Origin of the sequence: Novilysobacter erysipheiresistens, assembly GCF_036663935.1 — a bacterium.
GTDB classification, from domain to species: Bacteria; Pseudomonadota; Gammaproteobacteria; order Xanthomonadales; family Xanthomonadaceae; genus Novilysobacter; species Novilysobacter erysipheiresistens.
In genome coordinates this window covers 54,482-109,799 of record NZ_JAXGFP010000002.1, presented here as the reverse complement: position 1 = coordinate 109,799, position 55,318 = coordinate 54,482, and the positions used below count along the sequence as shown (strand labels likewise).

Annotated in this window: 56 protein-coding genes (2 of these 56 cut by a window edge); 37 read left to right on the top strand and 19 right to left on the bottom strand. The window is 67.8% G+C overall.

Features of this window, described 5'->3' with window-relative positions:
* Together SNE34_RS03670 and SNE34_RS03665 are read right to left on the bottom strand one after the other, a co-directional pair.
* A protein-coding gene (locus SNE34_RS03670; protein ID WP_332614838.1) for a M56 family metallopeptidase crosses the window boundary here: on the bottom strand, positions 1-568 show its start. It extends 1,391 nt beyond the left edge of the window; only the first 568 of its 1,959 coding nucleotides appear in the window; the start codon lies at positions 566-568; its stop codon lies off the left edge, out of view.
* Positions 561-959, bottom strand: a complete 399-nt coding sequence (locus SNE34_RS03665; RefSeq protein WP_332614837.1) for a BlaI/MecI/CopY family transcriptional regulator — start codon at positions 957-959, stop codon at positions 561-563. The genes SNE34_RS03670 and SNE34_RS03665 overlap by 8 nt, the downstream gene beginning before the upstream one ends.
* A gap of 269 nt (positions 960-1,228) precedes the next feature.
* Here SNE34_RS03665 and SNE34_RS03660 point away from each other — a divergent pair, with 269 nt between their 5' ends.
* Positions 1,229-2,002, top strand: coding sequence for a DUF72 domain-containing protein (locus tag SNE34_RS03660; RefSeq protein WP_332614835.1), 774 nt, complete (start codon positions 1,229-1,231; stop codon positions 2,000-2,002).
* A gap of 23 nt (positions 2,003-2,025) precedes the next feature.
* On the opposite strand, the gene SNE34_RS03655 is transcribed toward SNE34_RS03660, so the two are convergent.
* Positions 2,026-3,105, bottom strand: a complete 1,080-nt coding sequence (locus SNE34_RS03655; RefSeq protein ID WP_425604446.1) for a DUF5694 domain-containing protein — start codon at positions 3,103-3,105, stop codon at positions 2,026-2,028.
* A gap of 251 nt (positions 3,106-3,356) precedes the next feature.
* Here SNE34_RS03655 and yedA point away from each other — a divergent pair, with 251 nt between their 5' ends.
* From yedA to SNE34_RS03610, 9 genes are all read left to right on the top strand, one after another.
* On the top strand, positions 3,357-4,283 hold the full coding sequence (gene yedA / locus SNE34_RS03650; protein WP_425604445.1) for a drug/metabolite exporter YedA: 927 nt from the start codon (positions 3,357-3,359) through the stop codon (positions 4,281-4,283).
* Positions 4,284-4,368: 85 nt separating this feature from the next.
* A complete protein-coding gene (locus tag SNE34_RS03645) occupies positions 4,369-5,292 on the top strand; it encodes a M14 family metallopeptidase (RefSeq protein ID WP_332614833.1) in 924 nt (307 codons plus the stop codon).
* 76 nt (positions 5,293-5,368) lie between these two features.
* The gene (locus SNE34_RS03640; RefSeq protein ID WP_332615666.1) at positions 5,369-6,367 is read left to right on the top strand and encodes a ligase-associated DNA damage response exonuclease; all 999 of its coding nucleotides are present in this window, start codon (positions 5,369-5,371) and stop codon (positions 6,365-6,367) included.
* Entirely contained in the window at positions 6,367-7,971 is a 1,605-nt protein-coding gene (locus SNE34_RS03635) for an ATP-dependent DNA ligase (protein WP_332614832.1), read from the top strand. The genes SNE34_RS03640 and SNE34_RS03635 overlap by 1 nt, the downstream gene beginning before the upstream one ends.
* Positions 7,968-10,460: a ligase-associated DNA damage response DEXH box helicase gene (locus SNE34_RS03630; protein ID WP_332614830.1), complete on the top strand. Its 2,493-nt coding sequence runs from the start codon at positions 7,968-7,970 to the stop codon at positions 10,458-10,460. Before SNE34_RS03635 ends, SNE34_RS03630 begins: the two co-directional genes overlap by 4 nt.
* Complete coding sequence (gene pdeM / locus SNE34_RS03625; protein ID WP_332614829.1) at positions 10,444-11,088, top strand: ligase-associated DNA damage response endonuclease PdeM; 645 nt, start codon at positions 10,444-10,446, stop codon at positions 11,086-11,088. The genes SNE34_RS03630 and pdeM overlap by 17 nt, the downstream gene beginning before the upstream one ends.
* Positions 11,089-11,144: 56 nt before the next feature.
* Positions 11,145-11,666: a hemerythrin domain-containing protein gene (locus SNE34_RS03620; protein WP_332614827.1), complete on the top strand. Its 522-nt coding sequence runs from the start codon at positions 11,145-11,147 to the stop codon at positions 11,664-11,666.
* Between the two features lie 38 nt (positions 11,667-11,704).
* On the top strand, positions 11,705-12,658 hold the full coding sequence (locus SNE34_RS03615) for a glutaminase (RefSeq protein WP_332614824.1): 954 nt from the start codon (positions 11,705-11,707) through the stop codon (positions 12,656-12,658).
* Positions 12,659-12,675: 17 nt separating this feature from the next.
* Positions 12,676-13,764 (top strand): DUF1615 domain-containing protein, encoded by a 1,089-nt coding sequence (locus tag SNE34_RS03610; protein ID WP_332615664.1) that lies wholly within the window; start codon positions 12,676-12,678, stop codon positions 13,762-13,764.
* 70 nt (positions 13,765-13,834) lie between these two features.
* Here the strand turns inward: SNE34_RS03610 and SNE34_RS03605 are convergent, their stop codons facing one another.
* Positions 13,835-15,223 carry a S8 family peptidase gene (locus SNE34_RS03605; protein ID WP_332614822.1) on the bottom strand — a complete coding sequence of 463 codons (1,389 nt, stop codon included), beginning with the start codon at positions 15,221-15,223 and terminating at the stop codon, positions 13,835-13,837.
* Between the two features lie 207 nt (positions 15,224-15,430).
* On the opposite strand from SNE34_RS03605, the gene SNE34_RS03600 reads away from it, so the two are divergent.
* On the top strand, positions 15,431-16,057 hold the full coding sequence (locus SNE34_RS03600; RefSeq protein WP_332614820.1) for a glutathione S-transferase family protein: 627 nt from the start codon (positions 15,431-15,433) through the stop codon (positions 16,055-16,057).
* A gap of 73 nt (positions 16,058-16,130) precedes the next feature.
* On the opposite strand, the gene SNE34_RS03595 is transcribed toward SNE34_RS03600, so the two are convergent.
* Together SNE34_RS03595 and SNE34_RS03590 are read right to left on the bottom strand one after the other, a co-directional pair.
* Positions 16,131-16,730: a DUF1579 domain-containing protein gene (locus SNE34_RS03595; RefSeq protein WP_332614818.1), complete on the bottom strand. Its 600-nt coding sequence runs from the start codon at positions 16,728-16,730 to the stop codon at positions 16,131-16,133.
* Between the two features lie 224 nt (positions 16,731-16,954).
* Entirely contained in the window at positions 16,955-18,004 is a 1,050-nt protein-coding gene (locus SNE34_RS03590; protein WP_332614816.1) for an ornithine cyclodeaminase, read from the bottom strand.
* A 135-nt stretch (positions 18,005-18,139) separates the two neighbouring features.
* Here SNE34_RS03590 and SNE34_RS03585 point away from each other — a divergent pair, with 135 nt between their 5' ends.
* Positions 18,140-18,559 carry an Lrp/AsnC family transcriptional regulator gene (locus SNE34_RS03585; protein WP_332614814.1) on the top strand — a complete coding sequence of 140 codons (420 nt, stop codon included), beginning with the start codon at positions 18,140-18,142 and terminating at the stop codon, positions 18,557-18,559.
* A gap of 9 nt (positions 18,560-18,568) precedes the next feature.
* Here the strand turns inward: SNE34_RS03585 and SNE34_RS03580 are convergent, their stop codons facing one another.
* Positions 18,569-19,126 (bottom strand): peroxiredoxin, encoded by a 558-nt coding sequence (locus tag SNE34_RS03580; protein ID WP_332614812.1) that lies wholly within the window; start codon positions 19,124-19,126, stop codon positions 18,569-18,571.
* A 121-nt stretch (positions 19,127-19,247) separates the two neighbouring features.
* On the opposite strand from SNE34_RS03580, the gene SNE34_RS03575 reads away from it, so the two are divergent.
* Positions 19,248-19,472 (top strand): hypothetical protein, encoded by a 225-nt coding sequence (locus tag SNE34_RS03575; protein ID WP_332614810.1) that lies wholly within the window; start codon positions 19,248-19,250, stop codon positions 19,470-19,472.
* A gap of 53 nt (positions 19,473-19,525) precedes the next feature.
* Here the strand turns inward: SNE34_RS03575 and SNE34_RS03570 are convergent, their stop codons facing one another.
* Entirely contained in the window at positions 19,526-20,041 is a 516-nt protein-coding gene (locus SNE34_RS03570; protein WP_332614807.1) for a hypothetical protein, read from the bottom strand.
* Positions 20,038-21,258 carry a PAAR domain-containing protein gene (locus SNE34_RS03565; protein ID WP_332614805.1) on the bottom strand — a complete coding sequence of 407 codons (1,221 nt, stop codon included), beginning with the start codon at positions 21,256-21,258 and terminating at the stop codon, positions 20,038-20,040. Before SNE34_RS03565 ends, SNE34_RS03570 begins: the two co-directional genes overlap by 4 nt.
* 124 nt (positions 21,259-21,382) lie before the next feature.
* Here SNE34_RS03565 and SNE34_RS03560 point away from each other — a divergent pair, with 124 nt between their 5' ends.
* From SNE34_RS03560 to SNE34_RS03530, 7 genes are all read left to right on the top strand, one after another.
* Positions 21,383-25,012 carry a class I SAM-dependent DNA methyltransferase gene (locus SNE34_RS03560; protein WP_332614802.1) on the top strand — a complete coding sequence of 1,210 codons (3,630 nt, stop codon included), beginning with the start codon at positions 21,383-21,385 and terminating at the stop codon, positions 25,010-25,012.
* A gap of 22 nt (positions 25,013-25,034) precedes the next feature.
* Positions 25,035-25,619 carry a hypothetical protein gene (locus tag SNE34_RS03555; protein WP_332614800.1) on the top strand — a complete coding sequence of 195 codons (585 nt, stop codon included), beginning with the start codon at positions 25,035-25,037 and terminating at the stop codon, positions 25,617-25,619.
* Positions 25,620-25,653: 34 nt separating this feature from the next.
* Complete coding sequence (locus tag SNE34_RS03550) at positions 25,654-26,043, top strand: hypothetical protein (RefSeq protein WP_332614799.1); 390 nt, start codon at positions 25,654-25,656, stop codon at positions 26,041-26,043.
* 10 nt (positions 26,044-26,053) lie between these two features.
* The gene (locus tag SNE34_RS03545) at positions 26,054-26,536 is read left to right on the top strand and encodes a hypothetical protein (RefSeq protein ID WP_332614796.1); all 483 of its coding nucleotides are present in this window, start codon (positions 26,054-26,056) and stop codon (positions 26,534-26,536) included.
* A gap of 164 nt (positions 26,537-26,700) precedes the next feature.
* Positions 26,701-27,024 (top strand): hypothetical protein, encoded by a 324-nt coding sequence (locus tag SNE34_RS03540; protein WP_332614795.1) that lies wholly within the window; start codon positions 26,701-26,703, stop codon positions 27,022-27,024.
* A gap of 157 nt (positions 27,025-27,181) precedes the next feature.
* On the top strand, positions 27,182-27,655 hold the full coding sequence (locus SNE34_RS03535; protein ID WP_332614794.1) for a hypothetical protein: 474 nt from the start codon (positions 27,182-27,184) through the stop codon (positions 27,653-27,655).
* A 318-nt stretch (positions 27,656-27,973) separates the two neighbouring features.
* Entirely contained in the window at positions 27,974-28,324 is a 351-nt protein-coding gene (locus SNE34_RS03530) for a VOC family protein (RefSeq protein ID WP_332614792.1), read from the top strand.
* A 14-nt stretch (positions 28,325-28,338) separates the two neighbouring features.
* Here the strand turns inward: SNE34_RS03530 and SNE34_RS03525 are convergent, their stop codons facing one another.
* Positions 28,339-30,150: a DUF885 domain-containing protein gene (locus tag SNE34_RS03525; protein WP_332614790.1), complete on the bottom strand. Its 1,812-nt coding sequence runs from the start codon at positions 30,148-30,150 to the stop codon at positions 28,339-28,341.
* A 182-nt stretch (positions 30,151-30,332) separates the two neighbouring features.
* Between SNE34_RS03525 and SNE34_RS03520 the strand changes: the two genes are divergently transcribed.
* Positions 30,333-32,453, top strand: coding sequence for a M13 family metallopeptidase (locus SNE34_RS03520; RefSeq protein ID WP_332614788.1), 2,121 nt, complete (start codon positions 30,333-30,335; stop codon positions 32,451-32,453).
* A 204-nt stretch (positions 32,454-32,657) separates the two neighbouring features.
* On the opposite strand, the gene SNE34_RS03515 is transcribed toward SNE34_RS03520, so the two are convergent.
* Positions 32,658-33,527, bottom strand: coding sequence for an AraC family transcriptional regulator (locus SNE34_RS03515; RefSeq protein ID WP_332614786.1), 870 nt, complete (start codon positions 33,525-33,527; stop codon positions 32,658-32,660).
* Between the two features lie 132 nt (positions 33,528-33,659).
* Here SNE34_RS03515 and SNE34_RS03510 point away from each other — a divergent pair, with 132 nt between their 5' ends.
* From SNE34_RS03510 to SNE34_RS03480, 7 genes are all read left to right on the top strand, one after another.
* On the top strand, positions 33,660-34,064 hold the full coding sequence (locus SNE34_RS03510) for a VOC family protein (RefSeq protein WP_332614784.1): 405 nt from the start codon (positions 33,660-33,662) through the stop codon (positions 34,062-34,064).
* 4 nt (positions 34,065-34,068) lie between these two features.
* On the top strand, positions 34,069-34,650 hold the full coding sequence (locus tag SNE34_RS03505) for a hypothetical protein (RefSeq protein WP_332614783.1): 582 nt from the start codon (positions 34,069-34,071) through the stop codon (positions 34,648-34,650).
* Between the two features lie 116 nt (positions 34,651-34,766).
* A complete protein-coding gene (locus tag SNE34_RS03500) occupies positions 34,767-35,222 on the top strand; it encodes a BON domain-containing protein (protein ID WP_332614781.1) in 456 nt (151 codons plus the stop codon).
* Entirely contained in the window at positions 35,200-35,751 is a 552-nt protein-coding gene (locus SNE34_RS03495; protein ID WP_332614779.1) for a GFA family protein, read from the top strand. Before SNE34_RS03500 ends, SNE34_RS03495 begins: the two co-directional genes overlap by 23 nt.
* Before the next feature lie 73 nt (positions 35,752-35,824).
* Positions 35,825-36,295 carry a YehS family protein gene (locus SNE34_RS03490; RefSeq protein ID WP_332614778.1) on the top strand — a complete coding sequence of 157 codons (471 nt, stop codon included), beginning with the start codon at positions 35,825-35,827 and terminating at the stop codon, positions 36,293-36,295.
* Positions 36,296-36,328: 33 nt separating this feature from the next.
* Positions 36,329-37,579, top strand: a complete 1,251-nt coding sequence (locus tag SNE34_RS03485) for a threonine synthase (protein ID WP_332614776.1) — start codon at positions 36,329-36,331, stop codon at positions 37,577-37,579.
* Positions 37,580-37,812: 233 nt separating this feature from the next.
* Positions 37,813-38,121 (top strand): hypothetical protein, encoded by a 309-nt coding sequence (locus tag SNE34_RS03480; protein WP_332614774.1) that lies wholly within the window; start codon positions 37,813-37,815, stop codon positions 38,119-38,121.
* A gap of 68 nt (positions 38,122-38,189) precedes the next feature.
* On the opposite strand, the gene SNE34_RS03475 is transcribed toward SNE34_RS03480, so the two are convergent.
* The 4 genes from SNE34_RS03475 to SNE34_RS03460 form a co-directional block, all read right to left on the bottom strand.
* Positions 38,190-39,137, bottom strand: coding sequence for a DUF5996 family protein (locus tag SNE34_RS03475; RefSeq protein ID WP_332614772.1), 948 nt, complete (start codon positions 39,135-39,137; stop codon positions 38,190-38,192).
* A 75-nt stretch (positions 39,138-39,212) separates the two neighbouring features.
* On the bottom strand, positions 39,213-40,931 hold the full coding sequence (locus SNE34_RS03470; RefSeq protein WP_332614770.1) for an EAL domain-containing protein: 1,719 nt from the start codon (positions 40,929-40,931) through the stop codon (positions 39,213-39,215).
* Positions 40,932-41,054: 123 nt separating this feature from the next.
* Positions 41,055-42,902, bottom strand: a complete 1,848-nt coding sequence (locus SNE34_RS03465) for an ABC transporter ATP-binding protein (protein WP_332614768.1) — start codon at positions 42,900-42,902, stop codon at positions 41,055-41,057.
* Between the two features lie 103 nt (positions 42,903-43,005).
* A complete protein-coding gene (locus SNE34_RS03460; protein ID WP_332614767.1) occupies positions 43,006-45,066 on the bottom strand; it encodes a TonB-dependent receptor plug domain-containing protein in 2,061 nt (686 codons plus the stop codon).
* Between the two features lie 216 nt (positions 45,067-45,282).
* Between SNE34_RS03460 and SNE34_RS03455 the strand changes: the two genes are divergently transcribed.
* From SNE34_RS03455 to SNE34_RS03440, 4 genes are all read left to right on the top strand, one after another.
* On the top strand, positions 45,283-46,203 hold the full coding sequence (locus SNE34_RS03455) for a dienelactone hydrolase family protein (RefSeq protein ID WP_332614765.1): 921 nt from the start codon (positions 45,283-45,285) through the stop codon (positions 46,201-46,203).
* A gap of 101 nt (positions 46,204-46,304) precedes the next feature.
* Positions 46,305-46,535, top strand: coding sequence for a hypothetical protein (locus SNE34_RS03450; RefSeq protein WP_332614764.1), 231 nt, complete (start codon positions 46,305-46,307; stop codon positions 46,533-46,535).
* Between the two features lie 84 nt (positions 46,536-46,619).
* On the top strand, positions 46,620-46,886 hold the full coding sequence (locus SNE34_RS03445) for a DksA/TraR family C4-type zinc finger protein (RefSeq protein WP_332614762.1): 267 nt from the start codon (positions 46,620-46,622) through the stop codon (positions 46,884-46,886).
* 86 nt (positions 46,887-46,972) lie between these two features.
* Positions 46,973-48,331 carry a Gfo/Idh/MocA family protein gene (locus SNE34_RS03440; RefSeq protein ID WP_332614761.1) on the top strand — a complete coding sequence of 453 codons (1,359 nt, stop codon included), beginning with the start codon at positions 46,973-46,975 and terminating at the stop codon, positions 48,329-48,331.
* A gap of 28 nt (positions 48,332-48,359) precedes the next feature.
* Here SNE34_RS03440 and SNE34_RS03435 read toward each other — a convergent pair whose 3' ends face one another.
* Complete coding sequence (locus tag SNE34_RS03435) at positions 48,360-48,965, bottom strand: DUF4136 domain-containing protein (protein WP_332614759.1); 606 nt, start codon at positions 48,963-48,965, stop codon at positions 48,360-48,362.
* 231 nt (positions 48,966-49,196) lie between these two features.
* Between SNE34_RS03435 and SNE34_RS03430 the strand changes: the two genes are divergently transcribed.
* Positions 49,197-50,102, top strand: coding sequence for a hypothetical protein (locus SNE34_RS03430; protein ID WP_332614757.1), 906 nt, complete (start codon positions 49,197-49,199; stop codon positions 50,100-50,102).
* Positions 50,103-50,204: 102 nt separating this feature from the next.
* Here the strand turns inward: SNE34_RS03430 and SNE34_RS03425 are convergent, their stop codons facing one another.
* Entirely contained in the window at positions 50,205-50,516 is a 312-nt protein-coding gene (locus tag SNE34_RS03425; RefSeq protein ID WP_332614754.1) for a hypothetical protein, read from the bottom strand.
* Between the two features lie 169 nt (positions 50,517-50,685).
* Between SNE34_RS03425 and trhA the strand changes: the two genes are divergently transcribed.
* On the top strand, positions 50,686-51,345 hold the full coding sequence (gene trhA / locus SNE34_RS03420; protein WP_332614752.1) for a PAQR family membrane homeostasis protein TrhA: 660 nt from the start codon (positions 50,686-50,688) through the stop codon (positions 51,343-51,345).
* A gap of 81 nt (positions 51,346-51,426) precedes the next feature.
* Here the strand turns inward: trhA and SNE34_RS03415 are convergent, their stop codons facing one another.
* Positions 51,427-51,897 (bottom strand): FKBP-type peptidyl-prolyl cis-trans isomerase, encoded by a 471-nt coding sequence (locus SNE34_RS03415; protein ID WP_332614749.1) that lies wholly within the window; start codon positions 51,895-51,897, stop codon positions 51,427-51,429.
* 266 nt (positions 51,898-52,163) lie between these two features.
* Here SNE34_RS03415 and SNE34_RS03410 point away from each other — a divergent pair, with 266 nt between their 5' ends.
* Positions 52,164-52,772: a tetratricopeptide repeat protein gene (locus tag SNE34_RS03410; protein ID WP_332614747.1), complete on the top strand. Its 609-nt coding sequence runs from the start codon at positions 52,164-52,166 to the stop codon at positions 52,770-52,772.
* A gap of 25 nt (positions 52,773-52,797) precedes the next feature.
* On the opposite strand, the gene SNE34_RS03405 is transcribed toward SNE34_RS03410, so the two are convergent.
* Positions 52,798-53,133 (bottom strand): YkgJ family cysteine cluster protein, encoded by a 336-nt coding sequence (locus SNE34_RS03405; protein ID WP_332614745.1) that lies wholly within the window; start codon positions 53,131-53,133, stop codon positions 52,798-52,800.
* A 238-nt stretch (positions 53,134-53,371) separates the two neighbouring features.
* Here SNE34_RS03405 and SNE34_RS03400 point away from each other — a divergent pair, with 238 nt between their 5' ends.
* Complete coding sequence (locus tag SNE34_RS03400) at positions 53,372-54,163, top strand: N-formylglutamate amidohydrolase (protein WP_332614744.1); 792 nt, start codon at positions 53,372-53,374, stop codon at positions 54,161-54,163.
* Positions 54,154-55,318, top strand: the 5' portion of a protein-coding gene (locus tag SNE34_RS03395; protein ID WP_332614742.1) for a peptidase MATCAP family protein. 47 nt of this gene lie beyond the right edge of the window; the window shows 1,165 of its 1,212 coding nt (coding positions 1-1,165); the start codon lies at positions 54,154-54,156; its stop codon lies off the right edge, out of view. Before SNE34_RS03400 ends, SNE34_RS03395 begins: the two co-directional genes overlap by 10 nt.

The following is a 55,318-nucleotide window of genomic DNA, read 5'->3' as shown; positions in this document are numbered from 1 at the left end:
CCGACACCGGCGAGTCGAGGCGGTCGACCACGCGCAGGGCGACGTGTCGCAACAGGCCGAAGCGCCGGGCGAGCGCATCCAGCCGCGCCTGCCACTCGGCCTGCAGCGGACCTTGCGGGGCGGCGCGCAGATGGCGGATCCACAACAGGCCCAGCGCCATCCGCAGCGACAGCACGCTGGCGCCGGCGGCCCACAATGCGACGACCAGCCGCAGCCAACCGTCCGGCAACGTGCCTTGCAGCGGCACCGTCCAGATCCGGTCGAACGTAGTCGACGCGATCGCCGCGGCATCCCTCGACAGGGACGTGGACACCGGCGCAGTCGTGTCCGGCGTCGAGGCGAGCAGGTCGGCGAACACGCTGGCCGCCGGCACCAACACGCAGGCCAGCATCGCCAGGCAGGCGACCGCATAACGCAACTGCGGCCGGGCATCGCGCAGCCACTGCAGCAGGGCGGCGGCCGCCAGCCCGATCAGCAGCCCCTGCCAGACGAAGTCGAAAAGGGCGTGGCCGATCGCGGGGACCAACCGGGCGGACAGATCGGGCAGGAACGCAGGCAGGTCAGTCATCGCGGGCCTCGTTTGATTCGGTGTCCTGCAGGAGCCGGCGGATCTCGTCGCGCTCGCGGTCGGTAACGTGCTGATCGAGGGCGGCCAGCACGAGGTCCTTGCCAGACCCGGCGAAAGCCTTGTGGATGAGATCCTTCAGCAGGTTGGTCTGCAGCGCATCCTGCGCGTGCGCGGCGGCGTAGATGTGGGAACGCTGACTCTCGTCGCGGGTCAGCAGGCCCTTGCCGTGCATGACCTGCATAAGCCGCAGCACGGTGGCGTAGGCCAGGTCCGGCCGCTCCGCCTGGCGGGCCTGGTGGGCCTCCTTGACGGTCGACGGACCGAGCCGCCAGATCACCCGCAGCAGGTCGAGTTCTGCGGGGGTGGGTTTGGGCGTACCGGGATTGGCCATTGAGACATGCGCGAGGGAGTCGACACCACGCTAATTGTTCTAGACCAAATTGTCTAGAACTTTTTGTCTATTTCTTTTTGCACTTCGTCTGGTGCTGACGACCCGCGCACACCGGGCGGGTCAATCTACTCGACTGTGGCGCACCGGCTGCGCGCCGTCTCCAGGACAACTCACGCGATGAAAGTCCGTTCTACCGGTTGCCTTGTCAGCATCGTCGCCTCCGTGGTGTTGACGGTTGTGCTGAACCTTCTGCTGCGTGCGTGCATGGCATGACGACGGCTTCTGTCGACAGGGCCGGGGCAGCCGCCGTGCGCATCGGGTGCGCCGGCTGGTCGATCCCCTCGCGCCACGCGCATCTGTTCGGCGACGGCGAGAGTCACCTGGCCCGGTACGCCACGCGGTTCGACGTGACCGAGATCAACTCGACCTTCCATCGCCGGCACCAGCCGCGGACGTTCGAACGCTGGGCCGCCAGCGTCCCCGCGGGGTTCCGCTTCTCGGTGAAATTGCCGAAGCGGATCACCCACGAGGCCCGGCTGTCCCGCACCGGCGATGCGCTGACGGAGTTCTTCGAGGGCGTGGCCGGGCTCGGATCCACGCTGGGCGGGGTGCTGGTCCAGTTGCCGCCGAGTCTCGCGTTCGATGCGCGTCTGGCCAACACGTTCTTCGCCATGCTCAGGCGCCGCTGCGCCCGGCCGGTGGCGTGCGAGCCCCGCCACGCGAGCTGGTTCGAGCCGGCGGCGGACACCGTGTGGCCGCGTTACGCGATTGCCCGCGTCGCCGCCGACCCCGCGCGGTTGCCTGCCGCGGCGCGACCGGGGGGCGCGGGCGCTCCGGCCCGCTGGAACTACTGGCGCTGGCACGGTTCGCCGCGCATCTACTACAGCCGCTACGAAGACCCGGCGCTGGAGGTGCTGGCACAGGCATTGCGCCAGCACGGCACGGTGCGTACCCCGGCGTGGTGCATCCTCGACAACACCGCGCACGGGCACGCGATGGACGATGCCGCCAGGATGCAGCGCCTGGTTGGCGGAGCGGTCTGAAGGCGGTGTGGAAAGCCGGCCGTCTATTCGGCTTTCAGCACCTGTTCGACATCAACGATATCCACGCCCTGCATCTGCCCCAGCAGGCTGTCGAACCAAGGCTTGTGCGAGGCGCCGACGATCGACAGCACGCGGGCGCCGGGCCGGTCGCGGAACGCGGCGCGGATGTTGGCCACCATCCGAAGGTTGCGGGTCTCCCATCCGGCGACGTAGCGCTGGCCGTAGTGCTGGGACGAGGTCTCACGCAGGGCTGCGCCGAAGTCGCCGTCGGACTGGATGCTGCGCACGTCGGGACGGTTGATATAGCGGTACAGGCCGAGCATGTCGCCACGCTCGGTGAGTTTCTTTTCGCGATCGCGCAGCGGCTGCTTCTGCGCGGCAGCGGAATCCCATGCCGCGCGGATCGCTTTGCCGAACGCCGGTATCTCCGCGTCCGGCACCTGGAGGTTGTCCCCGGTGTGGTCGTCGACCGCGAACACGCGCGGCAATCCCAGCCGGGCGGCCAGGCGTGCGGCGATCTGGTAACTCTCGTTGTCGCGCGTCGCCAGATCGCCGAGTCGTGCGACCAGCGTCGCGTCCAGTCCATCGCCGGCGCGGCGTTCGGTGTCCGCCAGTTGCAGCCATTGGGTCAGGGCGGAGGCGTCGTCGTCGGCGGCGAGGAACATCGCGGCGAGGTGCCGGCGCTGAGCCGGGGTCGGGTCGGCCGGCCAGTCCGCCAGCGTCTTGTTCACCTCGGCGATGGCCGCGGGGACGTCCAGGCCGGTCGCGGCGTGGGCCTCGACGGGGTGGCTGCAGAAGCGCGCGGTGCTTTCCGGATCGTAGACCGTGGGGTGGCGCGCCATGAGGTCGCAGTCTTCGCCGGAAATCGATTCGATGGTGATGATGTCGGGCTTGAAGGCGGCCAGGCGCTCCAGTACTGGTTCCAGCGATGCGGGATCGAAGGATTCGGGCAGTTGCGACAGATGCATGCTGCCCAGGACCAGCACCTGTGCCCGCGGGCCGGCCATGTCCTTGTCCAGTTTCGACAGGTCGGGTTGCGCCTGTGCGGCGCTGGTCAGCGCCAAGCCAAGCGACAGTGCCAGGGTTGTCAGTGTCTTTCGCAAAGTCGGACTCCTCCAGATGTTCATGTCGTAGGGGCGCCCGGCGGCGCAATCTGTTGCTGTGGTGATTTGCTGATATACGTGACTATTACGGTATTACACGACTGCCCGGCCCTTCAACCCCGATTATCGGCACGGCCCCGCCTGCAGAAGCGGGTTTGCCGTGTCTGGCGCCACGCAGCGGACCGTGTCGATGAAGCAGGTGGGTGAGGCCGGCATCGCGGATACTGGACAGCCCCACACGACGCGCGCCGATGTCCGATCCGTCCATGCCCGGCACAGCAACGATGCCCACCACGCAGGCGCGTTGGCTCGAACCGCGCGTACTGATCCCGCTGTCGTTGCTCACGCTCTACCTGGTCTGGGGTTCGACCTACCTCGGCATCCGGTTCGCGCTGGAGAGCTATCCGCCCTTCCTGCTGGCGGGGGTACGGTTCGTCGGGGCCGGGGTGGCGATGTATGCGTTCCTGCGCTGGCGGGGGCATGCCGCGCCGACCCGGTTGCAGTGGCGCAACGCGGCGATCACCGGCGTACTGCTGCTCGGCTTCGGCAATGGCCTGGTGTGCTTTGCCGAGGAGCGGGTGAGCTCGGGCATCGCCGCGGTCGCGGTGTCGAGCATGCCTTTGTTCGCGGCCGCGTTCGGTGGCCTGTACCGGCAGTGGCCGACGCGCCGGGAGACCCTCGGCCTACTGGTGGGCTTCGTCGGCGTGGTCGTGCTCAACCTTGGCAGCGGACTTTCCGGCGAAACGCTGGGTGCGATCGCATTGCTGACCGCGGCGGCCTGTTGGGCGTTCGGCTCGGTCTGGAGCCGCCGTCAGGACATGCCGGCCGGGCCGATGAACACCGCGGCGCAGATGCTGTGCGCGAGCGTGGCGCTGCTCGGCGTCGGCTTTGCCAGCGGCGAGACGCTGCCGGCGGAACCGACCACGCGGGCGACGCTGGCGCTGGTCTACCTGGCGGTGTTCGGCTCGATCGTCGCCTTCAGCGCGTATCTGTATGTGCTCAAGCACGCGCGGCCGGCCGTCGCCACCAGCTATGCCTACGTCAACCCACCGGTGGCGGTGTTGCTGGGCGTGCTGCTGGTCGGCGAGACCGTCGGCCCGTATGACCTCGCCGGGATGGCGATCATCCTGGTCGGCGTGGCGGTAATCACCCTGGCGCGAACGCGACGCGCCGGGTGAAACGCTTGGGCGTTACGCGGCGGTGGTTGGCTTGGCCTACGCTGGGCTTCATCATCTGGCGCTTGTATCACTGCAGGGCGAACGCATGACCACCCAATTCCATTATCCGATCGGAACTCCCGGGGTCGCCTGGGGCGAAGCTGAACGCACCGAGTGGCTGTCGCGGCAAACTCGCCGACGCAGCTATGAGACGGACGTGCTCGGCACGATCGGTCGCCTGCGCCCGCGCTTCGACGTCGTGCAGTACGGACAACTGGACTACGGCCCGTCGGACACCTACCCCCTGTTCGCGATCAAGAGCCGTGACTGGCGCGATGACTTGCCCGTCGTGCTGGTGACGGGCGGGGTGCACGGCTACGAAACCAGCGGCGTGCACGGCGCGCTGCAGTTCGTGGAACAACGCGCGGCGGACTACGAAGGCCGCGTCAACCTGGTGGTGGTGCCTTGCGTCAGCCCGTGGGGCTATGAGCGGATCCATCGCTGGAACCCCGATGCGAACGACCCGAACCGCTCGTTCCACGCCGACAGCCCGGCACAGGAGTCGGCGGCGCTGATGGGCCTGGTCGCGCCATTCGGCGATCGCGTCCTCGTCCACATCGACCTGCACGAAACCACCGACAGCGACGAATCCGAATTCCGCCCGGCGCTGTCCGCACGCGACGGCAAGCCATACGAGCCGGGCGAGATCCCCGATGGGTTCTATCTGGTTGGCGACAGCGAGAACCCGCAGCCCGGATTCCAGCAAGCCATCATCGAGGCGGTCGCGAAGGTCACCCACATCGCCCCGGCCGATGCCAACGGCGAGATCATCGGATCGAAGGTGGTGGCGCCCGGCGTCATCAACTATCCGCTCAGGCAACTGCACCTGTGCGCCGGCATCACCGACGCGCGCTTCACCAGCACCACCGAGGTCTACCCGGACAGTCCCCGCGCGAGTGCGGAGCAATGCAACGCCGCCCAGGTTGCAGCCGTATGCGCGGGGATCGATTTCGCGCTCGATCATCGCTAGGCGCTAGACGTCCCGCTAACGCCCGCGTTGGTCTACTGCCCGCAAGCCGGGCACGGCATCGCGGACGGGGTGGTTTCTGGGCACGACGACCGACCTGGTGGTGACCACCCCCGACGGCCTGTACTGTCCGATCGGCGACTTTCATATCGACCCCTGGCGGCCGGTACCGCGCGCGGTGATCACGCACGGCCACGGCGACCACGCGCGTCCCGGCATGGGGTGCTATCACGTGGTCGATGCAGGGCTGCCCATCCTGCAGTGGCGACTGCGCGAGCAGGATTACTGCGTGCATGCGCACGGCGAGCAGTTCCGGATCGGCGGTGCCGTGCTGTCGTTCCATCCGGCCGGGCACGTGCTCGGTTCCACCCAGGTGCGCATCGAGGTCGATGGCGAGACCTGGGTGCTGTCGGGCGACTACAAGCGCGACCACGACCCGACCTGCCTGCCGTTCGAGGTGGTGCCGTGCGACGTATTCGTCACCGAGGCCACCTTCGGGCTGCCGGTCTACCGCTGGCCGGCGACCGCCGAGGTGGCGCGTGACATCGTGGCTTGGCGCGAGGAATGCGAGGCCAACGGCGAGGCGGCGATCCTGTACTGCTACGCACTCGGCAAGACGCAGCGCGTGCTCGCCGAGCTGTCGGCGCACACCGACCGCCCGGCGTGGGTGCACGGGGCGATCGACGTCGGCGTGCAGGTGTATCGCAATGCCGGAGTGTCCCTGCTGGAGACGTTCCGGGTGGCCGACGAGCCGCGTGGCGCCGACTTCGCCGGCGAACTGGTCATTGCCCCGCCGTCGGCTGCCGGCAGTCCGTGGATCCGTCGATTCCGCCGCGCGCAACAGGGCTTCGCCTCGGGCTGGATGCGCATCCGCGGCAACCGCCGGCGCCGCAACCTCGACCGCGGTTTCGTGGTGTCCGACCACGCCGACTGGCCCTCGCTGCTGCGCACCGTGCACGAAACCGGCGCGCGCCGGGTAATCGCCACCCACGGCGACACCGAGGCGCTGGTCCGCGTGCTGCGCGATGCCGGCGTGGATGCCGGCGTGTTCAACACGCAGTACGGCGAGGACGATTGATGCGCCGCTTCGCCGCCTTGTACGAACGGCTCGATCGCAGCACTGGCACCGGCGACAAGCGCGCGGCTCTGGTCGACTACTTCCGCGAGGCGCCACCGCGCGATGCCGCGTGGGCGCTGTGGCTGCTGGCCGGCGGCAAGATCGGTGGCGCGCGCGCCCGTATCGCCACGACTGGCGAATTGCGCGCATGGATCGGCGAGGAAACCGGCAACCCCGACTGGCTGGTCGAAGCCAGCCATCACGCCGTTGGCGACCTCGCAGAGACGCTGGCGCTGCTGTTGGACGATCCCGCAGAGGCCGGCGAAGACATCGGCCTGGCGGACTGGATCGAGCAGCGGCTGGTGCCGGTGGCCAACGCCGATCCCGAGGCCCGGCGAGCGGTGATCGTGTCGGCCTGGCACGGCCTGTGTTTCGGCGAGCGACTGGTGTTCAACAAGTTGCTGACCGGAGCGCTGCGCGTGGGCGTGTCGGCCGGCCTGGTGCAGAAAGCGCTGGCCGAATACTCGGGGCTGGACATCGCCTTGATTGCGCAGCGGATGCTGGGCCGATGGACGCCGTCAGCGGACTTTCTCGACGGCCTGCTGTCGCCAGACGCGCAGCCCGGCGACGCGGCGCTGCCGTATCCGTTCTTCCTGGCCTCGCCTTTGGAAGCGGAGGTGGCCACGCTCGGTGACATCGGCGAGTGGCTGCTGGAGTGGAAGTGGGACGGCATCCGCCTGCAGCTGATCCGCCGCGACGGCGATATCGCGTTGTGGTCGCGCGGCGAGGAACGGATGGACGGGCGGTTCCCCGAGATCGAGGCGGCGGCGATGGCGTTGCCGCGCGACGCGGTGATCGACGGCGAGTTGCTGGCATGGAAAGACGAAGCACCGGCACCACTGCCATTTTCCGCGCTGCAGACGCGGATCCAGCGGCTGAAGCCGGGGCCCAAGGCGCTCGCCAACGCGCCGGCCCGGGTGCTCGCCTACGACTTGCTGGAACTGGAGGGGGAAGACCTGCGCGAACGGCCGTTGCTGGAGCGTCGTCGGTTGCTCGCCGAACTGCTCGACACTGCCGCCCACCCGTTGCTGCGGCTGTCTCCGGAGGTGAGGACATCGGACTGGGAGGCCGCTGCGCGCCTGCGCGAGGAAGCGCGGGGCAGGGGCGTGGAGGGCCTGATGCTCAAGCGCGGCGACTCCCCCTACCGGCACGGCCGCAAGCGCGGCGACTGGTGGAAGTGGAAGGTCGATCCGCTGACTGTCGATGCGGTGCTGGTCTACGCCCAGTCGGGCTCCGGGCGCCGCAGCACGCTGTATACCGACTACACCTTCGCGCTGTGGGATGGCGACGTGCTGGTGCCGGTCGCCAAGGCGTATTCCGGCCTGGACGACAAGGAGATCCTGCAACTGGATCGCTGGATCCGGGCCAACACCGTGGAGCGTTTCGGGCCCGTGCGTTCGGTTACCGCCGAGCACGTCTTCGAACTGGGCTTCGAGGGTGTGAATGTGTCGAAGCGGCACAAGTCGGGGGTGGCAGTCAGGTTCCCCCGGATCCTGCGCTGGCGCACCGACAAGCCGGCGTCGGAGGCGGACCGGATCGAGTCCCTCCGGGCGCTGGCCCGGTGACCAAGGGAGTCGCTCCCACGCGACGAAGGCAGGCCGACACGGCGCTGGTCGACTGGTTCGCGGGCCGTGGGTGGAAACCGGCGCCTTTCCAGCGCAGGGCATGGCGGCGCTACCTCGCCGGTGAGTCCGGTTTGCTGGTGACGCCAACCGGCAGCGGCAAGACACTGGCCGCGCTTGGCGGGCCGCTGCTGCAGGCATTGAAGCTCGGCGACGCGGCGGCACCGAAGCGAGCGAAGGCAGGGGCCCCGCCGCGGCTGCGGTTGCTTTGGATCACCCCGCTTCGCGCGCTCGCGACCGACACCGTGCGGGCGATGCAAAAACCGATCGAAGACCTCGGCGTGCCATGGACGGTAGCGATGCGCACCGGCGATGCGACCGCCCGCGATCGCCGGCTGGCGCGCAAGGGCCTCAGCGACGTGCTCGTGACCACCCCGGAATCGTTCGCACTGATGCTGTCGTATCCCGATGCCCCACAGCTGCTGGCCGGCGTGCGCGGCGTGGTGGTCGACGAATGGCACGAGCTGCTCGGTAACAAGCGCGGCGTTCTGTTGCAGTTGTGCCTGGCCCGGCTGCGTGCCATCGCGCCCGCCGCGCCGACCTGGGGCCTGTCGGCCACGCTGGGCAATCTCGAACAGGCACGCGACGTGCTGCTGCCACACGCGCCTGGCGCAGCCATCGTGGCGGCGCCGCGACCGCGGCGAATGACGCTGGAGACATTGCTCCCCAAGGAGGGGGAACGCTTTCCGTGGGCCGGGCACCTCGGGCTGTCGCAATTGGAACGGGTGGCGCAGGTGCTGCAACGGGCGCGTTCCAGCCTGTTGTTCACCAACACGCGCTCGCAGGCCGAGTTGTGGCACCGGGCGTTGCAGTCGGTCTGGCTGGACGATCCGGCGACGCTGGCGCTGCACCACGGTTCGCTGGATGGTTCGCTGCGCGCTGCCGCCGAAGCCGGCCTGACCGACGGCAGCGTGCGCTGCGTGGTTGCGACGTCGAGCCTCGACCTCGGCGTGGATTTCCCGGCGGTCGACCAGGTGTTGCAGGTCGGCAGCCCCAAGGGCATGGCGCGGTTGCTGCAGCGCGGCGGCCGCGCGCGGCATCGGCCCGGTGAGGCAGGGCACGTGGTCTGCGTGCCGACCCATGCGCTGGAGCTGGCCGAGTACGCCGCGGCGCGGGCGGCGTTGTCGCACGGCCGGGTCGAGGCGCGACTTCCGCCGCGGCTATCGCTGGACGTGCTGGCGCAGCATTGCGTCACGCTCGCGCTTGGCGGTGGGTTCGAGCCCGGCGGGCTGCTGGCGGAAGTACGCGGCACCCATGCGTACGCCGGGCTGCCGGACGCCGCGTGGCAAGCCGTGCTCGACTTCATCGTGCGCGGCGGCAGCGCGCTGGAGCACTATCCGGATTTCCGGCGGGTGGTCCGGGACGACGACGGCCACTACCGCGTGCACGATCGCCGGATCGGCTTCCGTCACCGGTTGTCGATCGGCACCATCACCAGCGACGGCAGCGTACAGGTCCGCTTCATGAAGGGCGGCTGGCTCGGCTCGGTGGAGGAGTCCTTCATCGGCCGGTTGCGGCCGCGCGAGCGCTTCCAGTTCGCCGGGCGCACGCTGGAACTGGTGCAGCTGCGCGACATGACCGCGTTCGTACGGATCGCCAAGCGCGCGGATGGACGGGTGCCGCGTTGGCAGGGTGGCCGGATGCCGTTGTCGAGCGAGCTGGGCGCCGAGGTCGAGGCGATCCTAGCCGACCCGCCGGCGAGCCCCGAGATGCGCGCACTGGCACCGCTGTTGCAGCTGCAGTCGCGCCTGTCCGCGCTGCCCACGCCCGCGACCTTGCTGGTGGAGGCGGTCAAGACCCGCCAGGGCTGGCACGTGTTCGTGTTCCCGTTTTCCGGCCGGGCCGTCCATGAAGGTCTGGCCGCGCTGCTGGCATTGCGCTGGGCGCGCGAGGCGCCCAATACCTTCGGCTGGGCGGTCAGTGACTACGGACTGGTACTGACCGCACAGGCGGAAGCCTGGCCCGATCCCGCCCTGCTGGGGCGGCTACTGTCGCCGGACGGACTGATGGACGACCTGCGCCAGGGCCTCAACCTCGCAGAGCTGTCCCGTCGCCAGTTCCGCGAGGTCGCCCGCGTCGCCGGACTGCTGCCGCCGTCGTTGCCGGGTCGGGCGGCGCGCTCGTTGCGCCAGTTGCAGGCGTCCAGTGGCCTGTTGTTCGACGTCCTCCAGCGCCACGATCCCGGCCACGTGCTGCTGGCCCAGGCCGAGCGCGAAGTCATCGACGGGCAACTGGAAGTCGGTCGCCTGCGCGAGGTGTTGCAGTGCTGCCGCGAGCGCGAACTCGCGTTGCACCGGCCGCGCGGGCTGACGCCGCTGGCATTCCCGCTGTGGGCCGAGTCGATCCGCGGCCAGCTCAGCACCGAGGACTGGCGGACGCGGGTGGCACGGGCGGCGGCGCAGCTGGAGCAACGGCATGCCGGGCGCGCTTGAACTGACCTTGGCCGGGGAGCCGGTGCAGGTGCTGGCGGGTCGCGCGCTGTTCTGGCCCCGACGGCAGCGGTTGCTGGTCGCCGACGTCCACCTGGGCAAGGGCAACATTTTCCGCGCCGCGGGGATTGCGGTTCCCAGCGGCGGCACCGGCCACGACCTGGCTCGGCTGGACCGACTGCTGCGCCAATCCGGCGCCGCTGAGCTGTGGATCCTTGGCGACTTCCTGCACGGCGCCCGGCACCTCGACGTCGAGCAGGCGTGGCGCACGCTGCTCGCCGCCCACCCGCAGGTCGAGGTCACGGTGGTTGCCGGCAACCACGACCGCGCGCTCAAGCCCGCCGCGCTGGGGGTTGCCCTGTTGCCCGGCGACGTCGTCGACGGTCCGTTCCGCTTTCGCCACCATCCGCTGGGCGATCGCGCCGGGGAAGGGGCGCATGTGCTGTGCGGTCATTTGCATCCGGTGGTGCGACTGCCCGGACTGCCGCGGCAGTACCCCGCGTTCCTGCTGGGCGACGGACAGACCGTCCTGCCGGCGTTCTCGGCGTTCACCGGCGGCTGGCGGATCGACGATCCGGATGCGCAGTGGATCGCCTGCGCCGATGGCGAGCTGCTCGCCAGCCGGTGGTGACGCTCCGCTCACGCCTGCCCGAGCAATGTCGCTTCACCTACCCCCGGAGGATCACCATGGCACGCGACATCCTGAAGACACTGAAGACCGAGCACGACGCGGTGCGCGACCTGTTCGAGGAGATCAAGTCCACCACCGACCGCGCGAAGAAGAGCCGCGCCGAGCTGCTGGAGAAGATCGAAGCCAGCCTGCTGCCGCACGCCAAGTGGGAGGAGCAGGTGTTCTATCCGGAGTTCAAGAAGCGTGCGGACCGCGACGGCCTGCAGACCCACGCGGAGGCGGTGGAGGAACACCGCGCCGTCGAGCAGACGGTGATGCCGGACGTGCATGCGGCGGACGTGGAAACCCCCGAGTTCGCCGGCCGGGTCAAGGTGTTCGCCGAGATGATCGACCACCACGCCAAGGAAGAAGAAAAGACGATGTTCAAGATGGCGCGCGAGCTGTTCACCGCCGAGGAACGCGCCCAGCTCGACGAGGACTACGAAGGCTGGAAGCAATCCGGTGCCGGCGCGGCCGCGGTGTCCGCAGCGAAGGCGAAGACAGGCGTGAAAGGCGTCGCCAAGTCGCTGGCCGGTTGACCTGTTAGCGTGGCAGGCCGCCACGCACCCGCCTGCCCATGCCCGAGCCCATCCAGAACCAGTTCGATATCAGCGCGCTCGACCTGCCGGACATCCTCGGCACCATCAACGAGGAAGTCCGTGCGCGCTTCGGCGAGGGCAAGGTCGCGGACTACATCGACGCGCTGGCCAACGTGCCGCTGGACCGTTTCGGCATGGCGCTGGTGACGCGCGACGGGACCGTGCACGAGGTCGGCGACTCGCGCGAGCCGTTCTCGATCCAGAGCATCTCCAAGGTCCATACGCTGACGATGGCACTGGATGCGATCGGCGACGCGCTGTGGGACCGGGTCGACCGCGAGCCGTCCGGCGACCCGTTCAATTCGTTGATCCAGCTCGAGTACGAGAAGGGCATCCCGCGCAATCCCTTCATGAATGCCGGCGCGCTGGTGGTCGCCGACGTCATTCTGTCCAACTACGCCAACCCCGAACAGGCGTTGCTGGAGTTCATGCGCGCCCGCTCGGGCAGCCATGATGTCGGCGCCGACGAGGTGGTGGCGAAATCCGAGCGCGAGAGCGGCTTCCGCAACATCGCCACCGCCAACTTCATCCGCAGCTACGGCAACATCGAGAACGACGTCGACGCCGTGCTCGATTTCTACTTCCTGCAATGCTCGCTGAGCATGAACTGCGTGGACCTGGCGCGCAGCGTGCAATACCTCTCGCGCGGCGGCTATTGCGACGTGTCGCGCACGCGCGTGGTCAGCTGGGAACTGGCGACCCGGATCAACTCGCTGATGATGACCGCGGGCACCTACGACGCTGCCGGCGACTTCGCGTTCTACGTCGGCCTGCCGGCCAAGAGCGGCGTCGGCGGCGGCATCGTCGCGGTGGCCCCGCACGTCATGAGCCTGTGCGTCTGGTACCCGGGACTGGATGACAAGGGCAACTCGATGCTCGGGCGTTATGCCTTGCACCGGTTCGCGCAGATGACCGGGCTGTCGGTGTTTTGAGCGTGCGCGCCAAGTCCATCCGCACCGGCCTGCGCTGGAGTGCCACCCTCGGATTGCTGCTGGTGCTGGCCGGCTGCGTGACCGCGCCGCGGCCCACCGGTCCCGCGCCCGAAGCGGCGCGGGCCGATATCGCCCGGCGGATTCCGGCCAGGGTCGACGACCGCGCCGGATGGGCGGCGGACATCGAGGCCGCCTTCGCGGCACAGGGGATCGAGCCGTACGAGGAAAACATCTGTGCGGTGCTGGCGGTGATCGAGCAGGAATCGGGCTACAAGGCCGACCCGCCCGTGGCCAACCTGCCGGCGATCGCGCGCGCGGAGATCGAACGGCGCGCCGCGGCAGTGCACGTGCCCGGGTTCGTGGTGTCGGCTGCGCTCAAGCTGGACTCGTCCGACGGCCGCAGCTACGAGCAGCGGCTGCGCGCGGTGCGTACCGAGCGCGAGCTGAGCGAGCTGTACGAGGACCTGACCGGGCGCGTGCCGCTCGGCGAGCAATTGTTCGACGGCTTCAACCCGGTCGACACCGGCGGACCGATGCAGGTGTCGATCCCGTTCGCCGAGTCGCGTGCCGGCGACTATCCGTACGCGGTCGACGGCAGCATCCGCGACGAAGTGTTCAGTCGTCGCGGCGGCTTGTATTTCGGCATCGACCACCTGCTCGGTTACACCACGCCGTACACACGCAAGGTGCACCGGTTCGCCGACTTCAATGCCGGCTGGTACGCCAGCCGGAATGCGGCGTTCCAGAACGCGGTCGCGGTGGCGAGCGGGCGTTCGCTGGCGCTGGATGGCGACCTGCTGGCGCCCGGCGCGCCGATGGACCGGCCCGGGGAAACCGAGCGCGCGGTGCGGGCATTGGGCAACCGGTTGGGCATGGATGACGGCGCGATCCGCGATGCGCTGCAACGTGGCGACCGGCTGGACTTCAACGACAGCGCGCTGTTCGAGCGGGTGTTCGCGCTGGCCGAGGCGCGCGCCGGCAAGCCGCTGCCGCGCGCGATGATCCCGGGGATCACCCTGGAAAGCCCGAAGATCAGCCGCGAATTGACCACCGCCTGGTTCGCCACCCGGGTGGACGACCGTTACCGGCGCTGCATGGCGCGTTGAACCGCGCGCATCGAAAGGAGATGGTTTTGGCAGCCGCCCGGCTCCATGCCGGGCGGTCGCTTCGGTCCTGTTACGGGGTCAGGTCAATCGCCGCATCGGCGGTGATCAGGCCCTCGCCGGTGGCGTCGTCGCCCCAGCAGGTCTCGACCACCGCACCGCCCGGCTGGGCCAAATCGGCGCAACCGGCGAGCATCGGGATCGCCGCGTCCTCGAGGATCACCTCGATCGCCGCCTGGTCCAGCGCCGGGTTCTTCTGCAGCATCAGCGCGGCGATGCCGGCCACGTGCGGCGACGCCATCGAGGTGCCGCTGAGGTAGAAGAACGAGGTCTTGCCGCTCTGGGTCTGGTAGGGACCGACCACCCACGAGCCCGGCGCGGCCACGTCCAGGTCCTGGCCGGCCAGTTCGCGGCTGGAGAAGTCGGCGATATGGAAATCGAGCGCCGCCGTCGGATCGGCGACGTCGTCGGCGTTCCACCAGTTGCCCGGGTTGCCGTCGGCGCCGGGTTGCCACTGGCCGTTCCAGCCGGACGCCGCCACCGATATCACCGGCGCATACGCACCCGGGTAGCCCATTCCGCTGGTGCCGCTGTTGCCGGCGGATGCGACGATGACCACGCCTTCGCCGATCGCATAGTCGATCGCGGCTTTCTCGACCGCGTCGAGCACCGAGCCGCCGAGGCTCATGTTGATCACCACCGGCGCATCGCCGAGCGCACCGCTGGCCTTGAGGTCGGCGACATACACGATGCCCGCGGCCACCACCGACGACCAGCCGGAGCCGTTCTGGTTCAGCACCTTGACCGGGATGACGGTCGCCAGCGGCGCAGTGCCGTTGACCGGCACTCCACCCAGGCTGTAGCCGAGGATCGAGCTGGTGACATGGGTGCCGTGCGAGTTCTGGTCGTGCTCCCATTTGTTGGGCGGCGAGGAGACATTCCCGTTTTCGCCGCCGCCGCCATTGAACGCGGTGGCGAATTCGCTGGCGATGCGCTCCTGCGGGAAGTACTGGCGCCAAGTGTCGAGCAGGCCGGTGTCGAGCACGGCGACGTACACGCCGTCACCGTTGTAGGGCATGGTCCGCACGCCCGGATTGGTGACATCGACGGCGTCCTGGTCCCAGGTGCTGACGCCGTTGAGGAAATTGGTCGCGCTGACGGTGTCGACCGGGCTGCCATGGCGCTCGGCATCCGGGTTCGCCGCCAGCACGTAAGGCAGGTTGCGGATCGCGTCCAGGCCGCTCGCGGTGGTGCGCATGCTGACGGCGTCGATGCCGACCAGCACGTCGCGGACGGCGCCATAAGTCCCAAGGTCGGCAAGCACCGCGGCCGATGGACTGGTGTCGAGCAGGACATTGACCCGGATCTGCTTGCCGCCGGACGCGGCGTGGGCAGGGGCGGGGAGGGTGCTGGCAGACACCAGACACGCGAGCGCGAGGGCGCTCAGGGCACTCTTGACCACGGGATACCTCCTGGGTGTTGCGCCCGAAACGGGCGGGAAAGCGTGTCCACACGATTTGCGAGCTTGAGTAGAGGAACGTTCGCCACGCGTGATGGCGGCCACTACCCGATGCGGTGGCATAGTCGCGGGTCCGGCAAATCAGGACACGATCTGCCCGCAATAAGCCGCAAGCTGGCGCCACCCCATTCACTCGATCAAGGAGTCCCCATGACCGCTGCCCCCGCGTTGACCCTCCATCACCACCCGCATTCCCGTTCCGCCGGCGCCCGCGTGATGCTGGAAGAGCTCGGCGTCGATTACCGCATCGAGCTGGTGAATCTGCATGCCGGCGAGCAGCGCCGTCCGGAATTCCTCGCGCTCAATCCGCTCGGCAAGCTGCCGACGCTGGTCGATGGCGACACCGTGGTGACCGAGCAGGTCGCGATCTACCTGCACCTGGCCGACCGCTTCCCCGAGGCGGGGCTGGCGCCGGCGATCGGCGACTCCGCGCGCGGCAGCTACCTGCGCTGGATGGTCTATTACGCCTCGTGCTTCGAGCCGGCCGTGGTCGACCGCGCGCAGAAGCACGAACCGGCGGAGCCGATGGTCTCGCCGTATCGCGACTTCGACTCGATGCTGGCGGCACTGGAAGCGCAGCTCGCGCGCGGCCCGTGGATGCTCGGCGATCGCTTCAGCGCCGCCGACGTGCTCTGGGGCACCGCGCTGGCCTGGACCACGCAGTTCGGGCTGGTACCGAAAAGCGAGGTGATCGAGCGGTACATCGAACGGGCCAAGGCGCGCCCGGGGTTCCAGCGTGCGGCGGCAAAGGACGCGGAGCTGCTGGCGACCGCCTAGGTCGCCCCTGTCGTACCCGATCCGGCCCGCGACGCACCACGGCGCGCGGGCCGGATCGTTCCCCATGGATGCCTCACCGCTTGGTGTAGGTCATCTCCATCATCTTGTACTCCTTGCCGTCCGGTCCCGGCCCGTACATCTCGAACACCTCGACCGTCGGGCTGGTCCACTTGGTGGTCATGCGTGCGTCGACCTCCTGCTTGCTGACCGGATCGTTCCAGCTTCCCGTGAAGCTGCAGGCGCCCTGCTCGTCGCAGGTGCCCTCGTTGACCATGACCCCGGTCGACATGCTGTCGTTCCAGGTCGACCAGTACTTGCCGGTGACGTTGTCGTAGCCGGTCATGCCGTGGCCGGTGAACGGCTGGCCGTGCATGGTGGCCTCGACCTCTTCGACCATCACCCGGTCGCCCAGGATCATCGAACGCGTGGCCGTGCCCGATTCGCTGGTCGGCGGCGCGTCGGGCGACATCCAGCTCTTGATTGCCAGGTCGTAGGTGCCGGCGGTCTTCGCCAGCCCGGCGTGCTGCGGACCGGGCGTGCCGGCCTGCTGGTAGGCCTGCATCATCGTCGCCTGTTCTGCGGACATCTCCGGCGACATTTCCGGGGGAGCGTCCTGGGCCAGGACGGGGAGGGTGGTGGCGAGTGCCAGTGCGACTGCGAGCGTGCGGATCATCGGTTTCTCCTTGGGTCGAAAAGCCGGGCGGGACCTACAGCGCAACGAAGTATGCGCGCGGCTCCGGCCGCCGTGCGGCCACCGATCGGACAAGCACCCATCCCCGTCCTTTCCGGTTTTCCGGGCTTTTGTAGGAGCGGCTTCAGCCGCGATCAGATCCCCCAGATAAAAACGCCCACCGCAGTCCCCCACGACGGGCGCCCCACATCGCGATGTCGACCGCCTTACGCCGCCTGTCGCCGCGCCTTCGTCCCCATCAGTTCGCCAAACAGATCCTTCGGATCATCCATCACTGGCACCAGGTCGGTCTTGCTGCCGAGCTTCAACTCGTTGGCCAGGTCACGCACCAACCGCAGCGCCGAGTAATCCTCCAGCGCAAACCCGACCGAGTCGAAGATCGTCACTTGGTCGTCGGCGGTGCGGCCTTCGGCCTCGCCGGCAACCACGCGCCAGAACTCGGTGACCTTGAAGTCCGCCGTCATGTGCTGCAGCTCGCCTTCGATCCGGCTCTGCGGCTCGAACTCGACATAGGTCCAGGTGTTGGCCGCGGTCAGGATCGCCGGGTCCAGCTCGGTCTTGCCCGGACAGTCGCCACCGACGGCGTTGATGTGCATGCCCGGCTCGATCATGTCGGCGCTCAGGATGGTCGCGTTCTTCTTGTCGGCGGTCACCGTGGTGACGATGTCGGCGCCACGCACCGCCTCGCGGGTGTTGGCCGCGCGGACCACGCGCAGCTTCGGCGCGGCGTCGGCGAGGTTGGCCGCCAGCTTGTCGGTGGCGGCCGGGTCGACGTCATACAGACGCACCTCCTCGATGCCGAGCATGTAGTGGAAGGCCAGCGCCTGGAACTCGCTCTGCGCGCCGTTACCGATCAGCGTCATCACCTTCGCGTTCTTACGGGCGAGTTTCTTCGCCGCCATGATCGAGGTCGCGGCGGTGCGGATCGCGGTGGTCATGGTCAGCTCGCTGAGCACAGTCGGCATGCCAGTCTCGACATCGGCCAGCGCGCCGAACGCCATCACCGTCGACAACCCGTGCTTGTAGTTTTCCGGGTGGCCGTTGACGAACTTGAAGCTGTACTCCCTGTCGTCGGCGACCGGCATCAGCTCGATCACGCCGACCTCGGAGTGCGCGGCAGTGCGGGCGGTCTTGTCGAAATCGTTCCAGCGACCGAAGTCGGCTTCGAGGTAATCCACCAGGCGCGAGAACATCTGCGGCAGGCCATGGGTGGCGACGATTTTGGCGATGTCGTGGGTGGTCAGCAGGGTGGTCATCCGGGACTCCTTCAATGGGGCGACGTCGGGATGGATTCCATTGTCCGGACCCCGGCGTCAGCGCGAAACGGCAGGATTGCGCCGTATCCGCCATAAAGCTGGCAAAGTGACAGCTTCTGTTGCCGGATTGCCCGAATGGACGACCTCGACCACCGACTGATCGCCAAGTTGCGGCACGACGCCCGCGCCCCGGTCGCCAGCCTCGCGCAGGCGCTCGGCGTATCGCGCGGCACCATCACCAACCGCATGGCCAAACTGGAGCGCGACGGCGTGATCGTCGGCTACACCGTGCGCCTGCGCCCCGACACCACGCCCGACGAGATCCGCGCCTGGACCAGCCTCGCCGTCAAGGGCAATCAGCATTCGGTGATCCGCGCGCTGCTCGGCGAGCCCGGCGTGGCCGAGCTGCACGACACCAACGGCCGGTGGGACCTCGTCGCCGAACTGCGCGTCGGCGACCTGGCCGAGTTGTCGAAAGTGCTCGAACGCATCCGCAAGATCCCCGGCATCAGCAACAGCGAAACCAGCGTCCACCTGCAGACGTTCCGCGGCTAGCGGGCGCGGTTACTTCTCCAATCCCTCAACCTCCAGCGCCTCGACCGCGGCGAGCATCTCGCGCACGTGGCGGTTGGGGTTGAGGTCGGAGTAGGCCGCGGCGACCGTGCCGTCGGGCGCGACGACGTACGAGGTGCGGTCCGCCCACTCGGGCTTCTTGTCGAGCACGGCGTCGTACTCGGCGGCGATCTTCGCGCCGGTGTCGGCCGCGACCGGGAACTTGCCGCCGCAGGTCTCGGTGTTGCTGGAGAACTCGGCCAACTGGTCGACATTGCCGGCGGTGACGCCGATCACCGACGCGCCGTGCGCCTTGAACTTGTCGATCGCCTGCGAGAACAGCGCCGCCTCGACGTTGCAGCCGGGCGTGTTCGCCGCCGGGAAGAAGTACACCACCACCGGCCCCTGCTCAAGCGCGTCGCCAAGCTCGAAGGTGAACGCCTCGCCGGCCAGGTAGGCCGGTGCGGTGAATGCCGGCGCCTTGTCGCCGGGCTTGAGCTCGGCGAGGGCAGGGCCGGCGAATGCCGCCGCACAGACGGCGCCGAGCACGGCGAGTTTGAGGTGTTTCATGGCATTGCTCCTGGTCAGTGGCGGCATGCGCCGCGGCACGCGTGGACCCATGCTACGCCCGATCACGGTGCCGCCACCCAACCCGCAGCACGATGGCCTTCCGCTCCCCACGGAGAGACCCATGACTTTCCCGACCGCCCGGCCCGGCGCCGAAGACCCGCGCGACGTCCCCGGCCAAACCCCGCACCCCGCAAGCGACCCCATCCCGGACCGGCCGATCGATCCTACCCCCGACCGGCCCACCGATCCCACCCCCGACCGCCCGGTCGACCCCGTGCCCGGGCAACCGGAAAAGCCCATCGTCGATCCCACGCCCGGCGGTCCCGGGCCGCGGCCGGAGCACTGAGCGGGCTGGATCAGACGCGGGCTCTCTCGATATTTCTTTGAGGGAGCCTGTGACTAATCGGCGCACACTTCCCATTGCGGACGGCCGGCGCCCCAGGGGACCGGGACAATCGATGTCACGCTTGTGGTTTGCTGCTTCAGACAGAAGTTCTCGCGGTAGAGGCGGGTGGCCAAACCATCGCCACCCGGCTCGTCCGTGGGCACTGTCCCCATGATGGAAAGAGCGTAGTGCACGCCCGTGACGGGCGTTTCCAGAAGCACCTCAACCACGCCGTCGCCATGCGGAGCGCCGGGTCGCAGGCATTTCCCGGGGACGAGAAAGAAAGGTTCATCTGCCCCAGTGAAGTCGAGCTCCCAGACGGCTTCCGTCCGATCACCTGAGACTCGACTCAGAGTCACGCCCGCCACCCTCGTCGAGCGTGAACGGTCGCCGCTGTCGCCCGCAACCGACACGCATATCTGCTCGTCGACCATCACGACGGTTGCGCGCTGATACAAGTCGGAGGGCTGGGCGCACCCACCTGCAAGTGGAAGGAGGAGGCCCGCCAGAAGCGTCGTCGTACGTTTCATTCGGTCACCTGTGGAAGGTTGTTGGCGCTGCGCGGATCCGCGAGGAATTCAGACAGGGTTTGCTGATACGACGGCAGCGAATCGAAGGTGCTGAACATGTACTGCGCTTCATACAGGGCACGCTTGTCGCCGTGCACCTTCAAAGTGAAGTAGTCGGCAATGATGTTGCCTTGGGCTTCCATGTTGTAGTCGTGCAGCTTTCGTCCCAAACCCAGTGTGTACGCGTAGCTCATGTGGGGGCGGACCGCCCGCACGCGTTTGATCGGATAACCGAGCTGGTACTGCCAGACATGCGTCAATTCGTGTATCAACAACCGCTGCTCAGTCGGTCCAAGCAGCGAGAAGTCCGGTTTGAACAGGTCTGCCGGAAGGTATATCTCGCCATTCGGCGCCACTGCCGTGTCCTCCTGTTGAAAGCCGAAGAACAACCAGTAGCCATGGTTGTGGATCTTGACCGATCCGTAATCAATGGCTTCTCCAAACACCTGTCGCGCCATCGCAATCTCGCCGCCGGTCAAACCGCGGTCCTCCGCCTTGCCGGCGCTGGCCTGCTGGACCGACGATCCCACCTGATTGCCATTGGTCCCGACGCCAGCCAGCGCTACCTGCACCGTTTGCGAAGGGAGGCCGGCCGCGCCGCAGCAACCGGACGCCTGCGGCGGAGCGGACAGCTCGGCCCGGCTGATGCCGAGCGGTGCCGAGGTCGTCACGCGTCCGGTCCGGCCATCGTCATCGGTCACCCCGTCGATGCTGCTTCCATCTTTTAGATGAAGCACGTAGCCGATGTTCGACAGGGCCACACCCGTGGGGCCAACGAACCGGATCTGTTCGTCGAAGGCAGGCCCGGCATTGGCGGCAGCCATCGGGTCCGGAACAGGCCTGGTCGTGGCGACCGCGGCCGCGGTGGCGCTCGTCGAGGCGCCACCCACCGCGGAACCCGCGCCACCACCCGCATCCAGGAAAACCCGTACCTGCTTCACCGCCAACACCTTGCAGCCGCAGGCCAGCGAACTCCCGTGCAGGGCGACGGCCTCGCCGTCGATGATGGTGGTCGGGTCCCCGTCGACAATCGGGAACGTGCCCTTGTGCTGCGGGCAGGTAGCCTTGTCGTTGACGCGCGCGACGGGAAGACCGTCGATATCGGTGAAAGGCGACCCGCTGATGACCTGGCCACCGCCGGTGGTGGCATCGCCCAGTACAACCCACATCCTTGTCATGTTTTCTCCTTGTCCGGCAGTGGACACGCCAGAGTCTACGCGCTCCCTGTCCACCGTCTCACCTGCTGCAACCCCATGACGTATCCTGCCCTGCAACTCGCAACCGCAGGGTGGGGACCCATACGTGGCCGACGCAGACAGCGCTCCGCACAACACCGGCGCCGCCGACGCCTTCATCAGCAAATGGCAGGGCGTTACCGCCTCCGAGCTGTCGACCTCGCAATCGTTCCTGATCGACCTGTGCCACCTGCTCGGCGTCGACACCCCGCACCCCACGCCCGAGCTCGACTACATGTTCGAGCGGCCGATCACCTTCAGCCACGGTGACGGCAGCAGCAGCGCCGGCCGCATCGACCTGTACCGCCGCGGCGCGTTCGTCCTCGAGTCCAAGAAGCTCAAGCTCGGCAGCCACACCAAGGGCTTCGACGACGCCCTGCTGCGCGCCCGCAGCCAGGCCGAGAACTACGCCCGCGCGCTTCCCGCCGCCGAGGGCCGGCCGCCGTTCGTCATCGTGGTCGACGTCGGCCACCGCATCGAGCTGTATTCCGAATTCAGCCGTTCCGGCGGCACCTACGTCCCGTTCCCGGACCCGCGCAGCCACCGCATCGCCCTGGCCGACCTGCGCAAGCCCGAGGTCCGCGACCGCCTGCGCCGCATCTGGCTGGACCCGCTCAACCTCGACCCCAGCCGCGAGTCCGCCCGCGTCACCCGCGAGATCGCCGAGCGCCTGGCCAAACTCGCCCGCAGCCTGGAGAAGGCCAGCCACCCGCCGGAGCTGGTCGCCCAGTTCCTCATGCGCTGCCTGTTCACCATGTTTGCCGAGGACGTGAAGCTGCTACCCGAGCACGCCTTCCGCGACCTGCTGGTGACCCACGCCGAGCAGCCCGACGTCGCCATGCGCATGGTCCGCCAGCTGTGGATCGACATGGACGCCGGCACCGAGTTCTCCGCGGTGGTCAGGGACACCGTGCTGCGCTTCAACGGCAAGCTGTTCAAGCAGCCCGACATCCTGCCGCTCGACCGCGAGCAGGTCGCCCTGCTGGCCGAGGCCGCCCACGCCAAGTGGCAGCACGTCGAGCCCGCCATCTTCGGCACCCTGCTCGAACGCGCCCTCAGCCCGAAGGACCGCCACAAGCTCGGCGCCCACTACACCCCGCGCGCCTACGTCGAGCGCCTGGTCCTGCCGACCGTGATCGAACCGCTGCGCAAGGAGTGGACCGAGGCCCAGGCCGCCGCCGGCACCCTGGCCGACGAGGGCAAGCACAAGGACGCTATCGCCGAGCTGCGCCGCTTCCACCACCGCCTGTGCAGCGTGCGCGTGCTCGACCCCGCCTGCGGCTCCGGCAACTTCCTGTACGTGACGCTGGAGCACCTCAAGCGGCTGGAAGGCGAAGTGCTCAACGCCCTCGACGAACTCGGCTACCGCCAGACCGGCCTCGCCCTCGACGGCGAACGCGCCGACGCCGCCGCCGGCGAAACCGTCGACCCGCACAACCTGCTTGGCATCGAGAAGAACCCCCGCGCCGCCGCTATCGCCGAAGTGGTGCTGTGGATCGGCTACCTGCAATGGCACTTCCGCACCCGCGGCGACGTGCACCCGCCGCAACCGGTGATCCGCGACTTCCGCAATATCGAGACGCGTGATGCCGTGCTGGCGTGGGATGACGTGCAGTACGTCACCGACGAGGCCGGCGTGCCGGTGACGCGGTGGGATGGGGAGACGATGAAGGTGTCGCCGGTGACGGGGGAGCAGGTGCCCGACGAGACCGCTCGCCGGCCGGTGGAGCAGTACGTCAATCCGCGCAAGGCGGCGTGGCCGGAGGCGGATTTCATCGTTGGGAATCCGCCCTTCATTGGTAACAAGCGCATGCGCACCGCGCTGGGTGACGGTTACGTCGAAGCACTACGCGGCGCGTGGCCGGAGATGCCCGAGTCCGCCGACTTCGTCATGTACTGGTGGCATCACGCCGCCCAGCTGACCCGCCGCGGAGCCGTCGAACGCTTCGGCTTCATCACCACCAATTCGATCCGGCAGTCGTTCAACCGCCGCGTGCTGGAGCCGCACCTGGGGGACAAGAAGCAGCCGCTGTCGCTGGTGTTCGCGATTCCGGATCACCCGTGGGTGGATACGGCCGACGGGGCGGCGGTGCGGATTGCTATGACGGTGGGTCGACTTGGTGACGGCCCAAGCGTATTGCGTCAGGTGGTCGCAGAGCAGGAAGGGCGCGACGAAGTTGAAGTCACGCTCCACGAGAAGCGTGGTCTGATCTACGCTGATCTGAAAGTGGGAGCGAACGTCGCTGGCGCGGTTCCGTTGTTGGCGAATAGCCGGGTTAGCAATCGCGGTGTCATTCCTCACGGTGATGGAATGACTGTCACGGAGGATCAGGCCCGTGCGCTCGGGCTTGGAGAGGTCACGGGGATTGAGGCGCGTCTTCGTCCCTACATGAATGGTCGCGACCTAACGCAGGTGTCGCGCGGCATGCGAGTCATAGACATGCATGGGCTGTCGCTCGACCAAGCGCGTGACAAATTTCCTGCGGTGTATCAGTGGCTATTCGATCGCGTAAAACCGGATCGTGATGTCCAGAAAGACAAAGATCTAAGAGAGAAGTGGTGGCTTCACAGGAGGAGCAACGAGGACCTACGGGTCTCAATGCGCGGTATCACGAAATACATCGCTACCGCATATGTCGCAAAGCATCGGTTCTTCGTCTTCTGCGATGTGGAAGTTCTTCCCGACGATATGCTCGTGGCGATCGCGATCGAGCAAGCCGAGTTCCTTGGCGTTCTTAGCAGCACAGTTCACGGTGCTTGGGCACTTGCAGCTGGTGGAACATTGGAGGATCGGCCGCGCTATACGAAAACTACTTGCTTCGAAACATTTCCCTTCCCCAACTTCCATACAGCCGACAAATTCGGCGGCCCCATCGGCATCTCCTTCGTAGACGCCGACGGCAACGAAGGTCCCACCAAGACCTACGGCGAATACCCCTCCGACCGCATCCGCGACCTCGCCGAACAACTCGACGCCCACCGCAAGCGCCAGCAGGCCGCCCATCCCGGCCTGACCCTGACCGGCATGTACAACGTGGTGGAAAAACTGCGCAGCGGCGAACCCCTGACCGCCAAGGAACGCACCATCCACGAACAGGGCCTCGTCTCCGTCCTGCGCCAACTGCACGACGAACTCGACGAAGCCGTCCTCCACGCCTACGGCTGGGGCGACCTGCTGCCGCTGCTGCGCATCGCCCACGGCAACGACGCACCCACGTCCCTTCTCCCGCCTGCGGGAGAAGGTGCCCGAAGGGCGGATGAGGGCACGCGAGACACCGCCAAGCGCGCCTTCGACGAAGCCATCCTCGAACGACTCGTCGCCCTCAACGCCGAACGCGCCGCCCTGGAGGCCCGCGGCGAAATCCACTGGCTCCGCCCCGAGTTCCAGAACCCCGAAGCCCACCGCGAACCCGAACAGCGCGGCCTCGACACCACCCCCGACGAAGGCGAGCGCACCGAACCCGCCAGCGCCGCCCCCATCGCCACCAAACCGACCCCGTGGCCCAAGGACGCCGTCGACCAGGTCCGCGCCGTCGCAGACGTCATCGCTGCAAGCCCCGTCCCGCTCTCAGTCGATGAGATCGCCGCAAGGTTTACTGCGCGCGGGCCGTGGAAGAAGCGGCTCCCGAAGCTGTTGGAAATGCTGGTCGCCCTTGGCCGCGCGCAGGAGCAGGATGGTGCGTATGCGTCGACTTAATCGCGGGACGTTCGAGCATCCCATGTCGTACTACGCCATGCGGTACCTGCTGCTATGGGAGCAGTCGGAGCGACCGGTATTCCAAATGCTCGCTGCGTCCTGGTCGCCAGAGTCGCTCCGGAAGGCCATGCATCATTTCCGGATATCAAGAAGTTTCAGAGGAATCGGTGGCCATACGACAGCGAACATCGTGTTGGGCGCAGTGAACGCTGCAGATGGACCGAGTCCGGTATCGAATGTTCAGAATCTGGCGGAGAGCTTCAGGCGGGACTTCGGCTCCTTCAACCTGTCCGCAGCCTCAAAGCTGCTCTGGTGGAAGCACCGACACCCCTATCTGATTTACGACTCGCGCGCCGTCGCAGCACTGAAGAAGCTGGGCTATCGCTTTGCAAATCGGGATTACGCCGAGTACGCAAGGTCCTGGCTTGGCGCATACGTCGAGAGGGAGGGGGAAATCGATGGCGCCGTGGCATCGCTGGCGGATCTGCAGCCATTCCTGGATACGTGGCACCCCACGGTCGACTCGATTTCTCGGCTTGCACAGGAAAAGTGGTTCAGGGAGAGAGTGTTCGATTTGGCCCTTTGGGAGCACGGCGCACCGAACTGAAGGTGACCGCGCGAGAGGTTGATGAGTGACAGATATGACCGACAACATATGGGTGCGTGGGGAAGTCCTGGAGCGCGCGCTTCAGGTCACCGGGGCGACAAACAGGTGGGGAAGGTTTCGCCCCGATGGGCGAGTGCGCATTGATCTTGCACAGCATTGCTATGTCCTTGGGATCGAGCATGAGCACGGCTTTCCGTTCGTGGTGGACAACCAGATGATTGCCACGATCCACGATTTTGACGCAGAGAACGAGTTCCGTTTCGCGGCGCACGATCAAGTCGTCACGGTTGACGGAGTTTCGTCTACCCGCAGGGCACTTGAGAGTGCCAGGGTCTATTTTTTTTCAGGAGTGGATCACCACACCCATAGTGGTGTGGAGCGTTTGGCTCAGCTGTTAGGCATGAACGCATCAAATGACACGTGACGGGGGTGGTATGGACGACAGAGTTAAGAAACTGATGACGCCGGAGCAGTGCGAGGTGTTTGCTCGGAACGCCATCAAGCTGGGTCGGAGTGATCTGGCGGCACAAGCTAAGCAGCGCGCCGTGGAATTGCGCGCGGGAGCGCACGGTGCAGGCTCCGCGGCGGAACGTGAGTGTCTAGCGGCGATTTATGCGTACGAGGAGATTCTTCGCGCGAAGCACGGCAGACGTGTGCCAGCCCGCCGGACGTGGCAGATGATCGAGCGCCGCGGAATCATCCCGGCGATTGAACATGCTGTGGACCGCCCGGATGGGACGGCTGGGTTCACAGCGTTGCAAGAGATTGGGCTGGAAAACTACGCCTTCGAGGCCGTGGTGCTTCGCCATCCGCAGTTGTTCTCCGAGAGCGCAGTGGAGCGCTCCAGTCAACGGATGGTGTCGCTGGATGAAGTAGCGGCCATCGAGGTATCCGGACTGGAAAAGCCGGCGGTTTGATGCGGGCGGTGTCGGGCAAAGGTGGAGTCTTGGCCGGTCGATGGGACGACCGCGACGGGTCGCTTGTCCCGCCATTCCGCTGCCGCTGGTACTTCTCGTGGACGCAATTATCGTCCGAATCGATCGCGGGTTACTTCGCTGGGTACGAAGGCGGTGGAGCATTCGTGGAAGAGCGGTTCCACGCTTGTTTTGAGGGAGGCGTGCCGGTTGAGTTCGTCTGGAATGGAAGGGATCACGTCTCCGGTGGCGAGCGCTCGGTCAGCACGATCGCGGACGTCGTAAAGGAGTGCAACGATCAGCATTTCGAGCTTTTCCTTCGCTGGCATGATCGAAACGAGTGGGAGCGCGGCTTCCTGTGCCTTGCGCCGGGCCGGGAGCGTGGGTTGGTCATGCTGCCCAGCGCGCTTTACTTGCCGCCAAAAGAAGAGAGCGCAATGGGCGTGGTCGCCGCGCTGGCGCGCTACACGGGAATCATGAGTTCCTTTTGATAGCGCCAGGGTCGATGCGGTTCAGCTCGCTGGCTGCTTTCTGCCACAATCCCCCACGCTCCGGCCGTCCCACGGCACCGGAACACGCCACACGGACGCGGCGGAGCACTTTCGCGCACGGCACTGGGCCGGGTGCATCAATGACAAGGAAAACGTCATGAGTCAGGACCTTCTTTCCCTCTCGCTGGTCGACGAGGACATCACCGCCATCGGCGCTTCGCTGACCGACATCGAGTCGCGCCTGGCCGGGCGGCTGGTCGCGCTGGACAACGACAGCCGTCGGCAGATCACCAAGATGGGCAACAAGTCCGAGGCGTTCGTGCGGCAGACCCTGATGGTGCTGGAGCAGAACCCCGATGTGGTGCCCGCCGCGCTGCGGCTGGAGGAGGCGCAGGCCGACCTGCGCGCGGTCGATGCGCTGCGCCCGGTGCTGGCGCGCCTGCAGCGGCTGGCCGAGCGCGTCGCCGATTCGGAGATGGCGCTGGGCAGCGATGCGATGAACACCGCGCTGGAGGGTTATGCGCTGCTCAAGGTGACCGGCCGCAACAAGGGCCTGGAGGCGCTGAGCGAGGCGCTGGCCGAGCGCTTCTCGCGCTCGTCGTCCGCCCCGGAGCCGGTGCCGGCGCAGTAAATCGCTCGACCGCTGCAGAGAGAAGCCCCGGAAACGGGGCTTTTTTCTTTTCCGCCGTGCGAAAACGCCCGAAACACGGAGCAGAACGCTCTGACCGTCGGGGTTACTGGCCGGAGGCTGGAGCGATCAGCCGCGGGGTGGTAGCGACTTGCCTCGCAACTGGAGTAACGCCCTTCGGCGTTGGACAAATTTTGTCCAGTTCCGGGCATCCTGTTCTCCACGATTGGACAGGTTTTGTCCGGCGATGGAGCAGGGAACGCCGCTGTTGGATACTGGAAACCGCTTGGCCGCCGCGAGGCGTTAGACAGGAGAACACGGATGCAAGTCCAGCGCATCGTAGCCAACATCAGCACCACCGACGTCGCCAAGGCAGACGCGTTCTACCGCGACATTCTTGGGCTCGATCTGCTCATGGATCACGGTTGGCTGCGCACCTACGGCTCCGCCGCAAAGATGACGGTGCAGGTGGCCTTCGCCAGCCAGGGCGGTTCCGATACGCCGGTGCCGGACCTGTCGATCGAGGTGGACGATCTCGACGAGGCCGTGCGGAGGGTCGAGGCCGCGGGGATCGCGTTCGAATACGGCCCGGTCGACGAGCCGTGGGGCGTGCGGCGGTTCTACGTCCGCGATCCGTTCGGCAAGCTGGTCAACATCCTCGTGCACCAGTAGCCGGATCGCCCGGCTCAGCCCGCGGCGACCGACTCCTGTTCCTTGGCCTTCGCTGCCGCCTGCGAGTCGGCAACAAACGCCCTCACCTGCGTCTCCAGCACCGGCAGCGGCACCGAGCCGAGCGCCAGCACCATGTCGTGGAAGGCCTTGATATCGAAGTCTGCGCCCAGCGCCTGCTCCGCCTCGCCGCGCAGGCGGACGATCGCCAGTTCGCCGAGCTTGTAGCTCAGCGCCTGCGCCGGCCAGGAGATGTAGCGGTCGACCTCGGTGGTGACTTCGTGCTCGCTCAGCGCGGTGTGGTCGCGCAGGTAGGCCAGCGCCTGGTCGCGGGTCCAGCCCTTGGTGTGCACGCCGGTGTCGATCACCAGCCGGCAGGCGCGCCACATCTCGTAGGTGAGGCGGCCGAACTGCTGGTAGGGGGTCTCGTAGATGCCCATCTCTTCGCCGAGCTTCTCGACGTACAGGCCCCAGCCCTCGCCGAACGCGGAGATGTAGGTCTTGCGGCGGAAGTCCGGCAGCGTGTCCTGCTCCTTGGCCAGCGCGCCCTGCAGCGCGTGGCCGGGCGAGGCCTCGTGCAGGGTCAGCGCCGGCAGGTTGTACAGCGGGCGCGAGGGCAGGTCGTAGGTGTTGAGCCAGTAGGTGCTGTTGCCGCCGCGGCCGGCGGTCCAGAACGGCGCGATCTCCGGCGGCACCGGGATGATGGTGAAGCGCGCGCGCGGCAGGGTGCCGATGTAGTCGCCGACCACCGCGTCGATGCGCTTGGCGATCCACGCGGCGTGGTTGAGCAGCTCCTGCGGGGTCTTGGCGTAGAACTGCGGGTCGGTGCGCAGGAACTGCAGGAACTCGGCGAAGCTGCCCTCGAAGCCGGTCTGCTCGATGACGGCGTCCATCTGCGCCTGGATCCGCGCGACTTCGTCCAGGCCGATCTGGTGGATCTCGTCCGGGGTCAGGTCGAGCGTGGTGTATTCGCGGACTTGCTGGCGGTACCAGTCCTCGCCGCCGGGCATCTCCGAGGCGCCGAGGGTGGTGCGGGCGTTGGGCACGTATTCCTTGCGGAAGAACGTCAGCAGTTTCCGGTGCGCGGGGATCACGCGCTCGGCGATCGCCTTGCGGGCGTCGGCGCGCAGCTGCTCTTGCACGTCGGCGGGAATCGTCGCGGGCAGTTGCTTGAACGGTTCATACAAAGGCGATTCGGTCGGGTCGTCCAGCTCGGCGACCATCGCGATCGACACGTCGCGACCGTCGAGCACCGCGCGCGGCACGCTGAAGCCGCGGGCCAAGCCGGCGCGCATGTTGACGATCTGCTCGTCGAAGTAGCGCGGCACGTCGGCCACGCGGTCGATGTAGGCGCGGTAGTCGTCGACCGACTCGAACTCGCCGCGCGCCATGAAGCCCAGGCTCGACCAGAACGAGGAGTCGGAGTTGAACGGCATCTCGTAGCTGCGGAAGCGGACCTCGGCGGCGAGGTTCTCGACCTGCGGGCGGTACACCGCGAGGTGGATCCGGTTCTCCGGCGAGAGCGCGGCCGGGTCGATCGTGTCCAGCTCGGCCAGCACCTGCTCCCACACCGCGAGGCGCGCGGCCTGGCTGGCGGCGTCGACCGACGGCAGCGTGTGCTGGGCGGTGTCGCCCTCGCTGTCCTCGTCGGCCATGCCGAACTCTTCCACCCGCCACGCCCATTCGCGCTCGTAGATCGCCTCGAAACGCTGGTCTTCCGCGGAGGCCGTTGCAGCGGCGTTGGGCGTCGACGGTTGCTCGGCGGCGACGGCGGGAACGGCAGCGAGTGCGAGGTGGGCGGCGATCAGCAGGGAGAGGGCAGTCTTCACGAGGCGTCTCGATACGGGGTCTGCCGCATCTTCGCACCGCGTGATGCCACTGTCTTGCCGACCGGCCGCCGCGACTTTGCCCAAGCTGCCGACCCATCCTCCGGTACTGCACGGCATCCACAGGGCAAGGTAGAACCGGCAGGTTGGCCCGGCGTCCCGGCCCCTCATTCGGAGAACCACCCTTGAACAAGACCCTGCTTTGCGCCGCCACCGCGGTCGCGCTGACCCTGCTCGCGGCGCCGGCCGCGCACGCCCACGAACGTTGCCTCGACGGCGCCTGCGACACGCAGGCGCTGTTCGCCACGCCGGCCGACGCCGGTGGCGGTGACGCCCCCGTTGCCGCCACGCGCTTCGGCACCTGGGGCGTCGATACCGCCGGCATGGATACCAGCGTCGACCCGGGCGCGGACTTCTTCGGTTACGTCAGCGGCACCTGGGCGGAGAACACCGAGATCCCGGCCGACCGCTCCAGCTGGGGCGCGTTCTACGCGTTGCGCGACCTGTCCGAATCGCGGGTGCGCAAGCTGGTCGAGGGCTACGAGCAGGGCGACCCGGCCACCGGTGGCGACGCCGCCAAGGTCGCCGCGCTGTACCACGGCTTCATGGATCAGGCGGCGATCGAGGCGCTCGGCGCCGCGCCGCTGCAGCCACACCTGGACGCCATCCGCGCCGCCGCCGACAAGGACGCCATCGCCGCGTTGATGGGCCAGCGCAACGCCGGCTTCGGCGGCAGCTTCTTCGGCGCCTACGTGTCCGACGACCAGAAGAGCCCCGACACCTACGCGCTGTACCTGAGCCAGTCCGGCCTCGGCCTCGGCGACCGCCAGATGTACCTCGACGAGAAGTTCGCCCCGCAGCGCGAGCGTTACGTCGAGTACATCGCGCAGATGCTCGAACTGGCCGGCTGGGACGCCCCGCAGGCCAATGCCGAGAACATCATGGCGATGGAGACGGAGATCGCCGAGGCCCACTGGACCCGCGCCGAGAGCCGCAACCGCGACAAGACCTACAACCCGGTGATGCTGGCCGAAATCGACGCGGCCGCGCCGGGCTTCCCGTGGGCGACGTTCTTCAAGGCCGCCGGCGTCGACTACGCCGACCGCGCGGTGATCCGCCAGGACACCGCGTTCCCGAAGATCGCCAAGGTGTTTGCCGACACCGATCTGGCCACCCTCAAGGCCTGGCAGGCGTTCCAGACCACCGACAACGCCGCGCCGCTGCTGTCGAAGGCATTCGTCGACGCCGAGTTCGGCTTCCGCAGCAAGTTCATGTCCGGCCAGCCCGAGCAGCGCGAGCGCTGGAAGCGCGCCGTCGCCTTCGCCGAGTCGGCGATGGGCGAAGCGATCGGCCGTGACTATGTCGAGCTGTACTTCCCCGCTGACGCCAAGGCCAAGATGGACGACCTGGTCGCCAACGTGAAGGCGGCGATGGGCGCGCGGCTGGACCAACTGGCGTGGATGAGCGCGGCGACCAAGGCCGAGGCCCACAAGAAGCTCGCCAACTTCGGCCTCAAGATCGGCCACCCCGATACCTGGCGCGACTACACCGCGCTTGAGATCCACAACAACGATGTCTTCGGCAATGCCGAGCGCGCCGCCGCCTTCGAGTGGGAGCACGACCGTGTGCGCATCGGCAAGCCGGTCGACGAGGGCGAGTGGGGCATGACCCCGCAGACCGTCAACGCCTACTACTCGTCGGTCAAGAACGAGATCGTGTTCCCCGCCGCGATCCTGCAGCCGCCGTTCTTCGATCCCGACGCCGACCCGGCGGTCAACTACGGCGCCATCGGCGGCGTGATCGGCCACGAGATCATCCACGGCTTCGACGACCAGGGCCGCAAGTCCGACGGCAGCGGCCTGCTGCGCGACTGGTGGACGGCCGAGGACGCCGCCCAGTTCGAGGTCCAGGCCGAGCGCCTCGGCGCCCAGTACGAGGCCTACGAGTTCCCGGCCCTGCCGGGCCTGCACATCAACGGTCGCGCCTCGATGGGCGAGAACATCGGCGACCTCGGCGGCCTGACCATCGCGCTGGAGGCGTACCGACGCTCGCTCGACGGCAAGGACGCACCGGTGATCGACGGCTTCACCGGCGAGCAGCGGTTGTTCATGGGCTGGGCGCAGGTCTGGCGCACCCAATACCGCGACGACGCCCTGCGCCAGCAACTGGTGGGCGACTCGCACTCGCCTGGCCAGATCCGCGCTTTCGCGCCGCTGCGCAACATCGACGCCTGGTACGACGCGTTCAACGTCACCGAGGCCGACCCGCTGTGGATCGCGCCGCAGGATCGCGTGCGGATCTGGTAACCCACAAAAGCCCCCGGCACCCCGGGGGCTTTTCTGTAGGAGCGACGCAAGTCGCGACCCACTGACAACGAAACGCGCCGCGGTCGACGCGATCCATCGGTCGCCCGGCCGGGACTACGCGTGTAACGCTGCTGTGGATGACGTGTCAGTGGGTCGCGACTCACGTCGCTCCTACACCGCCATCGTCGGTTGTTTCGGCGCCGGCTACTTCAGTGGCAGGCACACCGCGGTGCGCCATTGCGACGGTGGCAACTGGCGCCAGTCGTTGAGGTACTCCTCCACCATCGGGCCGTCGCCGGCCTCCTCGCCGCTGTTGGGCAACCACTCGCCGAACAGCCAGCGGTACGGGTTGGGCAGTTCCGCGTAGGGGCCGGTGTGGACCAGCACGGCGTAGCGGCCGCCGGGAATGCGGCCACGTTGCACCGCGCCGTCGGGTTCCACCTCGGGGGCGATCTGGATGCACGCCTCCGAGCGCAGGTCGGCTTCGTCGGTGGCTTCCGGGTCGTCGTGGTAGACGCCGAATCCGCGCGTCTGCGCGATGCCGCAGCCGGCGGCCCAGGCGCCGAGTTTCTCGAAGGTGGTGCCGATCTTCTCGTAGTCGCCGTGGTGGGCGAGGGCGGCGACGTCGATCGCCGGACGCTCCTCGATGGTGACGCTGTAGGCGGTGCTGCTCATGCGGATGTCCTCCAGTGGATGGGTTTGAAGGACGGGCGGGGCGAGGGCGCCCAGCCCGCCGCGGCGGCGATACTCACCCGGTGGCACGCCGTGGGCCTGGGCGAACGCGCGGTTGAACGGCGCCGTGGCCGAATAGCCGCAGCGCCGCGCGATCGTGGCCAGGCTGGCCGTGCCGTGCAGCAGTTCCGACGCTGCGCGATGCAGGCGCATGCGTCGCAGCGTCCCGGCCACCGTCTCGCCCATCAGCCCGCGGTAGATGCGGTGGAAATGCCAGGGCGAGAAGTGGCCGACCGCCGCCAGTTGTTCCAGCGTCGGCGGCTGGTCCAGCCGCTCGGCCATGTAGGCCACCACCCGGTCGAGGCGGGCGGCGTGGCTGAGGCGGGTCGGGGAACGCTGCATGGGTGGTCTCGTCTGTGTGCCGCGGAGCCATCCTCGCGCCGGCGGATTGACATGGGTTGCGCAGTTGGCGGGCGGGGCGAATGGCTGACGTATCCTGCAGCGAATCGCGCGCAAGCGGCAGGGAGTAGGGCAATGGCGAGAGTTACCGGAATCGGCGGCGTCTTCCTCAAGTGCAAGGGCGACAGCGCGGCGCTGGCGGCGTGGTACCAGGAGCACCTGGGCATGCCGCTGGAGCCGTGGGGCGGCGCCGTACTCAAATGGCCCGACGACAAGGCCGAAGACGGCGGCCTCACCGTGTGGAACCTGGCGGACAGGGACAGCAAGTGGTTCAGCCCGAGTGATTCCGCCTTCATGATCAACTACCGGGTCGACGATCTCGACGCGTTGCTTGCGCAACTGCAAGCCGCCGGCGTCGCCATCATCGAGGGCCCCCAGTCGCACGAGAACGGCAAGTTCGCGTGGATCATGGATCCGGACGGAAACAAGGTCGAGTTGTGGGAGCCGATGCTCTGGGACGACAGGAACAAGGGCACGTAACCCGATGAAGGAGCGCGCCGCCCGACTGGCGTCGATCCTGATCCACCCGGCGGTGGTGATGGTGATTGCAGCGGCCATTGCCGCCGGTGTCACCGACCGGGACACCGGCTTGGTGTGGCAAGCCCTTGGCGTCGCCGTGGCGGCCGCCGTCGTGGTGATGGTCTACAGCGCGTTGCAGGCGCGTTCGGGGCGCTGGTCGCATATCGATGCATCGCGACCGAACGAGCGCTCGCAGCTCAACCGGTTCGCGTCGTGGGCGTTGCTGGGTTTGACGGCGGTGTTGGCGCTCATCGGCACCGACCGCGGCATCGTCGTCGCGATCGGCCTGTCGGCATTGATCGTCTTCGCCGGCCACCTGTTGCGCGGGCGGCTCAAAACCTCGCTGCACGTGGCGTTCGCCGCGTTCGCGACGTGCATCGTCTGGCCGCATCCGGTGGCCTTCGCCGCGTTATTGCTGGCGACGCTGGTGGTGGCGTGGTCACGGCTGGTACTGCGCCGGCACCAGGTGTCCGAGTTGATCGTGGGTGCCGTGATCGGGCTGGTCTGCGGCGTGGTGTTCCAGTGGGTCGTGAACGCTCCGGCATAGCTGCCGGTCAGGACAAAGGCTCATGCCGGGCGAATGCCTTCTTGCCGCGATCTTCGCGCCCGCTTATCGGCCGGGGCGGCAGCATGGCCGCCACATGCTTTCCATCGGAGCGCACCATGAAGACTGTTGGCGGTTTTGCCACTGCGTTCGCCGCCGCGTTCGCGGCCGGAGCGGCGCTGATGTATTTCCTGGACCCGGTCGCCGGCCGTCGCCGGCGGGCGCTGGCACGCGATCGCGGGGTATCGGTCGGCCACGACGCGGAACACTTCGCGCGTGCCAAGTCCAAACGCGCGATCGACCGTGCCCATGGCATGGTGGCGCGTGCGCGGGCCGGGCTGTCGCATGCACCGGTGGATGACGGCCAGTTGCACGGCCGCATCCGCACCCGGCTGGGACGGCTGGTGGCGCATCCCGGCGAGGTCAATATCGAGGTGAACGGTGGACGCGTCGTGCTGCGCGGCCATGCCACGGATGCGGAGATCGACCAGCTGACCGCAGCGCTGGCGGCGATGAACGGTGTCGCCGATGTCGACAACCGGCTGTCGGTCGATGCACCGGAATCGCGGCATTGAGGACGATGACGGCGGCAGTGCGCCGGTGAAGCTCGAAGGCTCGTGCCACTGCGGCCAGGTGCGTTTCCGCTGCGAAGCCTACGCGCCGGTTCCCTTCCTGCGTTGCTACTGCTCGATCTGCCGCAAGACCGCTGGCGGCAGCGGCAGCGCGATCAACCTCGGTGCACACGCCGACACGTTGGAGGTGGAGGGCCGGGAGCATTTGGGCGTCTACCGCGCGCGCATCGACGACGGCGACGGGGGGTGCCGCATCAGTTCCGGCCAGCGGCATTTCTGCACCGGCTGCGGCAGTGCGTTGTGGTTGTTCGATCCGCAATGGCCGGAACTGGTGCACCCGCACGCGTCGGCCATCGACACGCCGCTGCCGTCGCCGCCGGAGCGCGTGCACATGCTGCTGGGGTCAAAGGCCAACTGGGTGCAGGTGCCGCAGGGCCGGCATGACCGGCATATGGATGGCTTCCCCGACGAGTCGCTGGAGGATTGGCACCGGCGCCACGACCTGCTCGGTGGCAGGGACGGCAACGTTTGAGAGGGCGGTTGTCGCAGGTGCGACAATTGCCCGCCCATTTGCCGCGACGCCCAATCGCCAGACCGGACCGACGATGATCAACAACGACGTGCTGCGCAGCATCCGCTACATGCTCGACCTGAGCGACGGCAAGGTGGTGGAGATCACCCAGTTGGCCGACCCCGGTTTCCCGATCGACAAGACCGATGTCGAGGCGTTCCTGAAAAAGGACAACGAGGACGGCTACGTCGAATGCAGCAACGCGGTGCTGGCGCATTTCCTCGACGGGCTGGTGATCCACCGGCGCGGCAGGAACCCGGACCTGCCGGTGCGGCCGGTGGAGAAGCGCGTCAACAACAACGTGGTGTTGAAGAAGCTGCGGGTCGCGTTCGAGTTGAAGGACGTCGACATGCACGAGGTCTTCGAGGCCGCCGGCTTCCCGATCTCGAAGCCGGAGTTGTCCGCGCTGTTCCGCCAGCCCGGGCACAAGAACTTCCGGCTGTGCGGCGACCAGTTGCTGCGCAATTTCCTCAAGGGCCTGACGCTGCGCGTGCGCGGCGCCTGATCCGAAACACCCGCCTTCACCGAAGGAGTCGTCATGTCCTACGTCCGCTGCCTGCGTGGCCTGGTTTCAGGCGCCGAGTACCCCGCCGACCGGCCGATGAACCTGGATCCGGTCGATGGTCGCCCGGTGGAGATGGTCCTCGACCTCGACCGCCTGCGCGCCGAGCAGCCGGACGCCGGCTGGTACCGCCCGCAACGGCGCGACATGTGGCGCTTCGGCGCGCTGATGGCGCTGGATGCCAATGATCCGCGCGACGCCGGCCACATCGTCGCGCTCGGCGAGGGCGCCACCCCGTTGCTCGACTACGCCCATCATCCGGTCGCGCGCCGCGCCGGCATCGCCCTGCAGCTGAAGGACGAGGGCAAGGCGCATCCCGGCCACGGCGCCAACCCGACCCAGAGCTTCAAGGACCGCGGCATGGCGATGGTGGCCGCGCAGGCACGGCGGCTCGGCCTGACGCGGTTGGCGGTGCCCACCCAGGGCAACGCCGGCGACTCGCTGGTGCGCTATGCGCTTGCCGGCGGGCTGTCGGTGGTGGTGGCGATGCCGGACGACACGCCATTGCCGATCCTCGGGGGCATCGCCGCCGCCGCGCGGTTGCACCCCGATCGCATCGTGCTGGAACTGGCCGGGCCGACCATCCACGAGTCCGCCGCGTTGCTAAAGGAGCGGTACGTTCCGCAGGGCTGGTTCTCGGTCGCGACCTTCCAGGAACCCGGCTGGCGCATCGAGGGCAAGAAATCGCTGGGCCTGGAACTGGCCGAGCCAGCGCCGGGCGAGACGCGTTGGTCGCTGCCCGACGTGGTGGTCTATCCCACTGGCGGCGGTACCGGTGTACTCGGCATGTGGAAGGCGTGGGACGAGTTGCAGGAACTGGGCCTGATCGATGCGCGGCGGCCGCGGATGATCTGCGTGCAAAGCGAAGCCACGGCGCCGCTGGTGCGGGCGTTCGAAGGTGGCGACGACGACACCAGCGCCGTGTCCGCGGGGCAAACGCTGGCGGTCGGCCTCAACGTGCCCGGCGGCGTCGGCCATTTCCGCGTGTTGCAGATCATCCGCGCCAGCCAGGGTGCCGCCGTGGCGGTCAGCGAGGCCGACATCGCCGCCGAGTTCGCCCGCCTGTGGCACGCGAGACCCGAGTGGATCGGCCCCGAGGGCGCCGCGTGCCTGGCGGCGCTGCCGCAACTGCTCGATCGCGGCCTGGTCGCGCGCGGCGAGCGGGTGGTGGCGGTGAATACCGGCTCGGCCGAGAAGTACCTGCCGGCACTGCGGCACTTGATGTAGTGCTTGAATCGGGCGCGCTGCCGTCGCTTCTTCGCGCGGCGATAAGCCGCGGTTGCCTACGATCGGAACGTCCGTTCTTGACGGAGCGGCCGATGGAAAGCTCCCACCCCCGCCTCGCATGCATTGCCGCGTTTCTGGCGATCGCCTCCGGCTGCACCTCGTTTCCACCTGACGGACCGCGCGCGGAGGCGCCGGCCGGAGCGGAACCGGCGGCCGCTCGCGGGCGATTCGCCGTGCCTGGCGTCACCATGCTGGATACCTGGAATGCGGTCGGGCAGATCCTCGTGCGGCTGGACGGTGTCACCTACCAGGGACGATCCCAGATGCTCGGCCTGTATGACGTGCGCTATCGCGGCGAGCCGTTGCTGATCGTGACGCGGGCACGGGTGATGCAAGGCCCGGCCGACGGCATGGTCACCGAGGTGGACGCATTGCAGCAGGACGGCAAGCCGAGCGACAGCGCCGCCGGGACCGAGCTGTTGCACCTGCTGCGGCAGCGACTGCCCGAAGAACTGGCCTGGATCGAGGCCGGAGGGCGATAGCGCGATACCGACCCTGCTGCTCTGCGTGCACCAGTGTCAGGCGTTCGCAGCAGGCCGCGCTCGCCGATTCATGAATTGCCGGGCCTGTTCGATTCCAATGCGGCGCGATCCCAGCGTGCCAGGTCCGCGGCGGCCTCATAGGTGCTCTGCAGGAAGCCGAGGAGCGCCTGGTCGGGCGCCTCCGCTGCCCGCACCGCTTCGTATGGCAGGACGAATTCACCCAGCGTTTCATGGAAGTACGCTGCCTCCGGCCTGATCGCACGCGATCGGTAGCCCGCGGGTTCGGGATAGGCGTAGGCATAGAAGGCGGCTTCGCCCACGCCGCCGGTGCCGGGCCAGAACCCCGAGCTGGCCACTTCGTGCGAATAGGCTTCCTGCATCACCCAGTCAGCGCAGTTGGGCGCACCGCCCGGGTGCCGGGGCGCGGAGCGTCCGGAAAACCGGGTCGCCGCCAGGTCGAAGGCACCCCAGAAAAAATGCACGGGGCTCGACTTGCCGATGAAGCGGGCGCGGAACTCGTTGAACACCCGCGCGACCTGCACGAGCGCGCCCCAGAAGCGGTGGACGGCGGCCGCGTCGTAGCTTGCGTGCCGCGTATCGTCCTCGAAGCGGATGGCCTCCTCGACTTCGACCGGGCGGCTGAATATCTCGACCCCGATGTCCAGTTGGCGCAACGCATCCATGGTCTTGCGATAGAAGTCGGCCACCGACATCGGCGCCAGTTCGAAGGAGCGATCGGCGCCATCGGACGTGGTAACGCGCAGTTGGTGTCCGACGAAATCGAAATCGACGGCAAACGTGCGCGCGCCATCCGGCACGGGTGAGGTCGTGAGCCCGCGCGTGGTGACATAAAGCGCCGAACCCCAGGAGTGGTTGATCCACGGGGAGCGTTGAAGCCGGATCTTCCCGACGATCTGCGCCCACATGTGGAGGGCGGTGAGCGTCTCCTGCCATTCCGCCAGCGGCGGGAGTGCCGGCCAGGTGTGATTGGCATCACCGGTGTGGAGGGTCGTCATGGGTCTCTCCCGCGAGTCGAGGGATGCGCCAGCGGATCGAGTGTATTCGAGCAGGGCTGCGATCTCACCCTGCGATCAATGCAGCTCCCGGGCCTGGCCGGGGCCGGCATTGCGTTCCAGCAGCAACACGAAGGCTTCCGGGCTCATCGGGTGGGCGAGGGCGAAGCCTTGCGCGGAGTCACAACCGGCATCGGCCAGCCAAGCCAGCGTTGCGTCGTCCTCGATCCCTTCGGCGGTGACCTGCACCCCGAGGTCGTGGGCGAGCCGGATGGTCCCGCGCACGATCGCCTGGTCGGAGGGCGACTGCAGCAGCCGCATCACGAACGTGCGGTCGATCTTGAGTTCGTCGGCATCCAGCAGGCGCAGGTTGGTGAGCGAGGAATGACCGGTGCCGAAGTCGTCGATCGAGATGCGGATGCCGCAGGGCCGCAGTTGCGCGAGTGCGTCGACGACCTTGTCGGGGTCGCGCATGACGTCGGTCTCGGTGAGTTCGAGCAGCAAATGCGGGCCGAGGTCGCCGGTGGCGGCGATGATCGCGGCGACCAGCGCCGGGTCGGCCAGGTCATTGGCCGATACGTTGACGGCGATGGTGAGCAGGCGGCCCTGGTCGCGCCACGCGCGGCAGAGTTCGAGCGCGCGGTCGACCATGTACAAGGTCATCTCGCCGATCATGCCGGCGCGTTCGGCCAGCGGCACGAACGCGGCTGGCGCCAGCGGGCCGTACTGCGGGTGGTGCCAGCGGACCAGCAGTTCGGCGCCGGTCCAGCGGCGGCTGTCGAGGTCGAGCGTGGGCTGCAGCGCGTAGCCCAGTTGCCGCGTGGCGATCGCTTCGCGAAGGTCCGACAGCAGGGCCTGGTGCTGCGGGTCCGCCGCCAGCAGCGGTTGGGAATACGCGCCGGCCGTGAACTGTTTACGCGCGGCTACGCGGGCCCCGGCCGACGACCGGCGCCACCAGACGAAGGCGGGAACCAGCAATCCCAGCGACAGCCCGGACACGACCATCAGCGGGATCGTCCATCGGCTGCCGGTTTCATCGGCCAGCGGCGGGTGGATCGCGGCCTGGTACAACCGCTCCTGCTCGCCGTTCGCGCGGACCCGGTCCAGCCCGGCGTCGATGATCGGAACCAGCTCGGGCCGATCGCGCGGCACCGCGAAGACGTACTGGCGCTCGAGCAGCGGCGGGCCGAGCGCGATGATGTCGGTCATGCCGGCCTGCGCAGTTGCATACAGCCCGATCCCGGTCGGCACCAGCGCGTACTCGGCATCGCCCCGGCCGACCGCCGCCAGCGCGTCCGATTCGACGTCCACCTCGACCAGTTCCACCGTGCCCGGCGGCAACGCGCTCAGCGCCTCGAACGCCAGGCCGGCGCGTTGCACGGCGACGCGATGCCCGGCCAGTTGCTGCAGCGATTCGACCAGCGGCGAGCCGCGATGGCCGAACACGATGTGGTAACGCAACATGTACGGCTTGCTGAAGAGGAAGCGCTCGGCGCGCTCCGACGAGATGAACATCGGTACGACATCGATTTCGCCGCGATCGAGCCGCTCCAGCGCGGTGTCCCACTCGCCCAGCTCGAAGCGCAATGACAGGCCCTGGGGTTCGAGCACCGCGCGGATCAGTTCGACGTCGAACCCCTTGGCCGCACCGTCGTCATCGAGGAACTGGAACGGCGGGTAGTCGCGGTCGCCGCCGACGACCAGTGTCTGCGATGCAACGGCGGGGGCGGGGGCGGGAGTAGGAGTAGAACCGGCGACAGCCCAGGCCGCGACGAAGCACGTCGCCAGGACAAGCATGGCCGCCCGCGCGACCGTAGGTGCGCTTCCGCGACCGCGTCTGGACCGTGATTCCATTCGTTCCCCCCGACCGCGCTTTCGCGGGTCCCCGGCCCATCCTACCCCCGGTCAGGGCGCCGGCGCTCAGCGATACCCTTGGGCCTGCAGCGAGAACAGGTGCGCGTAGTGCCCGTCGGCGGCGATCAGTTGCTCGTGGTTGCCGCGCTCGATGATGCGGCCGTCCTGGATGACGATGATCTGGTCGGCCATGCGCACGGTCGAGAACCGGTGCGAGATCAGGATCGCGATGCGGTTGTGGGTCAGCTTGCGGAAATGCTCGAAGATCGTCGCCTCGGCGGCCGCGTCCATCGCCGCGGTCGGCTCGTCCAGCACCAGGATGTCGGCGCGCGAGCGCATGAAGGCCCGGGCCAGGGCGATCTTCTGCCATTGCCCGCCGGACAGCTCGCGGCCTTCGCGGAACCACTTGCCGAGCTGGGTATCGAAGCCGGCGGGCAGGGTCTCGATGAAAGGCGTGGCCATGCCCATGTCGGCGGCTTCCTGCCAGCGCTCGCGGTTCTCGAAGTGCGCCACGTCGCCGGCGCCGACGTTCTCGCCGACGCGCATCTGGTAGCGCGCGAAGTCCTGGAAGATCACCCCGATGCGCTGCAGCAGCGTGGCCTCGTCCCACTCCTGCAGGTCGCGGCCGTCGAGCAGGATGCGGCCGGTGTCGGGCGAGTACAGCCGGGTCAGCAATTTGATGAGCGTGGTCTTGCCGGAGCCGTTCTGGCCGACCAGCGCCAGCGACTCGCCGGGGCGGATGTGCAGGTCGATGCCCTGCAGCGCCGGGGTGTCGGCGCCGGGGTAGGTGAAGCTCACGTTCTCGAAACGGATGCCGTCGCTGGGATCGGGGCCGGTCTCGGCGATGCCGCGGTTCGCGGGCACCGGGGTTTCCAGGTACTCGTACAGGGTCGACAGGTACAGGTTGTCCTCGTACATGCCGCCGATCGCCGACAGGCTCGCCGACACCGCCGCCTGGCCCTGGCGGAACAGCATCAGGTACATCGTCATCTGGCCCAGGGTGATGCGGCCGACGATCGTGGTCATCGCGATCCAGCCGTAGGCCACGTACAGGGTGACGGTGCCGACCAGGCCGAGTACGAAGCCCCAGCCGTCGCGGCGAATCGCGAGGTCGCGATCGGCGCTGTAGAGCTTGCCGAAGATCCCGCGATAGCGGTCCAGCAGCAGCGGGCCGAGGCCGTAGAGCTTGACCTCCTTGGCGTGGTCCTCGCGCGCGATCACCGTTTCCAGGTACATCTGCATGCGGGTGTCGGGCGAGCGCCAGCGGAACAGGCTGAAGGCGTCGCCGGAGAACCGCGTCTCGGCCAGGAACGAGGGCAGCCCGGCGAGCACCAGCACCAGCACCGCCCACGGCGAGAACTGCGCCAGCAGCACGCCGTAGCTGACCAGCGAGATGCCGTTCTGGACCAGCCCGAAGGTACGGTTGACCAGCGACAGCGGCCTTGAGGAGGCCTCGCGGCGGGCGCGGGTCAGCTTGTCGTAGAACTCCGAGTCCTCGAAGTGCGCCAGCTGCAGGGTCAGCGCCTTCTCCAGGATCATCACGTTGACCCGCTGGCCGAGTTGCGCGCGCAGCAGCGACTGGCACAGCGAGATGCCGCGCTGGGCGCCGGCGACGGCCATCACCAGCCCGGCCTCCAGCGCGATCAGGCCGTACACCGGCGTCAGCACCAAGGGTTCCCCGGCCGATACCGCGCGGCTGGCGGCGACCACCGCATCGACGATCAAGGCGCCGACCCAGGCGACGCCGGCCGGCAACAGGCCGGCGGCGATGGTCAGCAGGCCCAGCGCCACGGTCAGCCGCCGGCTGGTGCTCCAGACCAGTTCCAGCGCGCGTCCGCTGAAGCGGAACACGCCGAGGAAGCTGTGGGCCGTGGCGTTGGTGTCGGCGCCGGGCGGCGGGGCGATAGGCGGCACGCTAGGGGCTCATCGGGCATCGTCGCGGATGCGGATCCCGGAAGATGGGGGCCTTGGCGTACGCATGCAAGGCGACGGACGCCGTGCATGCTGGTGCGATCGATCAGAACTTGCCGGACACGGAGAACGAGAATATCGGTCCGATCCGTCGATCGCGGCGTTCGTGGTAGTCGACCGGTCCGGTGCGCCGGTCGACGTAGACGGTGCGGTCCCACAGGCTGCGCGCGCCAAAGATATTGCCCGCGGTGGCGCGCACGGTCAGGCCCATGACGTCCTTGTGTTCGATGAACACGCTGCCCCAGGTCGGGCCTTCCCATAGCCGGCCGACTTCCGTGAGCCGGTAGTCGCGCGCGTTGAACGAGTAGCTCAGGTTGCTGCCGTAGGCCCAGGCCGTGCCGGGAACATCATGTCGAAGCGACAGTTCCCCGTGGCGCAGCAGGCTGTTGCTGATGCGGCGCGACTCGCCGGTGAGCGGATCGTCGACCTGACTGTCCTGGAGCTGGAAGCGTGCGTCGACCTTGGCCCCGTGCCAGCCCATCGGGTCCAGATTGAGCGTGCTCTTCCACTCCAGTCCGTACAGCGTCGCTCGGTCGAGGTTGCCGGGACTCTCGCCGGCCGGGCCGATCGGGATGGTGTCGATGATGTCGTCGATGCGTTGGCCGTACAGCCTGAGGCTGGCGCTGCCGTACCTGCCGAGGTCGCGGGTCGCCTCGACGTCCAGCTCCCAGCTCTGCTCAGGCACCAGGTCGGGATTGCCGGCGTTCTCGCGATCGTCCGCGAGGTCGACCGAGGCAAGGAAATCGTAGAAGTCGAGCTGGCCAACGCGGCGCTGCAGCTTGGTGTTGATATCGAGCTGCGGCGTGGCCTCCCATGCCAACGAGACCAGCCCCTTCGGGCGCACAAAGCTGCGGCTCAGGCCGCCACTGCCGGCCTGCTGGAGCCTGGAGTACTCACCGCCCAGCGACAGCTGGAACGTGGTGGTGGCGGTGAAAGGGCGGCCGTAGCTGGCCATCACTTCATAGCGATCCTCCTCCACGGTCGCGGTGCCGCCGGGCAGCGGCACCGGGTCGAACCCGCCGTCCGCCCCCAGCTCGAACAGGCCCGATACGTTGTCGAGGCTGTTGAAGGCGCTCTCGGCCGACAGTTGCCAGTCCGCGCGAGCGCTCTTCCAGCGGTATTCGGCCCGGGCGATGCGTTCCTTCTCCTCGCTCTTGCGAACGTAGCGGCTGCCTGTCGCGGGCGTGCTCCCGTCGACCGGGCGGGTGATGACGGTTTCCGAGATCGGTGCGTGTGCGAGACGGTTAAGCCCGATCAGTTTGAGCCGGCCCGCGCCCAGGCCGAACTCGTAGTCGCCGCTGACCTCGTGGTTGTAGCCGCGTTCCTCGAAGCCGACGGTACGGACGCGGTCAGTCAGGCCGGGGCCGATGCGGCTGCCCGTTTCGACGTAGTCCTCGTAAACCCGCTGGTAGGACGCGCTGATATTGCCGATGGCGCCTCCTTGCCCTTCATGGTGGAGGCGGGCGCTGAGCCTGGGGCCATTGAACTCGTCGGTCCACACTTCGTCGCGATACTCGACGAAGCGCTGGTCGGCGTCATAGATGTGGGTCGCGCCACCGGCGCCGCTGTGGCTGGCGCCGTTTTCCAGCCCCAGCGTGTAGTCGATGGTGCCCGTGGCCGCACTGATCGAGACCTCGCCGCGGGTGACCAGCGGGTCGGTGTAGTAGGACCGGAACTCGGGACGCCACTCCCACTGGCCGCTGATCCCGTCGGCCCGGGCGACCACGTTCGCGACCTGGCCCGACAGGCCCGGGATGTCGAGCGTGGCGCCGTCGATGATCTCGATCCGGGTGACGTTGCCCGCCGGGATCCGGCTCAGCGCGTCAAGGACGTCGTTGGACTTGCCAGAGATGCGCTGGCCGTTGATGAGCACGTTGCCGGTGGCCTGGCCGAGGCCGCGTTGCTCCTCCGCCTCGCGAATCACGAAACCGGGCACCTGCTCCAGCATGTCGAGCGCATTGCGCGGCGCGTAGCGCGCAAAGTCTTCGGAGGCATACGTGCGCACGCCGGTAGCGGGCGCGCGGGGCGCCGCATCCTGGGCGGCCACGGCAAGCGAGAACGGCAGCAGCGCGACGGAGAGTGCGATGCCGAAGGTCAGATGAGCCATGCAGTACCCCGATGACGGCAAGCGGCCGTCGGACCACAGCTGGGACGCGCCCAGGAATCAGATGGTTTAAACCAGACATCCGCGAGACTTGCGACACGCCACGTCCGGACGTTCAATTGCGGGATGCCACATTGACGGTGCTCGGGATTGGCCGGCTCCGCGATGTGCCGCCGTTGTCCCCGATGCGCTACCAACCCCCGTGCAAGCGAGTTTCCCATGACTGATTCCCGGCGTCCCAAGGCCAGCGACTTCGATCCGGAAGTGCTACGGCTGTTCGACCAGTACGTCCATGGCGTGATCGATCGCCGCGGCTTCCTCCGCGGCGCGGCGGGCTTTGCGGTCGGTGCGGCCACCGCGACCGGGCTGTTGGCGGCGCTGGCGCCGCGGTTCGCCGAGGCGCAGCAGGTCAAGCCCGACGATCCGCGGCTGTCGACGGAGTCCGTCGAGTTCGAGTCGCCGAAGGGCTACGGCAAGGGGCGCGGCTACCTGGTGAGGCCGGCCAAGGCCGACGGCCCGCTGCCGGTGGTGCTGGTGGTGCACGAGAACCGTGGCCTCAACCCGCATATCGAGGACGTGACCCGGCGGCTGGCGCTGGAAGGTTTCATCGCCTTCGCCCCCGACGCGCTGTTCCCGCTGGGCGGCTACCCCGGCGACGAGGACGCGGCCCGCGCGCTGTTCCAGAAGCTCGACCAGGACAAGACCCACGCGGACTTCCTCGCCGCCGCCGACATGCTCGGCAAGCTCGAGGGCGGCAACGGCAAGATGGGTGCGGTCGGCTTCTGCTACGGCGGGGAAATGACCAACTTCCTCGCCACCGAGCTGCCCGACCTGGCCGCCGCCGCGCCGTTCTACGGTCCTGCGCCGCCGGTCGAAAAGGTCGACGCGATCAACGCCGAGATGCTGGTGGTGCTCGCCGCCAACGACGAGCGGGTCAACGCCACCTGGCCGGCCTACGAGGCCGCGCTGAAGCAGGCCGGGGTGACCTACACCCTGTTCCAGCCTCCCGGCACCCAGCACGGCTTCAACAACGACACCACCCCGCGTTACGACGAGGAGGCCGCGGCGGAAGCCTGGCGCCGGACGATCGCGCTGTTTGATCGCACCTTGCGCGAAGGGACCCCGTCGGCAGCGACGTAACCGGTACGCGAGGCCTCAAGAAAGCGTGCGGCCTGCCGATCTGGTGGTTACGGAGGTCGCCAGGCGACCGTCCGGACGACTACCAGGACGCTGCGCTTTCCATGCAACCCGTGACCTACAGCGTGATCCGGATCGGCCAGACATGGACGGTGCGGTGCTCGCACGAGATCGGCCGCTCGTCGTCGCACGGAGACCGGAGCGACGCCTTGCGTACGGCCGAACAAGCCGCGCTGGCGATGTGGAAAGAGCACAGTGCGGCCAGCCGGGTCGTGGTCGACGACGACTCGGGCCGCTGGCTCGCGGTCGCCCAGTTCGGCCAGATGCTGGGTTGACCGCCCGGCCATCCGGCTGGCGCGGGGTTCATGCTCGCGGCGCTATCCTGCGGGCCTGATCCGAATGCTTTTCCGGAGGTTCCCATGGCGACTGGCTGGGCCGGCGACGGCGCCGTACAGGACCAGATCGATGCCACCGTCAAGGACGGCATCAAGCGCGCCCGTGGCCAGTTGCGCCAAGGCCCGGGACTGACCCACTGCGAGGAATGCGACACGCCGATCCCGGAGGCGCGGCGCAAGGCCGTGGCCGGGGTGCGCCTGTGCATCTCATGCCAGGAGGCCGAGGATCGCGAGCGGCACGCGGCCGGCGGCTACAACCGGCGCGGCAGCAAGGACAGCCAGTTGCGTTGACGGCCGGATAGCCGGACCGGGTCGCTTTTTCGATGCGTGTCGACGCGCTACCGTGTCGGTCGACTCCCTGACCCGAATCGACCGCCATGAATCGTCGCGACTTCCTCCTCACCGGCGCCGCCGCCGGCACCCTGGCCGTCGCCGACACCTGGACGCCGGCTTTTGCCCGGCCGCGCAGCAAATTGCGCCTCGGAATGATCGGCACCGGCCTGCGCGGACAGAGCCTGATGGGATCACTGCTGGGCCGCGGTGATGTCGAGATGGTCGCGCTGTGCGACATCGAGCCGATCATGCTCGCCCGCGCGGTGGCGGCGGTCGAGAAGGCCGGCCAGGCGACCCCAAGGACATTCGGTGCGGACGGCGATGTGCACGCCTACCGCCGCTTGCTGGAACTCGACAACCTCGACGGCGTGATCATCGCCACGCCGTGGGAGTGGCACGCGCCGATGGCGATCGATGCGATGCAGGCCAAGGTACCGGTCGGCTGCGAGGTGGTCGCCGGCATCACCCTGCAGGACCACTGGGACGTGCTGCGCACCCAGCAGGAGACCGGCACTCCTTACATGCTGCTGGAAAACGTTTGCTACCGCCGCGACGTGATGGCGGCGCTCAACATGGCGCGGCAGGGCGTTTTCGGCGAGCTTGTCCACCTGCAGGGCGGCTACCAGCACGATCTGCGCGGGGTGAAATTCAACTCCGGGCACCCGGACGAGCCCTACGGCAGCGGCGTCGAATTCGGCGACAAGGGCTGGTCCGAGGCGCGCTGGCGCACCCGGCATTCGATCGAACGCAACGGCGACCTCTATCCCAGCCACGGCATCGGCCCCTGCGCGCACCTGGCCAACGTCAACCGTGGCAACCGCTTCACCCGGATCAACTCGTTCGCGAGCAAGGCCCGTGGCCTGCACGACTACCTGGTCGACAAGGCCGGCCCCGACCATCCGAATGCGAAGCTCAAGTTCGCCCACGGCGACGTGGTCACCACCCAGATCGCCTGCGCGAACGGCGAGACCATCCTGCTGCAACTGGACGTGTCGCTGCCGCGGCCGTATTCGCTGGACTTCCGCGTGCAGGGCACCGAAGGCTTGTGGATGGACGTCAACAACGGCGTCCACATCGAGGGCAAGAGCCCGCCGCACAAATGGGACGACGCGCAGGAGTGGTTCGCCAAGTACGACCACCCGTTGTGGAAGAAGCACGCCGAAACGGCGGCCGGCGCCGGCCACGGCGGGATGGACTGGTTCGTCCTCAATGGTTTCGTCGAGGCGTTGAAGATCGGCGACCCGATGCCGATCGACATCTACGACGCGGTGACCTGGAGCGCGATCACGCCGTTGTCGGAACAGTCGATCGCCGGTGGCTTCGAGACGCTGGACTTCCCGGATTTCACCGAGGGCAAGTGGAAGGCGCGCAAACCTATCTTCGCGCTCGACAGCGGTTATTGATCCCGCCGGCGGGCCGTCCCGTTACCGGTCACGGCGTGGCCGGTGGTTGCGCCGAACCCGCGGTATACGGGAACTCGCGAAAAATCGCGGCGATCGCTTCGTCGGCGGCTGCGGCGCGCTCCTGCGGGCTGCGCTGGGTGACCCGGCCGATCGCATCGCCGGTCCATACCAGGTGGTTGCGTTCGGCATCGACCAGGTCGACGGTCAGGGTGCCCTCGGTGTACTGGCTGACCCGGGCTTCGTCGTACCAGACCGGCACCGCGAAATAGCGCTGGGCGCGGTAGCTGTAGAAGTAGTGCACGTCGCTGCGCGGGATGCTGTAGACATCGGAGCGTTCGCGGATCACGCCCTGGAAGTTGACCAGCAGGTCGGGATCCTCCGGGTCGAAGCGATATCCGCGCGCCTCCATCTCGCGGCGCACGCTCTGCTTGATCCGGTCCGAGAGGTAGTTGGTGTAGCCCGATTGCTCCATTGCCAGCGGCTCATAGAAGGCATAGGTGGCGTAGCGCGAGAAATCGGCGGCGGGGTCGGCGTCGGTGCGTACCCGCGGCCCGAGGGCGCAGGACGCGAGCGTCAGCAAGGCGAGGAGGGCGCACAGGGCGCGCAGGATCGTGCCGGGGAGATGGCGTCGCATGGCATGTCTCCGAGTTCGGATGACCAATGCCACGCTAACAATCCGGTGCCGGACATCGCGTGAAGCCGCTGCGCGGATTTCCGTCTTCACGTCGCCATGACGCCTTGCCGTTTCGCCGCATCCGGTGACCGACATCCAGTTGCTTCGCCGTTCCTCCATTGGCGGCTTCAATTCCCATGCGGTACGGCCCCCGGCCGGAGGCGGAAGTCGCATTCCCTCGAGGATTCGCGGATGGACGTCAATCGGAAACAGCCACGGCGCGCCGTGGCGACGGTGGTGTTGCTGTCTGGGTTAATGGTGGCGGGAACCGGCTTTGCCGCAGACCTGACCACCGCGTCATGCGGCTGCAGCACGATCAAGGTCAAGAAGTTCTACGATGCCAACGCCAATGGCGTCCTTGATCCCGGCGAGCCCGGTTTGCGCGGCTGGAAGATGACGCTCGAATCGGTCAGCAAATCGGTCGACTCCACCAAGTACACCAACTGGTCCGGGGTTGCCGGCTGGGGCATCAAGGCCGGCAGCGACTATTCGCTGCGCGAAGGTACGCCGATCCAGACCAACTGGGTGCAGTCGTCCCCGGTGGACGAAAATGGCGACCCGATCAATCCGCAGACCGGCATCGAGGCGTTCGCGGGCAAGACCACCTGGGTCAAGTTCGGCAACTACTGCAAGGTCGGCAGCCGCGGCCGCACACCGGGCTTCTGGGGCAACAAGAACGGCGAGACCCGGATGGGCGACGGCGGCACCCTGCAGCCGGAACTGGACCTGCTCGGCGACCTGAACCTGGTCGATGCCAACGGCATGGCCTTCGACCCGGCCAACCACGCCGAGTTCAAGGGATGGCTGCGCGACAGCGAGGCCACCAACATGGCCTACAAACTGTCGTCGCACGTAGCGGCGATGGCGCTCAACATCGAGGCCGGCTTCGTCAACGGCAACGTCACCTACGTGCCGGTTGGCGGCACGATCAACGAGCTGATGGGGCTGGCCAACCAGTCATTGCTGGATGACCCGCAGACGTTCGTCGGCCATCCGCAGCGGGCCTACCAGGAGCAACTCAAGAACCACCTGGACGCGCTGAACAACAACGCCGCGGTCGTGTCGCCGACCCCGTGCAAGCGCAGCTTCGAGTACTGAGAAGCGAGCCGGATCGCCGAGCGCCCGTCTGGCGCCAATAGAAAACCGGAGCCAGTTTCCCGGCTCCGGTCTTCGGTTCGTGCAATGCGTGGATCCGCGAAATCAACCGGCGCCGTCTTCTTCCGCATCGCCGACCTCGTCGTCCGCGGCGGAATCGACCTCGTCGGTGACTTCGGTGTCGGGCTCGTCCGGCGTCTCGATGTCCACGTCCGGCACCGCGACCGGCACCGTCTCGGTATCGACATCCACTTCCGGGGTTTCGACGTCATAGGCTGGCAGCTCGCCGCCCTCGGCGGTCACGTCCACGTCCGGCAGCTCGCCTTCCTGGGTTTTGTCGACGTTGCACGCTGTCAATGCGAGCGCCGACGTCATTGCAAAGGCCAGGATCGTGGCTTTCTTGATCAGGTTGCTCATTGTCATTGACTCCTTGGATTCGGTTTTCGGGGTCGCGCGCCGCCTCTCGTGGGCGAGCGTTCGTGCGTCACGCGCACGATGAATGCGCAGCGAAATCCTCGCGCACCCCGCGTTCATGACATGTGAGTGTCGTTGCATCGCCGGCCCTCCAACGCGATACGATCAAAACATGCCGCCCCTGACTGAACATGACAATCCGCATCCGATCGCCGACATCGGCGAGGAGTGGGTCAACGCGTTGACCCATGGACTCGGCGCGATCGCCGCGCTGGCGGGCGGGGCGGTGCTGATCACGCTGGCGGCCGTGTACGGGGATGCCTGGCAACTGGCCGGTGCGATCGTGTTCGGCGTGTGCCTGCTGCTGTTGTACGTCGCCTCGACGCTGTACCACGCGGTGGCGTATCCGCAGGCCAAGGCACGGCTGAAGGTGTTCGACCATTGCGCGATCTACCTGTTGATCGCCGGCACCTACACGCCGTTCACCCTGATCGGCCTGCGCGGGCCGTGGGGCTGGGGGCTGTTCGCGGCGATCTGGATGCTGGCGCTGGCCGGGGTGGTGTTCAAACTGTTCTACACCGGGCGTTTCCCGCGGTTGTCGACGCTGATCTACGTCGCGATGGGCTGGCTGGTGCTGGTGGCGTTGAAGCCTCTGCTCGGGGCGCTGGACGGCTGGACGCTTGGCTGGCTGTTCGCCGGAGGCGCCTGCTACACGCTGGGCACAGTGTTCTACCACCGGCCGTCACTACGGTACTCGCACGCGATCTGGCACCTGTTCGTGGTCGCCGGCAGTGTCTGCCACTACGTCGCGGTGATGGCGCAGGTGGTCTGAGGCGGGGAGGGCGCCGCGCTGCACCACAAGAAAGGCCCGCGCTGGACGCGGGCCTTGTTCGTTTGCTGAAACTGTCGAAACTCAGGCGCTCGGCGCCACGTGACCGTTGTTCAGCTCTTCCTCGGTTGCTTCACGCACCTCGGCGACTTCCACCGCGAAGTTCAGGTGCTGGCCGGCCAGCGGATGGTTGCCGTCGACGACGACCTGCTCGGGCTCGACCTTGGTCACGGTCACCAGCAGCGGGCCCTGCTGGGTACGCGCCTCGAACTGCATGCCCGGCTGCACCGACTCCACGCCTTCGAACGCGCTGCGCGGCACGGTCTGGATCAGTCCTTCGTGGCGCGGACCATACGCCTCCTCGGGTGCGACCTTGGCGGTCAGGCTGTCGCCGGCCTTCTTGCCGAGCAGGGCCTTCTCCAGGCCGGGGACGATGTTGCCGGCGCCGTGCAGGTAGGCCAGCGGCGCATCGGTCGGCGACTTGTCGATGACTTCGCCGGCGTCGTTGGTCAGGGTGTAATGGAATGCGGCGACACGCCGCTCGGCGATCTCCATGGGAAACCTCACTGGGATATGGACTGGAAAGGGATGGGAAAGTGGATACGCCGGTCAATTCACGGCGAAAACGAAACGCCACCCGACCCAGCCTAGGAAAGTTGCACGCCCGCTGCAACCTTTGGGCGACAATGCTGCTGTTCAGCTGGCGTCCCGGAACATGCGCCGCGACCCGTGCCGACGCCGGAATGGCATCGGGCGGTGCATTCCCGCGTTATCCATCGTATGGACTCCCTCGGCCCCGGGTACAAGGCAAAGGTTCCGCCATGACTTTCGACAATCCGTGCCAACGTTTTCGTTGCACCGGCATGGCCGGCGGGCTGGCGTTGCTGCTGGCGCTGGCAGGCTGCGCAACGCTGCCTGAACCGGCGCCGCCGGACCATCGCGATGCGATGGCGGTCGCGCGCGAGCACCTTGCCGCCGGCCAGGCCCGCGAGGCGGTGGCGGCACTGGAGCGTGCCGCGGCGATGGAGCCGGCCAGCAAGGAGCCATGGCTGGAGATCGCCCGCTTGCGCACCACCCAGGGACGCCATATCGACGCGCTGGCCGCCGCCGAGCAGGTACTGCGCCGCGATCCGACCGATCAGGTCGCTTATGAAATCACCGTGGACAGCGGCCTGCAGGTGGCGCTGCAGACCATGAAGCGGCTGCGCGCGGCCGGGCAGGCGCCCGCTGAAGGACACGAGGAGCAGGCGGCGGCGATCGCGGCGCTGATGGCGGAGGTGTTCGAGCCGGAGCTGCTGATTTCCGCCGAGACCCGGACGCGGCTGGCCCGGGAGGCGGTCGAGAACTACAAGGCGAACCGGGTGGAGCGTTTGCCGGAAGCGCAGACCAAGCCCAAGGGCGACCCGCTGGACCTGCTGGGCGGGGACTGAGCCGGCGTCCGGACGCGGACGCCTTTCAGCGCAGCAGCAGCGGGATTTCGCGATCGTACCGATGGCGGTACTGCTCGCGTTCGTCGCGGCAGTACGCGCTGCCCATCGCGAACTTGCGACAGATCGCCGGACGCTGCTCATAGATGCCGCAGCACATGCGGTTGTGGTCGAGCGCGATGCACCAGCCGTCCTCGCCGCGCGCCATCACCTCCAGCCCCATGTCGCTGCGCTCGATCAGGTGGCGTGGCACCTCGTCGTCAGGCATGACCACGACGGTCAAGCGGCAGCAGACTGCATCGCACTTTTCGCACGAGACCGTCGGGTCGATTTGCTGGTCGTGGTCGTGGTCGTGGCTAGGCATGGCGGCTCCCGAAGGGGCGTCGCTCCAGGACGGAGCGTTGACGCGTGAGGGGAGCGAAGCGGGCGACTGCGGACAGCCGGTCGGACGCGACGGTACGGCGGTGGACGGCGCCATCGTACAGCGCGCCGCAGCGGGACCGATGAATGCAGCCAACCGGGACAGTCGCGATTCCGGTATCCGAATCGTCCGTTCAGGCTGCTCACGGGTGCCTCATGCCGCCGATGGGAGCATGCCCGGCATGGAGAAATCGGACGACTGGGACCTCATCATCGGCGACGGCCCGGTGGTGGCAACCGCCATCCACGATGGCCATCATGTACGCGACTCGCTGCTGCCGCACCTGGCGATCAGCGAGGACGAGCGGCGCCGCGAGGAAGACCCGATGACCGGCCTGCTGACCGCCGTCGGCGACGTCCGCATCCAGGTACGTGCCTCGCGGTTCCAGGTCGACCTCAACCGGCCGCGCGACAAGGCGGTTTCCACCGATCCTGCCGACACCTGGGGCCTACAGGTGTGGCGAGGGGATCTGCCGCCGCAAGAGCGCGCGTTGTCACTCGCGGGGCACGACCGCTTCTACGCAATGATCCGCGCGCTGCTGGACGAGCTGTTGGCGAAGTGGGGCTGCGTGCTGCTGATCGACATCCACAGCTACAACCACCGCCGCGACGGCGCCGACGCCGAGCCGGCCCCGCAGCGTCACAACCCCGACATCGAACTGGGCGTGACCACGCTGGACCCCGGCCGCTGGGGCGGCGTCGCCGAGCGTTTTGCCCAGGCCCTGCGCGAGACCCCGATCGATGGCCGCAGCCCGGACGTGCGCGAGAACGTGCGCTTCCCCACCGGCGGGTACTTCCCGGAGTGGGTCTACGCCACCTGGGGCGACAAGGTCTGCACGATTTCGCCCGAGTACAAGAAGATCTACATGGACGAGTGGACCGCGCAGGCCGACATCCCGGCGATCGAGGACCTGCGCACCGGCCTGCAGAACGCGGTCGACGCGGTGCGCCCGGAGTTCATGGCATGTCGATGAGCCCGCGATCGCCCGCCCATGTGTCCGCCGCGCGCCCGCTGCCGCCGGTTGCGGCCCGGGTCGACGCCGAACTGGCGCGCATCGACGGCGAGGTCGACTGGCTGCTGGCGCTGTCGCCGATCGGCAACGAGGCGTTGTGGGACAGCTTCGAGGCCAGTGGCCACACGGCGATCCCGCCACTGCATTACATCGACCTCGAACTCGACCTGCATGCCGCCCGCGAACGGGTGATGGCGTTACCGGTCGAAGACATCGAGTCGCACCTGCTGTCCGGGCTGCTGTCGGAGAAGCAGCGCGAACTGGAGCGCCAGATCGAGCTGGTGCGCCTGCGCGGCACCGACGGTTTCATCAACGCCAGCCTCGACCTGTTCGGCGGGGTGGCGCCGCCCCTGTTGAAGCTCGCCAACGAGATCCTAGGCCGGGTCGAGCACGGCGCGGGGCTCAAGGCCGACGCCGGCATCGACGAGATCATGGCTGCGGTCGAGGACGAACTGGACTGGTATCGCCAGCAGTCGCCGGACTTCAGCGTCGACGTGGTCGTCGATACCGACCTCAACTCGATGATGATGGTCTCGCATGGCACGTTCTACATCGACGGCGACATCCGGCTGCCGCACGCACGGGTGCAGCCGCTGATCCAGCACGAGATCGGCACCCACGTGGTCACCCGCCACAACGGCGAGCGGCAGTCGCTGAAGCAGCTGGAGGTCGGGCTGGCCCATTACGACCCGCTGCAGGAGGGGCTCGGTGTGCTGGCCGAATTCATGGCCGGCTACTTGCCCGCCGAGCGCCTGCGGGTGCTGGCCGCGCGCGTGGTCGCCGCCGACATGGCGATCCACGGCGAAGGCGTGCCGGCGATCTTCGACCTGCTGCACAACACCCACGGCCTGCCGACCGACGATGCGTTCGACGTCGCGGTGCGCGCGCTGCGCGGCGGCGGGCTGACCAAGGACGCGGTGTACCTCAGCGGCCTGCGCGACCTGATCGACTACCTGAATGACGACGGCGAGTTCGAGCCGCTGTTCGTCGGCAAGTTCGCGCTGTCGCACCGGGTCGTGCTCGACCAGCTGGTCGAGGAAGGCTGGGTATGCGCGCCGGACCTGCTGCCGCGCTACTGCTCGCGCCCCGATTTCCCCGACCGCCTGGCCCGTTGCC

Excerpts from the sequence above, each read along its gene's own strand:
- SNE34_RS03500 (WP_332614781.1), top strand. The coding sequence starts at position 34,767 with ATGAAGACTGTTGGCGGTTTTGCCACTGCGTTCGCCGCCGCGTTCGCG.
- SNE34_RS03450 (WP_332614764.1), top strand. The coding sequence starts at position 46,305 with ATGCAACCCGTGACCTACAGCGTGATCCGGATCGGCCAGACATGGACG.
- SNE34_RS03460 (WP_332614767.1), bottom strand. The coding sequence starts at position 45,066 with ATGGCTCATCTGACCTTCGGCATCGCACTCTCCGTCGCGCTGCTGCCG.
- SNE34_RS03595 (WP_332614818.1), bottom strand. The coding sequence starts at position 16,730 with ATGATCCGCACGCTCGCAGTCGCACTGGCACTCGCCACCACCCTCCCC.
- yedA (WP_425604445.1), top strand. The coding sequence starts at position 3,357 with ATGTCCGATCCGTCCATGCCCGGCACAGCAACGATGCCCACCACGCAG.
- SNE34_RS03410 (WP_332614747.1), top strand. The coding sequence starts at position 52,164 with ATGACTTTCGACAATCCGTGCCAACGTTTTCGTTGCACCGGCATGGCC.
- trhA (WP_332614752.1), top strand. The coding sequence starts at position 50,686 with ATGCCGCCCCTGACTGAACATGACAATCCGCATCCGATCGCCGACATC.
- SNE34_RS03440 (WP_332614761.1), top strand. The coding sequence starts at position 46,973 with ATGAATCGTCGCGACTTCCTCCTCACCGGCGCCGCCGCCGGCACCCTG.
- SNE34_RS03585 (WP_332614814.1), top strand. The coding sequence starts at position 18,140 with ATGGACGACCTCGACCACCGACTGATCGCCAAGTTGCGGCACGACGCC.
- SNE34_RS03400 (WP_332614744.1), top strand. The coding sequence starts at position 53,372 with ATGGAGAAATCGGACGACTGGGACCTCATCATCGGCGACGGCCCGGTG.
- SNE34_RS03580 (WP_332614812.1), bottom strand. The coding sequence starts at position 19,126 with ATGAAACACCTCAAACTCGCCGTGCTCGGCGCCGTCTGTGCGGCGGCA.
- SNE34_RS03575 (WP_332614810.1), top strand. The coding sequence starts at position 19,248 with ATGACTTTCCCGACCGCCCGGCCCGGCGCCGAAGACCCGCGCGACGTC.
- SNE34_RS03470 (WP_332614770.1), bottom strand. The coding sequence starts at position 40,931 with ATGCTTGTCCTGGCGACGTGCTTCGTCGCGGCCTGGGCTGTCGCCGGT.
- SNE34_RS03415 (WP_332614749.1), bottom strand. The coding sequence starts at position 51,897 with ATGGAGATCGCCGAGCGGCGTGTCGCCGCATTCCATTACACCCTGACC.
- SNE34_RS03435 (WP_332614759.1), bottom strand. The coding sequence starts at position 48,965 with ATGCGACGCCATCTCCCCGGCACGATCCTGCGCGCCCTGTGCGCCCTC.
- SNE34_RS03495 (WP_332614779.1), top strand. The coding sequence starts at position 35,200 with ATGCACCGGAATCGCGGCATTGAGGACGATGACGGCGGCAGTGCGCCG.
- SNE34_RS03600 (WP_332614820.1), top strand. The coding sequence starts at position 15,431 with ATGACCGCTGCCCCCGCGTTGACCCTCCATCACCACCCGCATTCCCGT.
- SNE34_RS03660 (WP_332614835.1), top strand. The coding sequence starts at position 1,229 with ATGACGACGGCTTCTGTCGACAGGGCCGGGGCAGCCGCCGTGCGCATC.
- SNE34_RS03620 (WP_332614827.1), top strand. The coding sequence starts at position 11,145 with ATGGCACGCGACATCCTGAAGACACTGAAGACCGAGCACGACGCGGTG.
- SNE34_RS03510 (WP_332614784.1), top strand. The coding sequence starts at position 33,660 with ATGGCGAGAGTTACCGGAATCGGCGGCGTCTTCCTCAAGTGCAAGGGC.
- SNE34_RS03490 (WP_332614778.1), top strand. The coding sequence starts at position 35,825 with ATGATCAACAACGACGTGCTGCGCAGCATCCGCTACATGCTCGACCTG.
- SNE34_RS03535 (WP_332614794.1), top strand. The coding sequence starts at position 27,182 with ATGAGTCAGGACCTTCTTTCCCTCTCGCTGGTCGACGAGGACATCACC.
- SNE34_RS03430 (WP_332614757.1), top strand. The coding sequence starts at position 49,197 with ATGGACGTCAATCGGAAACAGCCACGGCGCGCCGTGGCGACGGTGGTG.
- SNE34_RS03550 (WP_332614799.1), top strand. The coding sequence starts at position 25,654 with ATGACCGACAACATATGGGTGCGTGGGGAAGTCCTGGAGCGCGCGCTT.
- SNE34_RS03405 (WP_332614745.1), bottom strand. The coding sequence starts at position 53,133 with ATGCCTAGCCACGACCACGACCACGACCAGCAAATCGACCCGACGGTC.
- SNE34_RS03590 (WP_332614816.1), bottom strand. The coding sequence starts at position 18,004 with ATGACCACCCTGCTGACCACCCACGACATCGCCAAAATCGTCGCCACC.
- SNE34_RS03515 (WP_332614786.1), bottom strand. The coding sequence starts at position 33,527 with ATGCAGCGTTCCCCGACCCGCCTCAGCCACGCCGCCCGCCTCGACCGG.
- SNE34_RS03485 (WP_332614776.1), top strand. The coding sequence starts at position 36,329 with ATGTCCTACGTCCGCTGCCTGCGTGGCCTGGTTTCAGGCGCCGAGTAC.
- SNE34_RS03425 (WP_332614754.1), bottom strand. The coding sequence starts at position 50,516 with ATGAGCAACCTGATCAAGAAAGCCACGATCCTGGCCTTTGCAATGACG.
- SNE34_RS03445 (WP_332614762.1), top strand. The coding sequence starts at position 46,620 with ATGGCGACTGGCTGGGCCGGCGACGGCGCCGTACAGGACCAGATCGAT.
- SNE34_RS03565 (WP_332614805.1), bottom strand. The coding sequence starts at position 21,258 with ATGACAAGGATGTGGGTTGTACTGGGCGATGCCACCACCGGCGGTGGC.
- SNE34_RS03635 (WP_332614832.1), top strand. The coding sequence starts at position 6,367 with ATGCGCCGCTTCGCCGCCTTGTACGAACGGCTCGATCGCAGCACTGGC.
- SNE34_RS03555 (WP_332614800.1), top strand. The coding sequence starts at position 25,035 with ATGTCGTACTACGCCATGCGGTACCTGCTGCTATGGGAGCAGTCGGAG.
- SNE34_RS03530 (WP_332614792.1), top strand. The coding sequence starts at position 27,974 with ATGCAAGTCCAGCGCATCGTAGCCAACATCAGCACCACCGACGTCGCC.
- SNE34_RS03505 (WP_332614783.1), top strand. The coding sequence starts at position 34,069 with ATGAAGGAGCGCGCCGCCCGACTGGCGTCGATCCTGATCCACCCGGCG.
- SNE34_RS03545 (WP_332614796.1), top strand. The coding sequence starts at position 26,054 with ATGGACGACAGAGTTAAGAAACTGATGACGCCGGAGCAGTGCGAGGTG.
- SNE34_RS03475 (WP_332614772.1), bottom strand. The coding sequence starts at position 39,137 with ATGACGACCCTCCACACCGGTGATGCCAATCACACCTGGCCGGCACTC.
- SNE34_RS03570 (WP_332614807.1), bottom strand. The coding sequence starts at position 20,041 with ATGAAACGTACGACGACGCTTCTGGCGGGCCTCCTCCTTCCACTTGCA.
- SNE34_RS03455 (WP_332614765.1), top strand. The coding sequence starts at position 45,283 with ATGACTGATTCCCGGCGTCCCAAGGCCAGCGACTTCGATCCGGAAGTG.
- SNE34_RS03615 (WP_332614824.1), top strand. The coding sequence starts at position 11,705 with ATGCCCGAGCCCATCCAGAACCAGTTCGATATCAGCGCGCTCGACCTG.
- SNE34_RS03645 (WP_332614833.1), top strand. The coding sequence starts at position 4,369 with ATGACCACCCAATTCCATTATCCGATCGGAACTCCCGGGGTCGCCTGG.
- SNE34_RS03665 (WP_332614837.1), bottom strand. The coding sequence starts at position 959 with ATGGCCAATCCCGGTACGCCCAAACCCACCCCCGCAGAACTCGACCTG.
- pdeM (WP_332614829.1), top strand. The coding sequence starts at position 10,444 with ATGCCGGGCGCGCTTGAACTGACCTTGGCCGGGGAGCCGGTGCAGGTG.